Genomic DNA, 57,671 nt, shown 5'->3' with positions numbered 1-57,671 from the left:
GAGCATTTGCTTCATGAATATCAGCCGGGCGCCTTTTTCTTAGCGTCTCCTCATCGTGTACTGTTAGCGAAAGGCATATGTGAAATCGTACCGGAGGCAGACGGGCAAAACCAAATGGAAACCCTTTCTGGCCGAATTGCAGAGACGCTGCGTCAGGCAAAACAATCAGGGCAAAGCCGGCCGCTTGTTGTCGGGGCCGTTCCTTTTGATCAAGTAAAAGCAGCGCGGCTCGTTGTACCTGAAGAAGTGCGCTGGTCAGGGCCGCTTCAATTTGATCATGAGAAAAAGGAACAGCAGGCTGGGCATACATACCACATAAAGCCTGTTCCTGAACCTGAGGATTATAAAAATGGTGTTGAACAAGGGCTGACACGCATTGCCGATGGAACACTCAGCAAAATCGTCCTGTCCAGATCGCTGCATTTGACATCGCCTGAACCGATTCAGACGGATGAGCTGCTTCGCCATCTGGCTCAGCATAACACGCATGGCTACACGTTTGCCGCGGATGTGTCCAGCCAGGAGGAAACGTCTCCCCGCCGAACATTGCTCGGAGCAAGTCCGGAGCTTCTCGTTTCAAGGATGGGAACACAGGTTGTTTCCAACCCATTAGCCGGCTCAAGGCCGCGCAGTAATGATCCTGTTGAAGACCAGCGCCGGGCAGCTGAATTGCTTTCTTCCGCAAAGGATCTTCATGAGCACGCGGTTGTCGCTGACGCAGTTGCGGCAGCGCTGAGACCTTTCTGCCGGACGCTGGAGGTTCCGGAGAAGCCTTCACTGATCAAAACGGAAACGATGTGGCACCTGTCCAGCGTGATTAAGGGAGAACTTTCCGATCCGTCTGTAACCGCACTTGAATTGGCGGCGGCGCTCCACCCGACGCCAGCAGTCTGCGGAACACCGACTGATCTTGCAAGAGAAGCGATTCTCAGCATTGAACCATTTGACCGCGGTTTCTTTACCGGCATGGTCGGATGGTGTGACGATGCCGGTGACGGAGAATGGATCGTGACCATCCGTTGTGCAGAGGCAGAAGAACGCTCACTCCGCCTGTATGCTGGAGCTGGTGTTGTGGCCGGTTCAAAGCCTGAGGACGAGCTTCAGGAGACGTCTGCAAAGTTTCGGACAATGCTGCGGGCAATGGGCGTGGATCACATATGAACAGAATGAATTGCTGGAGGGATACAACATGCTGAAAGGATTTACGCCTTGGCCTGATGAGTTAGCTGAGACCTATCGAAAGAACGGCTGCTGGGCCGGTGAGACGTTTGGAGATTTGTTAAGGGACCGGGCAGCCAAATATGGTGATCGCATTGCCATTACATGCGGAAACACCCATTGGAGCTATCGAGAGCTTGACATAAGGGCTGATCGTCTGGCTGCCGGATTTCAAAAGCTCGGCATTCAACAGATGGATCGTGTTGTGGTGCAGTTGCCAAATATCAAAGAGTTTTTTGAAGTCATTTTCGCACTTTTCCGTCTGGGGGCGCTTCCAGTCTTCGCACTGCCTTCTCATCGAAGCAGTGAAATTACATATTTTTGCGAGTTTGCTGAAGCGGCTGCATATATCATTCCCGACGCATATTCCGGTTTTGACTACCGTACGCTTGCCAGACAGGTTCAAAGCAAGCTGCCGACTTTGAAAAACATCATTGTCGCAGGTGAGGCAGAGGAATTTTTGCCGCTGGAGGATTTGCATGCAGAACCTGTAAAACTGCCTGAAGTCAAATCTTCGGATGTGGCGTTCCTCCAGCTTTCTGGCGGGAGCACTGGGCTATCGAAACTGATTCCGAGGACCCACGATGACTACATATACAGCCTGAAGCGGAGTGTGGAGGTCTGCTGGCTCGACCACAGCACGGTGTACTTGGCCGCGCTGCCGATGGCACACAATTATCCGCTGAGCTCACCTGGCGTTCTCGGCGTATTATACGCTGGAGGAAGAGTGGTATTATCTCCTTCTCCAAGTCCAGATGACGCATTTCCTTTAATTGAACGGGAAAAGGTCACGATAACCGCTCTTGTTCCGCCTCTTGCGATAGTATGGATGGATGCGGCATCCTCACGCCGTGATGATTTATCCAGCCTTCAAGTGCTGCAGGTCGGCGGTGCCAAGTTTAGTGCTGAAGCCGCGCGCAGGGTAAAAGCTGTTTTCGGCTGCACGCTGCAGCAGGTGTTCGGAATGGCAGAGGGTCTCGTCAATTATACGAGATTGGATGATCCTGAGGAGATCATTGTCAACACCCAAGGAAAACCGATGTCCCCATATGATGAAGTGCGTGTTTGGGATGATCATGATCGCGACGTAAAACCTGGTGAAACAGGCCACCTGCTGACGCGGGGACCGTATACAATTCGCGGTTACTATAAGGCGGAAGAGCATAATGCTGCTTCATTTACTGAGGACGGTTTTTACCGCACGGGTGATATCGTCAGGCTGACACGAGACGGCTATATTGTCGTTGAAGGCCGTGCGAAGGATCAAATTAACCGTGGGGGAGAAAAGGTTGCGGCTGAAGAGGTAGAAAATCATCTGCTGGCGCATCCGGCTGTCCATGATGCGGCAATGGTCTCCATGCCTGATCAATTTCTTGGCGAGAGATCTTGTGTGTTCATTATTCCCAGAGATGAAGCCCCAAAAGCCGCAGAGCTCAAAGCATTTTTGAGAGAGCGCGGACTGGCGGCATATAAAATCCCTGACCGAGTTGAATTTGTCGAATCCTTTCCGCAGACAGGGGTAGGAAAGGTAAGCAAAAAGGCTCTTCGTGAAGCCATTTCCGAGAAACTTCTTGCAGGGTCAAAAAAATAAATCAACAATTTGAGAGGAAGTGTTCATATGGCTATACCTGCCATTCAGCCGTATCAAATGCCGACAGCATCTGATATGCCGCAAAACAAAGTCTCATGGGTGCCTGATCCAAATCGGGCTGTCTTGTTAATACACGATATGCAAAACTATTTTGTCGATGCTTTCACAGCGGGAGCGTCTCCGGTAATAGAGCTTTCAGCGAATATACGAAAGCTGAAGAATCAATGTGTTCAGCTTGGGATTCCTGTTGTCTATACCGCACAGCCGGGAAGCCAAAATCCGGATGACCGTGCGCTGCTGACAGACTTTTGGGGCCCGGGATTAAACAGCGGTCCTTATGAGGAGAAAATTATAACCGAGCTGGCACCAGAGGATGATAATCTTGTGCTGACAAAATGGAGATACAGCGCGTTTAAGAGAACGAATCTGCTTGAAATGATGCGCAAAGAGGGACGCGATCAGCTGATCATTACAGGAATTTACGCCCATATCGGCTGTCTTGTTACAGCATGTGAAGCATTTATGGAGGATATTAAAGCCTTTTTTGTGGGAGATGCAGTTGCTGATTTTTCATTAGAAAAACATCAAATGGCGCTGGACTATGCGGCTGGACGCTGTGCGTTTACCGTGATGACTGACAGTCTTCTTGATCAGCTGCAGAATGCGCCGGCAGACGGTCAAAAAACGTCAGCAAACACTGGCAAAAAGAACGTGTTTACATGTGAGAATATCCGTAAACAAATTGCTGAGCTTCTACAAGAAACACCGGAAGACATCACAGATCAAGAGGATTTGCTCGATCGTGGTCTTGATTCGGTAAGGATCATGACATTGGTGGAACAATGGCGCCGTGAAGGGGCAGAGGTGACTTTCGTAGAATTGGCTGAACGCCCAACGATCGAAGAATGGCAGAAATTGCTCACAACCCGCAGCCAGCAAGTGCTGCCAAACGCGGATTATTTATAAAAGGAGGGTAAACAAACGGATGCCTGATACAAAAGATCTTCAATATTCTTTGACCGGGGCGCAAACTGGCATATGGTTTGCTCAGCAGCTTGATCCGGACAATCCAATTTACAATACTGCGGAATATATAGAAATCAATGGCTCAATCAATATTGCTCTTTTTGAAGAAGCTTTGCGGCACGTGATCAAGGAAGCGGAATCGCTGCATGTCCGCTTCGGTGAAAATATGGACGGGCCTTGGCAGATGATAAACCCGTCTCCGGATGTACAGCTGCACGTCATTGACGTCAGCTTCGAGCCTGATCCGGAACAAACAGCATTAAACTGGATGAAAGCTGATTTAGCAAAGCCGGTTGATTTAGGGTATGACCCTTTGTTCAATGAAGCTCTGTTTATTGCCGGGCCTGATCGTTTCTTTTGGTATCAGCGCATTCACCATATCGCGATCGACGGCTTCGGTTTTTCCCTGATAGCCCAGCGTGTGGCAAGTACATATACTGCGCTTATAAAAGGACAAACAGCTAAAGGCCGTTCCTTTGGGTCTCTCCAGGCCATTTTGGAGGAGGATACAGATTATCGCGGATCAGTGCAGTATGAGAAGGATCGTCAATTCTGGCTGGACCGTTTTGCAGATGCACCTGAAGTTGTAAGCTTAGCTGATCGGGCGCCAAGAACATCTAACAGTTTTCTTCGTCATACGGCATATCTGCCTCCGTCTGATGTAAATGCGTTAAAAGAAGCGGCGCGCTATTTCTCAGGAAGCTGGCATGAAGTCATGATTGCGGTGTCAGCTGTTTATGTGCATCGTATGACCGGCTCTGAGGATGTTGTGCTCGGCCTGCCCATGATGGGTCGCATAGGGTCCGCGTCACTGAATGTACCGGCTATGGTGATGAACCTTCTCCCGCTCCGGCTGACGGTAAGCTCTTCGATGAGCTTTTCTGAACTGATTCAGCAAATTTCCCGGGAAATCCGCAGTATTCGGCGACATCATAAATATCGCCATGAAGAGCTTCGGCGCGATCTGAAATTGATAGGAGAAAATCATAGATTATTTGGCCCTCAAATCAATCTTATGCCGTTTGATTACGGTCTCGACTTTGCCGGCGCCCGGGGCACAACGCATAATCTTTCAGCCGGTCCTGTTGATGATCTATCAATCAATGTATATGACAGAACAGACGGCAGCGGGCTGCGAATTGATGTTGATGCGAATCCCGAGGTATACAGTGAGTCTGATATTAAGCTTCATCAGCAGCGTATCCTGCAGCTGCTGCAAACGGCTTCTGCCGGAGAGGACATGCTGATTGGGCAAATGGAGCTTCTGTTGCCAGAGGAGAAAGAAAAAGTCATTTCTAAATGGAATGAGACGGCAAAATCCGAGAAGCTGGTCAGCCTTCAGGACATGTTCGAAAAGCAGGCAGTTCTTACGCCAGAACGTATCGCTCTCATGTGTGATGACATTCAAGTCAACTATCGAAAGCTCAATGAAGAGGCAAACCGCCTCGCGCGTCTGTTGATCGAAAAAGGGATTGGTCCGGAGCAATTTGTCGCTTTGGCGCTGCCGCGTTCCCCTGAGATGGTGGCCTCAATGCTTGGTGTGCTCAAGACTGGTGCGGCGTATCTCCCCCTTGATCCAGAGTTTCCAGCCGACCGCATTTCTTACATGCTGGGGGATGCGAAACCTTCATGCATCATAACGACTGAGGAAATAGCAGCCAGTCTGCCTGATAACCTGGCTGTACCGAAGCTTGTGCTTGATCAGGCTGTTACACAGGAGATTATAAAACGCTATTCGCCGGAAAATCCGGCTGTATCGGTTTCTCTTGACCATCCCGCGTATATCATCTATACCTCAGGATCAACAGGAAGACCGAAGGGAGTCGTTGTGACACAGAAAAGCTTAAGCAATTTTCTGCTGTCCATGCAGGAGGCATTTTCTCTAGGAAAAGAAGACAGGCTGTTGGCTGTGACGACTGTCGCTTTTGATATTTCAGCATTGGAGTTATATCTTCCGCTGATTAGCGGAGCGCAAATTGTGATCGCAAAGAAAGAAACGATCCGTGAGCCGCAGGCATTAGCTCAAATGATTGAAAATTTCGATATTAACATCATGCAGGCGACACCGACACTGTGGCACGCTTTGGTAACGAGTGAACCTGAGAAACTTCGGGGGCTTAGAGTGCTTGTAGGAGGCGAGGCGCTGCCGAGCGGTCTTTTGCAGGCGCTTCAAGACCTTCATTGTTCAGTCACGAACTTATACGGTCCCACTGAAACAACGATTTGGTCTGCCGCAGCTTTTCTTGAAGAAGGGCTGCAGGGCGTTCCGCCGATTGGGAAACCGATTTGGAACACGCAAGTGTATGTGCTTGATAATGGATTGCAGCCGGTGCCGCCGGGCGTTGTCGGAGAGCTTTATATTGCAGGCACCGGATTGGCCAGAGGTTATTTCCATCGCCCTGATTTAACGGCGGAGCGCTTCGTTGCAGATCCATACGGACCGCCGGGAACTAGGATGTATCGGACCGGAGACCAGGCCCGCTGGCGTGCCGATGGGTCTTTGGATTATATCGGGCGGGCGGATCATCAAATCAAAATTCGCGGATTCCGAATTGAACTTGGAGAAATTGATGCCGTGCTTGCCAATCATCCGCATATTGAACAGGCCGCGGTTGTCGTACGGGAAGATCAGCCGGGAGACAAACGATTGGCGGCTTATGTAGTCGCTGATGGTGCTATTGATACTGCCGAGCTTCGTCGTTATATGGGGGCTAGTCTTCCTGATTATATGGTACCGGCGGCGTTTGTGGAGATGGACGAGCTGCCATTAACACCTAATGGCAAGCTTGACCGGAAAGCACTGCCGGCACCAGACTTCAGCACATCTGTCAGTGATCGGGCCCCGCGGACTCCTCAGGAAGAGATATTGTGTGACTTGTTTGCAGAGGTTCTCGGTTTGGCACGCGTCGGTATCGATGACAGTTTCTTCGAGCTTGGGGGCCATTCTCTTCTTGCAGCCCGTCTGATGAGCCGCATTCGCGAGGTAATGGGAGCCGAACTTGGTATCGCCAAGCTCTTTGACGAACCGACAGTAGCCGGACTCGCTGCCCATCTTGATTTGGCGCAGAGTGCACGTCCCGCTTTGCAGAGAGCTGAGCGGCCTGAAAGGATCCCGCTATCATTTGCCCAGCGCCGGCTATGGTTCCTGCATTGTCTGGAAGGACCGAGTCCTACTTATAATATTCCGGTTGCTGTCCGTTTGTCGGGTGAGCTGGATCAAGGATTGCTGAAAGCGGCACTTTATGACCTCGTCTGCCGTCATGAAAGCCTTCGGACGATCTTCCCTGAATCACAGGGGACATCCTATCAGCATATTTTAGATGCCGATCAAGCCTGTCCCGAGTTACATGTTACTGAAATTGCTGAGAAGGAGCTTTCTGATCGGCTTGCCGAAGCTGTACGCTACAGCTTTGATCTTGCAGCTGAACCTGCTTTTCGTGCCGAGCTTTTTGTGATCGGTCCTGACGAGTACGTGCTGCTTCTTCTCGTCCATCATATTGTCGGGGACGGCTGGTCCTTAACACCGCTGACCCGAGACCTTGGGACGGCTTATGCGGCTCGCTGCCACGGACGAGCTCCCGAATGGGCGCCTCTTGATGTGCAGTATGCAGACTATGCGCTTTGGCAGCAAGAACTGCTTGGAAACGAGGATGATCCAAATAGCTTGATTGCCGGTCAGCTTGCTTTCTGGAAAGAAACCTTGAAAAACCTGCCTGATCAGCTTGAACTGCCAACCGATTATTCACGTCCGGCTGAGCCGAGTCATGATGGAGATACGATTCATTTTCGTATTGAGCCCGAGTTTCACAAGCGATTGCAGGAGCTGGCTCGCGCAAATAGGGTGAGCCTGTTTATGGTGCTTCAATCCGGTCTCGCTGCTTTATTGACAAGGCTCGGGGCGGGCACCGACATTCCGATCGGCAGTCCGATCGCGGGACGGAATGATGATGCGCTGGGCGATCTTGTAGGGCTGTTCATTAATACATTGGTGCTCAGAACTGATACGTCCGGTGACCCAAGCTTTCGTGAGCTTCTAGACAGAGTACGGGAAGTGAATCTGGCCGCCTATGACAATCAGGATCTGCCGTTTGAGAGACTTGTAGAGGTGCTCAATCCGGCTCGTTCGCGTGCGACGCATCCTTTATTCCAAATCATGCTTGCGTTCCAAAACACACCGGACGCTGAACTGCATCTTCCTGATATGGAGAGCAGCCTGCGAATCAACAGTGTTGGTTCTGCCAAGTTTGATTTGACGCTGGAAATCAGTGAAGATCGCCTTGCTGACGGGACACCAAACGGAATGGAAGGAATGCTTGAATACAGCACCGATCTTTTCAAGCGGGAAACTGCTCAGGCTCTTGCTGACCGATTGATGCGCCTGTTGGAGGCTGCCGAGTCTGATCCTGACGAGCAAATCGGAAATCTGGATATTCTTGCGCCAGAGGAACGCAGCAGCATGGTGACAGATTGGCAAAGTGTATCTGGAAAGATTCCGCACGCAAGTTTGCCAGAGCAGTTTGAGAAGCAGGCTGTTTTACGTCCTAAAGCTATTGCCGTTGTATATGAAGATCAGGCACTGAGCTATGCAGAGCTGAATGAAAGAGCAAACCGGCTTGCCCGAATGCTGATTAGTGAAGGTGTCGGGCCGGAGCAATTTGTGGCATTGGCACTGCCCCGATCGTTGGAAATGGCTGTCGGCCTATTGGCGGTGCTAAAAGCCGGGGCAGCTTATCTCCCTCTTGATCCGGATTATCCGGCTGATCGAATTGCTTTTATGCTAAAAGATGCACAGCCTGCGTTTATCATGACGAACACTAAAGCTGCAAATCACATTCCGCCAGTTGAAAACGTGCCGAAAATCGTGCTGGATGATCCCGAGCTGGCAGAGAAACTAAACACGTACCCTGCAGAGAATCCAAAAAATAAGGATAGGACTCAGCCGCTTTCGCCTTTGAATACGGCGTATGTCATTTATACATCCGGCTCAACAGGTGTTCCAAAAGGTGTGATGATTCCTCACCAAAATGTAACACGTTTATTTGCAGCGACCGAGCACTGGTTCCGTTTCAGCTCAGACGATATCTGGACCATGTTCCATTCCTATGCGTTTGATTTTTCGGTGTGGGAGATCTGGGGTCCTCTGCTGCATGGCGGGCGTCTTGTAATCGTGCCTCACCACGTCAGCAGATCGCCAGAAGCGTTTCTGCGCCTGCTTGTCAAAGAGGGTGTGACCGTTCTGAACCAGACACCGTCTGCTTTCTATCAGTTTATGCAGGCGGAACGGGAACAGCCGGATCTTGGACAGGCACTCAGTCTGCGCTATGTCATTTTTGGCGGAGAAGCGCTTGAACTCAGCCGTTTAGAGGATTGGTACAACCGCCACCCTGAAAATAGACCGCAGCTTATCAATATGTACGGTATTACAGAAACGACGGTGCATGTGAGCTATATCGAATTAGACCGAAGCATGGCAGCTTTACGGGCAAACAGCTTGATCGGCTGCGGCATTCCCGATCTTGGTGTATACGTGCTGGATGAACGCCTGCAGCCGGTTCCTCCGGGTGTTGCCGGAGAGCTGTATGTATCAGGAGCGGGGTTAGCACGAGGTTATCTAGGCCGGCCTGGTTTAACATCTGAACGCTTCATAGCTGATCCATTCGGTCCTCCAGGCACTCGGATGTACCGCACTGGGGATGTGGCCCGCCTCCGCGCTGACGGTTCTCTCGACTATGTAGGCCGTGCAGACCATCAAGTGAAAATTCGGGGATTCCGGATTGAATTGGGAGAAATTGAAGCCGCGCTTGTTCAGCATCCGCAGCTTGAAGATGCGGCAGTGATCGTTCGTGAGGATCAGCCGGGAGATAAACGGTTGGCAGCTTATGTCATCCCTTCGGAAGAAACATTTGATACGGCGGAACTGCGCAGATATGCTGCGGAGAGACTGCCGGATTACATGGTGCCTGCTGCCTTTGTGACGATGAAAGAATTGCCGCTGACACCGAATGGAAAGCTTGATCGTAAAGCACTGCCCGCTCCGGATTTCGCAGCGGCAGTGACAGGACGAGGACCGAGAACGCCGCAGGAAGAAATTCTCTGTGACCTCTTTATGGAGGTGCTTCACTTGCCACGTGTCGGCATTGATGACCGTTTCTTTGATTTAGGCGGACATTCCTTGCTTGCTGTACAGCTCATGAGCCGCATTCGTGAAGCGCTCGGCGTTGAACTCAGCATCGGCAACTTGTTCGAAGCACCTACTGTAGCCGGGCTCGCTGAAAGACTTGAAATGGGATCAAGCCAAAGCGCTCTTGACGTTCTGCTGCCGCTACGAACAAGCGGAGACAGGCCTCCTCTATTCTGTGTTCATCCGGCAGGGGGGCTCAGCTGGTGCTATGCCGGTTTGATGACCAATATAGGAACGGATTATCCGATCTACGGCTTGCAGGCACGGGGAATCGGGCAGCGCGAGGAGCTTCCGAAAACACTTGATGACATGGCTGCCGATTACATTAAACAAATCCGAACGGTCCAGCCAAAAGGCCCGTACCATCTGCTGGGCTGGTCCCTGGGCGGGAATGTCGTTCAAGCGATGGCTACCCAGCTGCAAAATCAAGGAGAAGAAGTATCCCTGTTGGTGATGCTGGACGCCTATCCGAACCACTTCCTTCCTATAAAAGAGGCACCGGATGATGAGGAAGCGCTTATTGCCCTTCTGGCGTTAGGCGGGTACGATCCAGATAGCTTAGGGGACAAACCGCTAGATTTTGAAGCGGCGATTGAGATTCTTCGCCGTGACGGCAGTGCGCTTGCGAGCCTGGATGAAACAGTCATTTTAAATTTGAAGAATACGTATGTCAATTCTGTCGGCATTTTAGGTTCCTATAAGCCGAAAACCTTCCGTGGAAATGTTTTGTTTTTCAGATCAACAATCATTCCGGAATGGTTTGACCCGATTGAACCTGACTCGTGGAAGTCTTATATTAACGGACAGATTGAACAAATCGACATCGACTGCCGTCATAAAGATTTATGTCAGCCGGAACCTCTGGCTCAAATCGGCAAGGTTCTCGCTGTCAAATTGGAAGAGTTGAATAAATAAGGGAGGAGAAATAGAATGGCAAATCCTTTTGAAAATGCGGATGGCACATATTTGGTGCTGGTCAATGAAGAAGGCCAATATTCCCTATGGCCGGGTTTTATAGATGTGCCGAGCGGCTGGACAGTCGTTCATGAGCAAAAAGGGCGTGAAGCTTGTTTGGACTATATCCAATCGCATTGGAGCGATATGAGGCCAAACAGCCTAAAGACTGTTGAAAATGTGTAATCGTATCAAAAAGAGACTGCTCGCCGCAGTCTCTTCAGCGTGTCGATAAACCCTCGCATTCGTTGTCAAGTCTGTGCGTTGGTGCTCACGAATTAGAACATTCGCTCCGCTCCAATGCTCATCTTTCCTAGAGTTCAAGGGTTTTCAATCACGCTGAAAACATGACAAAATCCTAAAGCTTTTAAAACGCTTTAGGATTTTGTCAACAAACTTCCGAAGAGACTGCTCGCCGCAGTCTCTTTTTCTAATCTTACGCAGACGTTTGGGTATGATCACAATCTCTGACCGGGTTTCCGTTTTCATCCGTACACCAAGATTGGGATAAAAACGCTAAAAACACAGCGGCCCACTGATCTGCAAACTGAATCAGAATACCCCCGTCATGCCAAGAGCCGTTGTCTTTTTTCCAGCGGGTATCCATTGCATTCCCTTGATTCATATGGATATTGTGCATTCCGTTGGTCGGGGTAAAGCCGAATATTTTATCTGCAGCCTGTTCAGGTCCGAATTTTGAACCGAATATATAAACCGGCGCTTTCTCATCTTGTGCTTTCTTCATATAGGTTTCAATAAAATCATTTAAATCATTATCAGGTCCCGTGATTTCATGAGGCAAAGGCTTCATTTCCCGCGGGTCAAACAAATTGCCCCGCACATAATCCAGTGCCACTTCACGGTTTGCTTCATTGATCCTTGTATATCCATACGGCATGTTCGGAAGGATGGTAATTGAGCCCGAATCAAACTGATCGTCAGCCAAATACAATACTTCAGATTCCTCAGAACTGGACATCACATTGATGGCGCACCTGTAATACGTATTCTCTTCACCGAGCATTTTGACTTGGAAATGAGGACTGTCATCATCTGTTTCCCGCTTCATGTCTAAGACTATGCCTTTTAACACGCCATATTGCTGAACAGCCATATGAATCCTCCTTTATGATCAACTTCATAGTCATAATTCGTGAAATGGTCTCTTTTTTCCTTTTAAAAAATAAAAAAGCCTGCAGAAATCTTTCTGCAAGCTCATTGTGAATTAAGCACCCGCCACAGATGATTCATCCTGTAAAGCTTTCTCGGCAGGAACATACTCATAGTCTAGATCTCTTGCTACAGCTTCATAGGTCACGTGTCCGTTTGCGGTGTTTAAACCCGCTCTCAGTGCCGCATTGTCTGCGAGCGCTTTTACTGCCCCTTTGTTCGCGATTTGCAGCGCGTATGGAACAGTAACGTTAGTCAGGGCGATTGTTGACGTACGAGGGACTGCGCCCGGCATGTTCGCTACAGCATAATGCACAACCCCGTGCTTTTCATATGTTGGCTGATCATGTGTTGTGATATGGTCGACAGTTTCGACGATGCCGCCTTGGTCGATCGCTACATCAACAATGACTGAACCAGGTTTCATTTGTTTTACCATTTCCTCAGTGACAAGAGTGGGAGCTTTAGCACCCGGAATTAATACCGCGCAAATGAGGAGATCCGCTTCCGCCACAGCATCAGCAATATTGACCGGATTAGAAATTAACGTTTTAATCTGATGGCCGAAGATGTCATCAAGCTGGCGCAAGCGGTCTGCGTTTAAGTCAATGATCGTCACATCTGCACCGAGGCCGACAGCCATTTTCGCCGCGTTTGTCCCGACAACGCCTCCTCCGATAATCGTTACTTTTCCGCGAGAAACGCCCGGCACCCCGGCAAGCAGAATGCCTTTTCCGCCTTTAGGCTTTTCTAAGAATTGAGCGCCGATTTGCGCTGCCATTCTGCCCGCAACCTCTGACATTGGCGTCAGAAGAGGCAATGTCCGGCCTTCACTGACCGTTTCATATGCGATGGCAGTTACTCCTTTATCCTTCAAGGCCTGTGCAAGCTCAGGCTCAGCTGCTAAATGAAGGTACGTAAACAGCACAAGTCCTTTGCGGAAATAAACATATTCTTCCGGCAGCGGTTCTTTTACCTTCATGACCATTTCGGCGTCCCAGACCTGCTTCGGATCAGCAATGATTTCCGCACCTGCTGACTCATAGGCTTCATTTTCAAATCCGCTTCCAAGGCCCGCGCCTGTTTCAACCAGCACCCGGTGGCCGTTTGAAATGAGCTGAGAAACGCCCCCGGGTGTTAATGCGACACGGTTTTCATTGTTTTTTATCTCTTTAGGAACCCCTATGATCATATCTGTCTCCTCCTGTATCTGTGATATTTTTAGTGTAGCTTGATATTTTGGAAAATTCTTTGTTTGATTAAGAAAATAAAAAAACATGGATTTGTGAAATTTCACAAATCCATGTGCCGAAGTTTGATATCTAAATAGATGGTGAATTTTTGATTCACATTTTTCAAATCAATTTCAGCAATCTGGCTGATCCGCTTAAGGCGGTAATTCAACGTATTAACGTGTATATTTAACAGCTTGGAAGCGGTGTTCACGTTGCTGTCCGCTTCAATAAAGCGCTCTAGCGTCTCTACCAGATTTGACTGGTGATCCCGGTCATATTGTTCCAGTTTGGAAAGCGAGTAATTATAATGGCCCGCCTGTTTCCGTTTTTCATTTAAGACATCTAAGTATTGATAAATGCCTAACTCAGAAAAGCTGAAAAGATGTTTGGTCTCTTCAGCGAACCGTTCCTTCGTTTTTAAGACGGACAATGCTTCCTGATAGGAGCGGGAGACAAAAGAAATAGAGTTGTATATTCCGCCAAAAGCGATAGAAACGTCTTCTATTTTATACCGCTCCTTCAGCTGTTTTTGCGTACTTAAAGCAAACTGTTTTAAATCTTGAAAAGGATGATCTGTTTTGGGTGAGGTTAATATAATAAGTTCATTGGAATCTACGGTCGCCAGCAGCACGTAAACCTGCTGGGTCGTTTCCTGTAAATATTGCAGCTGCTGTTCGATTTTTTCAGTCAGCTCGCCATTTATGCGGATGATCATAACGGAAAACTCTGAAGGAGCGGCCATTCCAAGCTTATGGAACCCATCCGCCATATCATCCTCCTGATGGATGTGTCCGGTCAGCATTTTCCAGAAAAATTCTTGGCTGCGTTCTTCATTTTTCGTTTTTCTGATTTGAAGTTTGAGAAGCTTGTTTTTCACTGCTTTTGCTGCCATTTGCAATGTCAGCAGATCTTCATCGGACAATGTTTTTTGGATCTCAAGCGCCCATATGAAGCCAAGCACTTGCTTGTTCTTCCAAATCGAAATAGCGACGCGGTTGCTCAGCCCGACTTCATCAATTTGCTTGACTCTGATCGGCTGGTCCGTTTTTAAGAGAGCTGGAATTGTCCCGTCTTTCCACAACTTGTTAATCACCTTCTCCGGTACCCTTCTGCCAATAATGGTAGACGTCCGGGCAGGGTCTGTGCAGTCGCTGTGTGTACTGTAGGCAAGCAGCTTGTGGTTAACATCCTCTATGGTGATCGGGCACCGCAGAACGTCGCTGATATGATCAGCCACATCTTCAAGTCTGTCAAAACTATATTTAAACGGATCATTCGGCATGGTCATAAATCTCCCTACTTTTCATGCTTGATTTCTCTTTGACATCTCATCCCCTTCCTTTTATTATGATTGTTGTTGTTTGTGAAAATCAACAACAAAGAACAGAAGCAAAAAAACAATTTCATGAGAGAAACGTTCTATATACATTTGGCGGTGTAATCGCCTTTTTGCAGGACAGTTGTATGCCTCATATAATACGACAGCTTATCCTATTAATCTTCTAAGAAAGTCATCGGAGGCAAGACTAATTAAGGAAAGAAAAAACTAAACCTTTCAGAAATGGTGCTGTAGCATCAAATTTTCTGAAAGGTTTTTTTTGGGAGTTGGGGAGTTATTTGGGTCTTTTGGATTATTCGGAGAATGAAGAGGAGATTAAGAAAATAAACCTATTTACTTTACAGTATATGTCATTTTTAAGTGATTCGGGGTAAACCATTGGACTCATTTTGTAAAATTAAAACATATTTGTTTGACTATGCCGAAAAACTGTTTTTATAATAATGACGTTCTAAAAATAAGTGAATTAGCCCATATTTAGGCTGATGGCACAGGAGGTAATGAGGAATATGGCAGGATTAATTCGTGTCACACCCGAAGAGCTAAGAGCGATGGCGAAGCAATACGGCGTTGAAAGCCAAGAAGTATTAAATCAGGTTGATCGTTTAAACCGAATGATCTCTGATTTGAAAAGCATGTGGGAAGGTGCTTCAAGCGAAGCGTTCGCAGATCAATACGAGCAGCTCAAACCTTCATTTATCAAAATGTCAGATTTGCTTCAAGATGTGAATCAGCAGCTTGATCAAACAGCAAATACACTTGAGTCTACTGACCAAGACATCGCAAATCAAATCCGCGGATAACAGTATGAAAGGGAAGGAGCGCCTGATTCAAAAGAAGACGGCGCTCTTTCTATGTAAGGGTGATCCTAAATGTATATTGATATTACAATAGATTTGAAACATTATAACGGCAGTGTCTTTGATCTCAGATTGTCAGATTACCACCCGGTGAAAAAAGTAATTGATATTGCTTGGCAGGCCCAAAACGTATCTATGCCTCCGCGCGAAGGGCACTGGATCAGAGTGGTGAACAAGGATAAGGTGTTTTCCGGAGAATGCAAGCTGTCTGATTGCGGCATTACAAACGGAGACCGGCTTGAAATATTATGAAAGGATCTGGTTGAATGTCAGGTAAACAAAAAACATATTTAGAAAACCAATTAGAAGCTGTTGCCGAGAAAACAGATGCCGGCTATACATTTACCTTTCAACGGGAAAAAATAAAGCTTCTCGACGGTCTTGAAGCTAACGTGATCAAAGATATAAATCCATTTTTTCATAAAGAAATCGATGTGACGGATGATGAAGTAATCATCACAATCCAACCTCCCTCCTCCTATAAAGCATTCCGCTTCATGAAAGCTAAGGATAAAAAAAGTAAATGGCAGTTTGCCTATCAGCTTGTTCAAGCCGTACAGCAGCACAATCTGTCGAGGCTGAATTTGATTGTCGCTCCTGAAAACATTGTATTCGATAAAGGGCTTACGCCTTATTTTCTCCATTATGGAGTAAAAGAAAGCATTCCTCCTTACGAACGTGATGAGGAAAGAGTATGGCAGGAGCTGAAAGCGGCAGCGGCTTTGGCAGTTGACGGCGCTTTTGCGTTTGAAGACTACCTGAAATTCAATGAAACGCTGACGTTCTCCGCAGAGGCAAAGGCGATATTAGATGCTGAATCCTATGATGATTTGCTCGAGCTGATTCAAACCCATATTGATGAGCTCGAAGCCAAAGCAAAAACATACATACATATCCCGAGAAAGAAGTGGAACATCCAGCGATATATCGGCCTGGGGCTCATTGTTTTGCTTGTACCGGCACTTATTTATTCGATGTACGCCTTATTTTTCGCGCAGCCAAAGCACCAGGCGATAGTGGACAGCAACCGTGCGTTCTTAAACAAGCAGTACAGTGAAGTCATCAGCACACTGTCCAAGTACGATGCGGAAAGCCTGCCTGAATCGGTGCAGTATCAGCTGGCGACGTCCTATGTTGAGGTCGAAAACCTGGGGAGTGCAAAAACCAAAAATATAGAAAATAACTTAGTCACCCTTCAATCTGACCCTCAGCATTTCTTGTATTGGATTGATTATGGTCGAGGAGAATACAAAGAAGCGATCAGTATCGGCCGTAAGCTTGAATACAATGATTATATTTACTTTGCCCTAGCTAAATATAAACAGCAGCTTTTATCTGAGGATACAAATGATGAGGACATACAAAAAGAACTTGACTCAGTAAATAGTGAGCTTGAAAAAGCGCAAAAAGAACGTCAAGAAAATAAACAGTCTAATTCTGAAACTTCGTTAGTCGATACAAGCGAAGAACAGACACAAACAGACGAAGAAAAACAAGCAGAAGAGAAAGCGGCAGAAGAAAAAGCCGCAGCCGAGGAAAAAGCGAAAAAAGAAGAACAGAAGAAAAAAGAAGACGAGAAAAAAGAAACAGAAAAGAAAGATGAGAAAAAAGATGACAAATAACGTGAGACATGAAGCACAGGTCATCGCATGCTGCCATTCGGCCGTAAGGGGGTTCGCCATTTGAGTCTATTATGGGTTTTTTACCAAAATAACGTTCAAAAATTAAATCTGTCTAACCTCCCGTCGTCTCATCCGGTGACCATAGGGCCTGATGTGAAGGATTCTGTTACGATCAGCTCCATTCCATTTAATAGCGGAGTGATTTCTCTTAAAAGAAAGGAATCCGGCGGCCAATACGAAGTTTTCCTGGGAAATGATTGTCTCGGCACGATTGAGACGGATATATCATTTACTCTCCAAACGGATCAGCAGGATATACGCTTGATATTGACGGGCAGTGAACCTGAGAAATCCGTTTATTTTACGGGAAATCGGGATGGAATTGTATGTTCCTCAGAAAAAACGAATGCAGATATTTATCTGAATCCGCAAGATTTTGCATTTGCAGAACAAAGCACGTTTTCTTTGCTTCGTGCAGGCGGCAGCTGGTCGGTCCGCCCTGAAAGCGGAACGATCTTCTTGAACGGAGAGAAAATCAACGCCAATACGCCGCTTAAGGCGGGGGATGAAATATTCTGGAACTTCACGCAAATGAGGGTGACGGAACAAGACCTTTTAGAAATTGTTCATTATGCCCAGTTTGAAACAGCGTTAACAGAAACGGTCAAACCGAGTACAGAGATGCAGAAAAAATATCCGCAGTACAGAAGAACGCCGCGGATGGTATACGATCTCCCGGATGACCGCGTTTCTTTCAGTTTTCCCTCTCAGGAGAGCGATCAAACCAACAGAGGGCTGTGGCTCGTCATCCTGCCTCCGCTTGTGATGCTGATCGTGATGGGCGTAGTTGCCATCATCCAGCCGCGCGGCATATTTATACTCGTTTCTTTGGCGATGTTTATGATGACTCTCATTACCTCGACAGTGCAATATTTCCGGGATAAAAACCAGCGGAAAAAACGCGAGGAAAAACGAGAGCGTGTATATAAGCTTTACTTAGACAATAAGCGGAAAGAGCTTCAGGCACTTGCTGAAAAGCAAAAGCAGGTTCTTGAATTTCACTTTCCTTCATTTGAACAAATGAAATACTTAACAAGTGAAATCAGTGACCGGATCTGGGAAAAATCACTTGAAAGCAAGGATTATCTCCAGCTGCGGCTTGGGACGGGAACAGTTCCGTCAAGCTATGAAATCAATATGAGCGGCGGAGACTTGGCGAATCGTGATATCGATGACCTCATGGAGAAATCGCAGCACATGCAGCGCGTCTATAAGGACATCCGCAATGCGCCGGTGACGGTCGATTTGGCAGAAGGTCCGATGGGGCTTGTCGGTAAATCACAAATTGTGAAAAACGAGATTCACCAGCTGATCGGACAGCTGTCGTTCTTTAACAGCTATCACGATTTGCGTTTTGTATTTATTTTTCATGAAGAAGAGTATAAAGACTGGGAGTGGATGAAGTGGCTTCCGCAATTTCAAATGCCCCATATATATGCAAAAGGATTTATTTATAATGAGCAAACGCGAGATCAGCTCCTGTCTTCACTTTACGAATTGATCAGAGAGCGTGATCTCGAAGATGACAAAGAAAAACTGCAGTTCAAACCGCATTTTGTATTTGTCATCACGAATCAGCAGCTGATCTCCGAGCATGTCATTCTCGAATATTTAGAAGGACAGCATGAGCATCTGGGCATCTCGACAATTGTCGCGGCGGAAACAAAGGAAAGCTTGTCGGAAAACATTACGACTCTTGTCCGCTACATTAATGAGCATGAAGGCGACATTTTAATACAAAAGAAAAAAGCGGTAAGAATTCCGTTCCGTCTCGATCATCATCAGCGTGAGGACAACGAACGGTTCTCACGCACGCTGCGGACGCTGAACCACCAGGTCGGCATTACGAATTCCATTCCGGAAACGGTATCGTTCCTGGAGCTTTTTCATGCGAAGGAAGTAAAAGAAATCGGCATTCAGCAAAGATGGCTGACAAGTGAATCGTCGAAGTCGCTGTCAGTGCCGATCGGCTATAAAGGGAAAGATGACATTGTGTACCTGAACCTTCACGAAAAAGCACACGGTCCGCACGGCTTGCTTGCGGGGACAACGGGATCAGGGAAAAGTGAATTTCTCCAGACCTACATCTTGTCACTTGCAGTGCATTTTCATCCGCATGAAGCGGCTTTCTTACTAATTGACTATAAAGGCGGAGGAATGGCGCAGCCGTTCCGCAACATTCCCCACCTCCTCGGCACGATCACAAATATTGAAGGAAGCAAAAACTTCAGTATGCGTGCGCTTGCTTCCATTAAAAGCGAGCTGAAAAAAAGGCAGCGTCTGTTTGACCAGTATCAAGTCAATCACATCAATGACTATACAAAGCTGTACAAGCAAGGGAAAGCAGAAGTGGCGATGCCTCACTTGTTCTTAATTTCTGATGAGTTTGCCGAGCTGAAAAGCGAGGAGCCTGATTTTATCAGGGAGCTTGTCAGTGCCGCGCGTATCGGACGAAGCCTCGGCGTTCATTTGATTTTGGCGACACAGAAGCCGGGCGGCATCATTGACGACCAGATCTGGAGTAACTCGCGCTTTAAAGTAGCGCTCAAGGTCCAGGATGCCACCGACAGTAAAGAAATTTTGAAAAACAGCGATGCCGCAAACATTACCGTAACAGGCCGCGGCTATTTGCAGGTCGGAAACAATGAAGTGTATGAGCTGTTCCAATCTGCATGGAGCGGGGCGCCTTACTTAGAGGAAGTCTACGGTACCGAGGATGAAATCGCGATCGTCACAGATACGGGTCTGATCCCGCTTTCTGAGGTTGATACCGAAGATAATGCGAAAAAAGACGTTCAAACCGAAATCGAAGCTGTAGTTGACGAAATTGAACGCATCCAAGATGAAATGGGAATCGAGAAGCTGCCAAGCCCTTGGCTGCCGCCGCTTGCGGAACGTATTCCGCGCACTCTTTTCCCTTCAGACGAAAAAGACCATTTCCACTTTGCGTATGTCGATGAACCTGATCTGCAAAGACAGGCGCCAATTGCTTATAAGATGATGGAAGATGGAAACATCGGCATCTTCGGCTCTTCGGGCTACGGAAAATCGATTGCAGCCGCAACGTTCCTGATGAGCTTTGCGGACGTATATACACCTGAAGAGCTTCATGTCTATATCTTTGATTTCGGAAACGGAACGCTGCTGCCATTAGCGAAGCTCCCGCATACCGCGGATTACTTCCTGATGGACCAGTCAAGAAAAATTGAAAAGTTCATGATTCGCATCAAAGAAGAAATTGACCGCCGTAAACGTTTGTTCCGGGAAAAAGAAATCAGCCACATCAAAATGTACAATGCGCTGAGCGAAGAAGAGCTTCCATTCATTTTTATCACCATTGACAACTTTGACATTGTCAAGGATGAGATGCATGAGCTTGAGTCGGAATTTGTCCAGCTTTCCAGAGACGGACAAAGCTTGGGTATCTACTTTATGCTGACAGCAACGCGGGTGAATGCTGTCCGCCAGTCATTGTTAAATAACTTGAAAACAAAGGTTGTCCATTATCTCATGGATCAATCAGAAGGATATTCCATTTACGGCCGTCCGAAATTCAATCTTGAGCCGATTCCGGGACGCGTCATCATTCAAAAGGAAGAGCTTTATTTCGCGCAAATGTTCCTGCCTGTTGACGCCGATGATGATATCGGCATGTTCAACGAGCTGAAATCAGACGTACAGAAACTTCAAGGGCGATTTGCTTCAATGGAGCAGCCAGCACCGATTCCGATGCTGCCTGAGAGCTTGTCTACGAGAGAATTTTCTCTCCGCTTCAAGCTGGAACGCAAGCCTTTATCTGTACCGATCGGGCTTCATGAAGAAACAGTCAGCCCAGTCTATTTTGATTTAGGCAAGCATAAGCACTGCCTGATTTTAGGCCAGACTCAGCGCGGGAAAACAAACGTCTTAAAAGTAATGCTCGAACATCTGATTGATGATGAAACTGAAATGATCGGCCTGTTTGACTCGATTGACCGCGGCTTATCTCATTATGCGAAGGAATCAGATGTTTCATATTTGGAAACGAAAGAAGATATTGAGCAGTGGATTGAAACAGCAGAAGACATTTTCAAAACTAGAGAGGCCATGTATGTGGAAGCCGTCCGCCAAGGAGACGCGCAAAATCTGCGATTCTCACAAGTGGTGCTGATGATTGACGGGATAACGAGATTCCAGCAGACGATTGATACGAGAATACAAGACCGTCTTGCTAACTTCATGAAATCATACGCTCATCTTGGGTTCAGCTTTATCCCGGGCGGAAATCACAGCGAATTCTCAAAAGGCTATGACTCCTTGACGACTGAGATGAAGCAAATCCGCCACGCGATTCTGCTGATGAAAAAGTCTGAGCAAAATGTCATTCCTCTCCCGTACCAAAGACAGGAGCCTGAGATTCAGCCGGGCTTCGGATATGTTGTGGAAAACGGGAAGGAGCAAAAAGTTCAAATTCCTTTATGTTCTGCTGAAAGGGAGAGTGCTAGATGACAGAACAACGAAAAAGCTTGATCAAGTTAATATCCGCCGTCATCATCATTTTGCTGCTGCCGGTGTTGTTTTTCCGATTTATCGGAGACGACCCAACGAAAAAAGCAGTCAATTCCACCCGGCAAATCGCGGTGGTGAATGAAGACACAGGCGTATTGAGTGATGAGGTAAAGTCTGATGAAGAGGACAAATCCGCCCAGTTCGGCAAGGAAGTAGCGGCCGTTCTGGGTGAACGTCCTGATTATTCGTGGACGGTCGTAAACCGAAGCGCGGCCGAGACCGGTCTCGCTTCAAAGAAATACGATGCGATCGTCTACATTCCCTCAGATTTCTCAAAAAACATTTTGAGCTATGACAAAGACCATCCTCAAAAAGCAACGCTCGAATTCAGCATTCAAGATAACCTGAATGCGGTTAACAAAGAAAAAGTTCAGCGTGAGCTTGAGGATGCCCAAAAGACAATGAACAAAAAAATGTCGGCCTTATACTGGAATTTTGTTTCGCAAAAAGTGGACAACATCAGAGGAGAATTTGACAAGATCGTCAATAAAGAATCTGAATTCCAGAATGTCATGTACAACTTTTACAAACCAAGCTCTAATGATTTAGCAGGTGAAATCAAACAGCAAAAAGACTTAATCGATGAGCTGAAGAAATCAATGAATGAAGCGCAAGGCACGACAAAAGAAAAAGCTTCTACAGCGGAGGAAGCTAAAAACACGCTGAAAGAATTCATTGATACAGTTGAAAGATACAAAGAATATCAAGAAAATCAGAAAAAGCTGCTTTTGGCAGCCCAGGATTCAACACAGCAGCAAATCCGGACAGGTCTGGATGCCATCCAGGCACAGCAAAAGGCGAATCAGTTCAGCGAACGCATGAGCGGATTGGCAACCGGGATCGGCCAAGCGAAGTCACAGTTTAATCTGACAAGTCTGGCCTTGGAGAACACCGAGAAAACAAGGGAAGGTCAAGTTCCACTTCAGGAAATGGGCATGAAAAAAATTGAAAATGACATGTTCAAAACTTTTCTGGCACGTTATAAAAATCAATATGAAGCAGTTAAAAACGAAAATTTAAATCAATTGCAATACAATATTGCGCAGCTGCGTCCTACTTTACAACCCGATAACACACAGGATGAGTCTAATGTAGACAATTCAGATGAAACAGATGATCGGGATAAGGAGAAAGAAGTCACAACTGAAGATATAGAGCTGGATTTAGAACAGCAACGTGACGAACTTAAAGATGTTGCAGTTGAAATCAAAGACATCTCTGAAGGATTAAAAGAGCCTGAACACGTAGACCCAACAACGCCGGGAGGCGAAGAACCAACAAATGGTGAAAATCCTAGTGCTGAGAATCCAACAACTGACGACCAGCCCGAAAACGGAGAAAATGGATCATCAGATGAAAGTCAAGATAGTGGTTCTTCAGACAATGGGTCCCAAGATGATGATCAAACCAATGAAAAAACAGACCAAAATCAGCAAGTTCCTTCAGTGGAAACTAATGATCGAGGTGCAAATGCGGAAACCACATCAGCATCTAAAACTGCTCTCCGTCTGATTCAACTCGCTGATGAAAACGACAGTTCAAATGAAAATGATGGATCACACGATGCTGATGATGAAAATGAAACAGATATTTCAAAAGCCAAGAAACGTCTGAATGAAGCTGCCGAAAAAATCCAGAATATTGAGAAGCAACTTCAAGAGAAAGAACAGGATCATAACACTAAGCTTGACAAACGTATTAAAGAGCTAAATGAGGAAATTAAAGAACTAGAGGGTACAGTTAAAGATTTAAATAACCAAATTAAAAACTTGTCAAGGAAGTTGAATGATCTCAATAGGGAACTTGATGCCTCTTATAGTCTGATATATAAAATGGAAGAAAGGATAATACAAACCTTACTGAATAAAGGGGATGCAGGCCGAGGAGAAAAATTAAAGCCTTTCTTTGCAAGCAAAATCAGTACAGAGAATATTTCTAATTTAATGAGATACTACAATTATTTATATTTGTACGAGGCAGCGCTTAATGACTCCCTCGATATCGGTTCTATGTCTATCTTAAGCGGAGAAGTTATCCAAGAACAAGATAGCAACGTCAAATCAGTCCTAGCCATCAAGCCGGAAGAATCAGCCAGCTGGGAAGCTCTCAAAAACAACACGATGCAAACAGATGAAGACATTAACAGCTTCATCGACGGAATGACCAAATTTGCGGATGACTACAGCGGCTTTATTCGTGACTCTCAAGCAGGTGTTCTCGACGAACTGACGAAAATCTCTGAAAGTGCCGCAAAAGCGTCAGAACAGCTTGTAACGGGCGCAACACAGGAATCTGCGACGTTCAGCAACGATGGGCTGTCTGGCACCATGGCACTGAGTGTCCAAGATACGGTCGGCCAGGAAGTGCTGCAAATGTCAGACATGATGGGTTCATTGTCTGATCGCCAGTCAGGCATCATTGATTACACAACCAACATGCAGCAAAGCGTCAATGATGTTCAAGCGAAAGCCGACATCTTAAACAACAACTGGGGGAAAAATGTCGCCTCCACGAAACTCGTGCGCAATGACGTATACGGCATACTCGGAAACACATTAGTAGACGGTCAAAACAATGGCTATGTATATGATTACTTGGCGAATCCGCTTAAAATCAGCGGAGAGGTTCCGGAAGAAAAAATTCAGACGGTACCTCCGGTTGTCATCCTTGTCATTGTGTTGATCAGCAGTCTGTTAATCGGCTATTTCAGCTCTTATTACCAAAACGCACCGCTTCTCGTCAAAGGAGCGTTATTCGGAATTCTGAATATCCTTGTCGGACTTATGATCAGCTTGTTCGGTTTGAATATTTATTCACTGCCGGACGATCAGACGATTAAGTGGTCGGTGTTTACGATTCTATTGCTGGTCGCAAGCTCTGCCTTCATCCGGACGGCATTCAGATTCGGATCAATCCCTGGCTGGGTTGCTTCAGCGGCAATGATTCTATTCTATGTCGCACCGCTTATTGATTTGATCATGCCGAACTTTACATTTGAAGATCCGGTTTCGAAAGTATATATCGACATCCAGTACGGTACTGGGCACTTGTTTACAATGGGAATAACAGTTCTGCTGATCATTACGGTGATTGCCGCGGCTCTGCCGCTGATTATCCGGCTGATGGCTGAACACACAGCAGAAAGCGATGAAACGTATGAAGCGTAATCGCAGCATGGAAAAGGGGATCATGATTTGTATGCTCTCCTTTTCCCTTTTCATACCCTCTGCAGCTGCTGCCCAAACTGAAGAAAATACAGATGTCGCGCCAAACCAGTATGAGAAAAAAGACATCGAAATCGATACGAATTATTTGCATGAAGATACCTACTATGAAGAAAAAACAGAACTGCCTGAGGAACAGAAGGATATCACTTTTGATAAACCGAAGGACAAGGACGCCGAGCTGATAAAAGATTTGTTTACATCAACAAATGCCGAGGATTCCAACACGATTGCGGCCCAGTCGAAACAGCTTGGAATTACATTTGCTGAAAAACCAATAACAAAGACATCATCAACGGAAACAGAAGATGAACAAGAAACATCATCATTGCTGCTGCCGATGATCTATGTCGTACTGATCCTGCTCGGAATTGCAGGCATCGTGTTCCTCATCCCAAAAGTCACAGCGCAGGAAAACAAGAAGGCGTAGGCCGCGTGCTTGTGTTGTGTAAAAGCGGTGCCGTACAATAATAACGGAAAAGGAGGTTTCCAATGGAACTTTATATCATCACCGGAGCGTCAAAAGGGCTGGGTCAAGCCATTGCATTACAGGCTTTAGAAAAGGGGCATGAAGTCCATGCCTTATCCAGAACGAAAACGGATGTCTCTCATGAAAAACTAACGCAGCATCAAATAGACCTCATCAATCTCGAAGAAGCTGAACAGCAATTTGAAACATTGCTCTCATCCATCGATCCAGATCGTTATTCTGGTATTACCCTGGTCAATAACGCCGGAATGGTAACGCCGATCAAACGTGCCGGCGAAGCGTCTCTTGACGAGCTTCAGCGCCATTATCAGCTGAACCTGACTGCGCCCGTGCTTTTGAGTCAGCTGTTTACAAAACGGTTTGCTTCATACAGCGGCAAAAAGACGGTTGTCAACATTACTTCAGGAGCCGCCAAAAATCCATATAAGGGATGGAGCGCGTATTGCAGTTCAAAAGCCGGGCTCGACATGTTTACGAGGACATTCGGATTTGAACAGGAGGATGAAGAGCTGCCGGTGAACATGATTTCGTTCTCACCTGGAGTGATGGACACTGAGATGCAGGCCGTCATCCGTTCTTCATCGAAAAAGGATTTCCACCACATTGAACGATTCCGGAAATTAAATGAAACAGGAAGCCTTCGCAGTCCGGACTTTATTGCCGGCACGCTGCTTTCTTTACTAGAAAAAGGGACGGAAAACGGCCGCATTTATGATATTAAAGAGTTTTTGTAGAGCAGATATTTTCTGCTCTTTTTTTTATACAAAAGGCTGCAGCCAGCGCATTTTATTGAACAGCCGCATATACTGACTGAAACGCTGCTTTTAGGGTATAACAATGATGATAAGAAGATCAAAATGATGTGACATAAGAATTGAGTTTCTCTGCAAATTATGTTAGGATTCTAAAAATATCTAAAGGAGGGGTTTCCATGAGAAAGGTTACATTAATGGATGTTTTCACCCATCCAATTGCACAAAAATATCTTCAGCGTTCCGGCGTGGCACATGCGATTGCCTGCGCTTATCATGCATACAGGCTGTCTGTGAAGGCTGACATTAATCCTGATTTAGCAGCAAAAGCGGCACTGCTTCATGACATTGGCCATTATGAATGGTATACAGACGGAAAGTGGGATTATGAGAAATACAAAAGAAATGACATTCATGCCATTAAAGGGGCGGAACGGGCGCATAAGCTTCTGATTCGGCTTGGCGAGGAACCGAAAGCGGCAAAAGAGATTGCACTAGCTATTTTGCTTCATACAGATTCCTATTTGCCTGAAGGCGAATTAGATAAAAACACGCTGCAGCAGATTGTCAAAAAAGCGGACGAACTGGATGAAGAGCCGGGCGGCCACCATCATTACCGCCAAATTGATCCTTCAACCGCACGAAAAAAAATAGAAAAGCTGGATCAATTAATCGACCAAGCCCAGGCATCTGTGATAAAGCCTGTATAAGTACGGAACAGCGCCCAGCTTTCTTCGCTGTCTCCGCTTCATCGATACTTCCTTTACACCCGCTTCCAAACGTATTCTCCTAAAATCTCCGCACCCCTTTGTTTTATCAGGTAAGCCTGTGTCATTATCCATAAGCGCGGCATAAGCTGAGATAAAACACACAAAGGGGATAAAAGTATGGTCAACCAAGGTAGTCCGCAACTGGTCTCTTTAGTCGATCCTTATGTCTATCAGACCATTAAAAAGCTCATCGGCTCAAGGTTCGTTATACAGACAGTACGAGATACGGTCAGAGGCAGACTGATCGATGTTAAACCTGACCATATCACAATTGAAGGAGCCCGAAATTCTGTTTGTTTGATCAGAATCCAGCACATGATTTCCGTCACCCCGGATTACAGTGAGCGGGTCTAACAGTGCTTGCGCATGAAAAATAGGCGTACAACAGGACGTCCTATTTTTCAGTTAAGCGCTGTAAAAATGCACTATGATACATTGTTCCGTCAAGGTCAAAACCGGCAAATTCCTGTTAGTCACCATCTGAAAAACAGAAAGTGACGCCGTACACTGTATAGCAGGAACGGACTGAAGCATGCTGACGGTCATGAAAATGATAACAGTCTGAATCTTTTACATACAGCCGGGATTTCCCGGTAAATGGGGCACAGAGGCGTGCTGCCTCATCAAAACATTCGAATCCGGCAATTTTGCCGTCTTGGTCGATATCCAGCAGGATACAATCATTGACTTTAAGCTCCTCAGACCGTATATTCCTGTTCCTTTTCGGAGGAAGAACATAAATATAAGCCAGTTCTGAATCTGTATCGTATGTCACGGCCTTCATCACCAACACTCCTTTCATTATATTAAGAGTTCTGATATGAGTTCATTTTTGTTACAATGATGGGGTATAAGTTCTTTTATCTGACAGACAAAGAAAAACTAGGAGGAACAAAGCTTGTTGAAATCAAAAGTCCATTTTTGGACATTGCAGATTTTATTTGTTTTGCTGATTATTTATGTAGCAACAAAAGTTTCATTTGTATTTCAGCCGTTTATTGTTTTTATCTCGACATTGTTTTTCCCGATGCTGATTGCGGGAATTTTGTATTTCATATTTAATCCGGTCGTCCGCCTGCTTGAGAAAAAAATTCCGCGGACATTATCCATCCTATTGATCTATTTACTGTTTATCGGTTTGCTTGCCTTTATTTCAGCGTCAGTCGGACCTATCATCACCTCACAGGTGACAGGGCTGTTTAACAACCTTCCGGATTATATAAAACAGATTCAGGCGCTGACAAAGGATTTGTCCCATTCTCAATGGTTTACCTGGATGATGAACCAGGATTATGTATCGATATCAAAAATTGAACAGTCATTGACAAGTTTTCTCCAAAACCTGCCGCAAAATATCACGTCCAGTTTATCTGCGGTGTTTGGCGTCGTGACAAACATCACGCTTGTTATTATTACTGTTCCATTTATCCTTTTTTACATGTTGAAAGACGGACACCGCTTTCCGCATCTGGCAGTAAAAATTCTTCCGGCTTCTTATCGGACAGAAGGCTTAAAGATTTTTAAAGATTTATCCGATACGCTTGCGGCATACTTCCAGGGGCAGCTGTTAATTTGTCTTTTTGTCGGGACAGCGTGTTTTATCGGCTATTTAATTGCCGGACTGCCGTATGCCCTGATTCTTGGGATTGTCATGGCGATTACCAATATCATTCCCTATGTCGGGCCTTTTCTCGGTGCCGCGCCGGCTGTCATTGTCGGTTTTATGGACTCGCCGGCCAAAGCGCTGTTTGCGATTATTGTGGTTGTCATCGTTCAGCAGCTTGACGGAAACCTGCTGTCTCCTCTTGTGATCGGAAAGCGGCTGAATACCCATCCGCTTACGATTATTTTGCTATTAATCGGAGCGGGAAGCTTCGGCGGAATTCTCGGCATGATTTTAGCGGTACCGGTTTATGCGGTAGTGAAGGCGTTCTTCCTGAATATTGTCCGCTTGATCAAGCTGCGCCAGCGGTCACGACTCGAGGAAAACGCAAAGCCAGCTGAATAGGCGGGCACCATTAGCGGCTCTTTGCATATGATGCTGTATATCAATGCGGAGGTGGGGTAATGCCTGCAATTGTGGGGCCGATTTATATCATGTCAGTTACGGGTAATGCCGCGGCAAGCTTTGGAGACGTATTTGCGATTTCGCCCAAAAGCGTCGCTCATTCAGGGGCGGGATCAGGCGCATTTCAGCTTGGTGATTTTGTGAAGATTAACAACCAAACGAGTAAAACTCTCTTCAAAGATGCCGATATCACTGATGAAACAGTTTCGTTTAACGGGTAACAGCCTTTTCACAAGAGGCTGTTGCTTTTTTATTGTATAATATGGGTAGTCTTTGAATAGAGAGGTCATGTTATGAAAATCAGAAAAGCAAATATCAATACGCAAACCGGAATGATCACGGACGTGTATCTGCATGAAAACAGAAAAGAACTGCGCACGCTTGTAGCGGTACCGCAGCTGGAGTGGAGCACGATCATTTCCTATGAAGAAGATAAAGCAACTCTGCCTGAACGGCTGGAAGCGTCGTTGCGCCGGCATACAGAGGAAACCCCTGCTGGTGAGCTGGCCAAAAAAATCATTCATTGGGTAACAGAAATGTAAACGGCGCTTGAAAGTTTAGCTCCTGCCTGATCAGGTGATAATGAAGACAAACAAGACGGGAGGACAGGCTTTTGAGTGAAGATAAAATGGATCTCTATTTGCAGCAAGGAATGTATGGGCCTTTGGAGACAAAGCCTGACGAGCGCCATTTGTTTTTAGGCTCTTTAAGAGAAAGAGTCGTTTTGGCACTGACGAAAGGACAGGTGCTTAGAAGCAAACCGTATAAAGAGGCGGAGCACGAGCTGAAAAACAGCCATAACGTCACCCTTTTGATTAATGGAGAGCTTCAGTATCAGTCTTACTCTCCTTATATCCAAATGGCGAACCGGTACGGAGTGCCCTTCAAGATTGTATCTGATCTTCAGTTTCATACGCCTTTAGGCATGGTCATTGCGGCTGACATCGCTGTGAATCGTGAATTGATATATATTCAGGACGACATTTATAATCGGTCAGTGCTGAAATCTTAAGAGACAAACGGACCGTTTGTCTTTTTGTTCATGGCAATTCACTTACAACTGGAGATAAGATATAATGTTCTCATACTGATGGCGGGGAGGCCGGCTATGAAAAAAGCACTTATTTGTATTGATTATACGAATGATTTTGTGGCGAGTGACGGAAAATTGACCTGCGGGGAGCCCGGCAGAATGATTGAAGAGGCGATCGTCAATTTAACTGAAGAATTCATCACAAACGGTGATTACGTCGTATTAGCAGTAGATTCTCATGATGAAGGGGATCAATATCACCCTGAAACCCGTCTTTTTCCTCCGCATAATATAAAAGGCACGGAAGGAAAAGATCTGTACGGAAAGCTTTTGCCTCTATATCAGAAACATGAACATGAACCTAATGTTTACTACATGGAAAAAACGAGATATTCTGCTTTTGCGGGAACTGATTTAGAGCTCAAACTCAGAGAGCGGCAGATTGGCGAACTGCACCTTGCCGGTGTCTGCACAGATATTTGTGTGTTGCATACAGCTGTTGACGCATACAACAAAGGTTTTCGGATTGTTGTGCATAAACAAGCTGTTGCCAGCTTTAATCAGGAGGGGCACGCATGGGCTCTTTCCCATTTTGCAAACAGCATCGGAGCGCAAGTGGCAGAGTAAGGAAGGGGAAAAACAGTGTTAGAGTACGGATTTAAAGATGACAGCCTGTCATTACATACAGACCTTTATCAGATCAATATGGCGGAAACGTACTGGAGAGACGGCATTCATGAAAAGAAAGCGATTTTTGAGCTGTTTTTCAGAAGGCTTCCGTTTGAAAATGGCTATGCCGTATTTGCAGGCTTGGAAAAAGCCATTGAATACTTGGAAAATTTCAAGTTTACGGATAGCGATTTGAGTTATTTACAGGATGAACTCGGGTATCATGAAGATTTTATTGAATATTTGCGCGGCTTATCTTTTACAGGTTCACTTTACTCCATGAAAGAAGGAGAGCTCGTTTTTAACAATGAGCCGATTATGAGGGTGGAGGCACCCCTGGTAGAAGCGCAGCTGATTGAGACAGCTTTGCTCAACATTGTGAACTATCAAACATTAATCGCAACAAAGGCTGCCCGGATTAAAGGCGTCATTGGTGATGAAGTTGCGCTTGAATTCGGAACAAGACGGGCGCACGAAATGGATGCGGCCATGTGGGGAGCGAGAGCAGCCTTAATCGGCGGCTTTAGCGCGACAAGCAATGTAAGAGCCGGAAAGCGCTTTAATATCCCGGTTTCCGGCACACATGCGCATGCGCTTGTGCAGGCTTACCGCGATGAATATACCGCTTTCAAAAAATACGCGGAAACACATAAGGATTGCGTTTTCTTAGTTGACACGTATGACACGCTTCGTTCAGGCATGCCGAACGCGATTAGGGTTGCCAAGGAATTCGGCGACCGCATTAATTTCATTGGTATCCGTCTGGACAGCGGCGATTTGGCGTACCTGTCAAAAAAAGCCCGGAAAATGCTTGATGAAGCAGGATTTACAGATGCGAAGGTGATTGCTTCAAGCGATTTGGATGAGCACACCATTATGAATTTAAAGGCTCAGGGAGCGCGCATTGATGTCTGGGGTGTCGGTACGAAGCTGATCACTGCCTATGACCAACCGGCTCTCGGCGCAGTTTATAAACTCGTTGCCATTGAAGAGGACGGGAAAATGGTCGACACGATCAAAATTTCGTCCAATCCTGAAAAAGTGACGACACCGGGCAGAAAGAAAGTCTACCGCATTATTAATCAGTCCAACCATCATTCTGAAGGCGACTATATTGCGCTTTATGATGAGCAGGTGAATGATCAGAAGCGGCTCAGAATGTTCCACCCGGTTCATACATTCATCAGCAAATTTGTCACGAATTTTTATGCGAAGGATCTTCATGAGCTGATTTTTGAGAAAGGTATTCTTTGCTACCAAAACCCTGAGATTTCAGACATACAGCAGTATGTGCAGGATAACCTCAGCCTGCTTTGGGAGGAATATAAGAGAATCAGCAAGCCGGAGGAATACCCGGTTGATTTAAGCGAGGACTGCTGGAGCAATAAAATGCAGCGGATCCACGAAGTGAAAAGCAGAATTGAAGAAGAGCTTGAGGAAGAATAAAGAAAAACTGGCCTTTCGTTCGCGAAGGGCCAGTTTTCTTTATGTATATATTATTTTTCATGTTTAGACAATTTTCGTCAAATTATTTGATATACTTAGGGGTGAAAGCCGCGCGTATTGTAAGGGGGATAAATCAATGAGGGTGTTTGTTGCAAGACAGCCTATTTTTAATAGAAAAGAACAGGTTGTTGCTTATGAACTGCTGTATAGAGAAAGCGAAGAGAACGTGTATAGCGCTAAAGACGGCGATCAGGCAACAACAGATTTGGTGATCAACAGCTTTTTAAACATCGGAATTGAGAAGCTGACGGAAGGGAAACGCTGTTTTGTTAATTTTACGGAAAGCCTGATGTTTTCGAATCTTCCCACCTCCTTCAATCCGAAACAGCTTGTCATTGAAATCCTTGAAGATATACCGATCACGCCGGCCCTCATTTCTAGATGCAAAGAATTGAAAAAAATGGGGTATATGCTGGCGCTTGATGATTTTTATGCAATAAACCCGCAAGATGAGGACTTACTGGAAAAACTCATGAGCTATATTGATATATTGAAAATTGATTTTCTCAAAACAACACGAATGGAACGCAGAACAATTTTGCAAACCTACGGCTGCCGCGGCCTTATTTTTTTAGCGGAAAAAGTAGAGACCCGAAAAGAATATAAACAGGCGGCCCAAGACGGCTTTCAATTATTCCAAGGCTACTTTTTCAGCGAGCCGCGCATCATCAGCGGGCATGACCTATCGACTCATTTCTATTCTTACTATGAACTGCTTAACGAACTGAGCAAAGAGCAGCCTAACATAAAGCGTGTGACAGAGTACATAGAGCGGGATTTATCACTGTCCTATCAGATTTTAAAATTTTTAAACTCATCCCACAGCCGTTTGAGCCAGAAAATTGAAAGCATTCAACAGGCCATAATGCTGCTGGGATTTAATGAAATCAAACGGTGGATATATATTCTTTCCTTTAAGGATTTAAGCAGGAAAGGGCATTCCAGCAAGCACGAAATCATTAAGATTTCTTTGATAAGAGCAAAGCTTTGCGAACTGCTGGCGAGAAAGACATCCCGGCCGCAGCCTGCTTCTTATATGCTGATCGGAATGTTTTCTCTCATAGACACCCTCCTGCATAGAGAAATAGAGGAAATTGTTCAAGAATTGCCTTTAAAAGATGAAGTCGGGCAAGCATTATTAGGCCATCAAAACGACTACTACCAAATGCTTGAGCTTGTGAAATTAATTGAAAGCAACAACTGGGACACTTGCTCAGAATTAGGCAATCAACTCGACAAAGAAGAAGCGTATGAATGTTATCTTGAGGCTCTGGAATGGTGTCATAATCTTATGGACGCAAAATGATTGCGGTCCTCTGACCACCGCAAAGCAAGAATCATTCGGCTTTGCGTTCCGATAAGGCTGATATAGATGCCGTCGGGATTAAAGACCGTATCCACTTCATGCCGGACGCCCATTTGTTTGATCAGGCGCTTTATGGTTTGTTTATCGGACTGCTCGGCTGCGGTCAGAATGCGGCGCGAGAGCTCCCGCGAGCCCGCAATGCGGCCGAGAACGAGCTGGGCATCCGCAAATATCCCTGCGGCCTGCTTCGCTGAACGGATAAAGGTATCAATATTGTTGGCAGGAGCGGGCGGACGGCGTACCTCATACGGATACACGTAAAACCAGGGATAACGATATCTCATGGGAGCACCTCACAAAAAAAGGATGTTTCTATATGTATAGATCCCTAATTGCCGAATATGACAAAGCGAAAAGGCCACAACTTTAGCGTTGCGGTCTTTTTCGGTGTTTGTCGGTCAGGAAACGCCAAGAATCGCATATTCAATTTTGAAAATACGGTATGAAGGACTATAGTCTTGCTTAGTAAAAATGTGAAACCCGTTAAAATCAAGGAGATTAAGAATCTTTCTCAATTTCAGCACATATAAACGCTCTTTCGCATAGAAAGATAGTCCCGTTCTTATTGTGATTCCTTTGAGCATAAGGACCTATTTAGATTTGCGGTGTCACGCAGGACTTTTTTGTATACTTTTCGGTGAAAAATGAGCCGAAAGCAGATACACTATTAGTAACAGATCAAATACCTAGGACTCGTTCACCATACACAATTCATTGATCTTTCAAAAAAAGGAGTGTGGAAACGATGGAAAAGAAACTTGAAGAAGTAAAACAATTGTTATTCCGACTCGAACTTGATATTAAAGAAACGACAGATTCATTACGAAACATTAACAAAAGCATTGATCAACTCGATAAATACAATTATGCAATGAAAATTTCGTGAAAAAGACTTGGAAACAAGTCTTTTTTTTCGTTCTACCGATACAATAAATGGATAAAGTATTATATGATTGTTAAAAAACGAAAAACCTGCTGTCCTTTAAATGTCCCATTTAGTAAAATGGAATGGGAGGGGGGAAGTCGTTATTGAGCAGATATGTTTAGATTCTGTCCGGATCAAGGAGAAAATGAAGGAGATTGTAGATGAAAATATTTCAAATGAAGACTTAAAAACAAAACTTATTTCTTTTATTGAAGAAAAAAAACAATTTTCATTTGCAGAATTAGCTTATCACCATTACATAGCATTTGACGGAAAAGATGTTACAGCAATTGAGTTGTTGGCTTCTGGTATAGAACTTTTAATTTTATCTGCTGACATTTTTGACGATATTGAGGATAAGGACAATCTTCAGGCTTCTTGGATGAAAATAGATCCTTCGATAGTGATTAACGCAGCTACTACACTTTATACATTAAGTTTGCAAGTGATAAGTTTAGTTTCAAACAAAATGCAACTTCTAAGTCTGACTTTACAATATTCACTTCAATCTTTACAAGGGCAACATGCAGATTTAAATGTAAAAATCTCTTCAGAATCAGAGTATATTGAAATGATTAAACTTAAGTCAGGTTCTCTTGTAACATTGCCTAGTGTTCTTGGTGTATATTTGGCAACTGGAGAAATTAATGAAACAGTCGAGGAGTATTCACTTTATTTGGGTATAGTCGAGCAAATTGCGAATGATCACCATGGGCTATATTATCCTGACAATAATGACATAAAAACTAGACACAATCTTGCCTTCTACTATCTAAAAAATAAATATAACCAATCATCGATTGACTTATTAAATTTTTATGCGCAAGAAAATAATCAGATAAATAACATGGATGAATTGAAAAAGAGGTTACAAGGATCAGGTGTAATCCAATACCTGAATGTTATTAAAAATATAGCACTGGAAAATTTTAAAGAATCGTTCAAAAAACTGAGATTAGATGAACAAAGAAAGAATAAACTACTTGATCAATTATTAAGGGGGAATATAAATTGAAACATATCGATAAAATCATCAGCCATTTAGTAAACAATCCGGAAGCTTTTGATCAATTTAAGAATGGGAACTTAACCTTGCTAAATATAAATGAAAAAGAAAAGAAAGCAATATTATATGCGTTTGAAGAAGGAGAGGCACCGAGAACAAGCAATTGGCCCCCAATAGAAACTATCAGTAGTTTTTTTGAGGATGATAAAAGAAAAAGTTTTATTTAATTATGGGATGATGAGATGCACAGAAATAATAACTTCTATAAATATTTGTCTCTAGCTTTTATCATTTTAAGTTTTGTTTATGTGATCTACCTCTCTTATATTTCTGTTTTTAATATCTTTGTAGGTGCGGATGTGAAGATTAATGAACAGGGTAAGTTAGAGGTTACCAAAGTTGTGGATTATACAGATGAATATTATTCGGGTGTAAAAAAGGGTGACATCATTCTCGAAGTTAATGGGCAAAAAGGAAGTGAAATCCAGTTAGAAAGCGGAAGATTGGTCAATGTAGAAAGCTTAACTGTTGAAAGAGATAATAAATCATTTCATTTACAAAATGTAAGCCTAATAAGTGAAGAAAATTTATTTATGTATCTCATTCCGCTCATATCTTATTCAATCTGTTTATTTTGTATATTTTTTGTTTACAGAATAAATAAAGTAAGAAAATCACCTTCTGCTTTTGTTTTAATCTTATTTTTGTTATTTGTATCAGTAGCATATGTAAGTGCCTGCGGGGCAAGAAGAGGTGAAGAGGTTAGCACTTATCTACTTGTCCTCACTTTAGTAAGTTGTCCGATTTTATATATACATTTCATATATAAATACTTTGCGGAATTGGGTACAAAGTTATTCAAAAAGAAGATTTTAATCATTATGTATATACTTCCACTCGTAAACCTGTTACTAGAAGCTGTTTTGAGTAATAGATTAAATTCTTCGGCTTTTTTGTCAAACTTGAACTTGATTTCCTTTTTTGTCCTAGTCCTTACTGTATCTATTCTTATCCATCAAGGGATTAGAAAAATCAAACAAAATGAGCAAAAGTCAATTTTAAAAATCCTTGCTTATATAAATATCCTGTCTTTTAGTCCCTTTATTATCTTTTTTGTTATTCCCTATGTGTTGTTTGATAAGTATCTTTCACCCTTTAGTTTGGCAGCTTTTACACTTGTTATACCTTTTTCTTTAGTGTATCAATTTATGACAAATAGACTTTATAATATTGACTTTGTTGTAGGACGGCTTAAATACTATGGATTTTTAGCCATTACACCTACTGTTATTGTGGTCACCATATTTAATTACATTCAAAAACCAGAAGATAACTTTTACTCCGTTAAACTAACAGTTGTAATATATTTGCTTATGTTTGCTGTCTTTTACTTTAAAGAAATCATTGATTTTCGTTTCAAGTTGAAAAGATTTACAGAGAAATTTAATTATCAAGATGGGATTTTTAAATTTACTCAGTTGATTAAGCAAGCATCATCAGTAGATCAAGTACTTAATCACTTTAAAAATACAATCCTAGAAGTATTAAACATAGATAATGCTTGCGTGTATGATAATTCTAAAGGGGAAATCACCCTTCTTAGTAAGAACAACTTTAAAGATTTGACTTATAAAAATCATGAGCAATATGTGAAAAATTTTTCTGGTGATATCGGTAAAATTAAAGAGTTTAAACAAGGTTTTATTATTAAAATAGGTGAACGAGGAGACAGATCATTTTTAGTACTCTGTTTCTCAAGTTATAATACTTTTAAATTAACAAGGGATGAAATTGCATGGCTTCAAACATTAGCATTTTATACAAATGTCTCATTGGAAAACGTTATGAAAATCGAAGAATTGATGGTGCATCTTGAGGATTTAAAACAACAAGAATCCAACCCCGTATGGCTCAAAAAACTCATGTACACGATCGAGGAAAAACAACGCTCGGATCTCGCCCGCGATCTCCACGATTCGGTTCTTGAGGATTTGATTTCCTTAAAACGCCAGTGTGAGCTGTTTTTGGGTGATTTTAAGAAGGATGACAATCCGTGCCGTGAAGAGGTGCAGGACAAGCTTGTACAGATGAATGAGCAGATGTCTGATGTGATTTCGATGACGAGGGAGACGTGTCATGAGCTGCGGCCGCAGCTTCTGTATGATCTTGGATTGGTGAAGGCGCTGTCGAAGCTGGTGGCGCAGCAGCAGGAGCGGGTTCCGTTTCATATCCGTTTAAATACCGGGAGATTTACGGCTTCCCTTGATCTGGATTCGCAGCTGAATTTGTACCGGATCATTCAAGAGTTTCTGTCTAATGCGGTCAAGCACTCTCAGGCGACGGATGTGCTGATTATGCTCATCAGTATTCAAAACAAAATCGTTCTTCATTATGAGGATGATGGCGTAGGATTTGATCAGGAAAAGAATACTGAGCATTCCATGAGCATGGGGCTTTCTGGCATTAAGGAGAGAGTCAGGGCTTTAGATGGGCGCCTTCGGATTGAAACAAGTGAAGGAAAGGGCTTTAAGGCTGATATTGAAATCGAATTGTAATGGATTTATAACGGAAACGACTTGGCACAGGCCAAGTCTTTTTTATAAAATGGAAAAGAGTGAGTAAAAGGGAGGAAAACATGAAAAAGATACTAGTGATTGATGACCATCCGGCTGTCATGGAAGGCACCAAGACAATTTTGGAAACGGATTCGAATTTGTCTGTTGATTGTCTCAGTCCTGAACCGAGCGAACAGTTTATCAAGCAGCATGATTTCTCGTCATATGATCTCATTTTAATGGATCTGAATTTAGGCGGCGAGGTCAATGGGATGGAGCTTTCTAAACAGATTTTACAAGAGAATCCTCATTGTAAAATTATCGTGTATACCGGTTATGAGGTCGAGGATTATTTCGAGGAAGCGATTCGTGCGGGTCTGCACGGTGCCATCAGCAAAACGGAATCTAAAGAAAAGATCACCCAATACATATACCACGTACTCAACGGAGAAATTTTAGTCGATTTTGCTTACTTTAAACAGCTGATGACTCAGCAAAAAACAAAGCCGGCTCCTTCCTCTCAAAAAGAACAAGATGTGCTCACACCTAGAGAATGCCTGATTCTTCAAGAAGTTGAAAAGGGATTTACAAACCAAGAAATCGCAGATGCCCTTCATTTAAGCAAGCGGTCCATTGAATACAGCTTGACATCGATTTTCAATAAGCTGAATGTCGGTTCACGGACGGAAGCGGTTTTGATTGCGAAATCAGACGGTGTACTTTAAATGTTGGGGGTGTAGATGATGGATACGAAACACACATTGCTTGAAGCGCTTGGTATAGAGATTGTTGAAAACACAGCGGAACGATGCGTTGCGGTCATGCCGGTGGATCATCGGACGGTTCAGCCGTTCGGATATTTGCATGGGGGCGCTTCAGTGGCCCTGGCGGAAACAGCGGCGAGCGCAGGTGCACAGAACTTGATTGATCATTCAACACAGGCTTGTGTCGGTTTGGAGATTAACGCCAACCATTTAAAATCTGTAAAGGAAGGAACGGTAAAGGCGATAGCCGAGCCCGTTCATATCGGCAGAACGACGATTGTCTATCATATTCACATATATGACGAGCAAGAGAGGCTGATCTGTATATCCAGATGCACGCTGGCTGTCATCAAGAAATAAAAAAACAGCCGGAACTCTGCCTGTCCGGCTGCTTATTTTTATAAATAAGAATCCTCTTTTCGTTTAATCACAAAGTTTCTGATTCCGTTATAGTCATCCTGTACACTTCTCTCATCAAGCTTGACGCCGGAGTTATACGCAGCACGGCAGATCAAGTGCCCGCCGATAGGCGACGTAATAAAGATAAAGAGAATCCCAAGCAGGATTTTAGCGGAGAGCTCCCCCGTCACAAACCACAAATAGAAGAAGACACCGAGCAGAATCATATTGACACCTAATGTTGAGCCTTTAGAAGCAGCATGAGCGCGTGTAAACACATCGGGAAGGCGAAGTACGCCAAATGACGCAATGAGGCATATTAGAGCACCCAGCAAAATGAATACAGCCACAACGACCTTAGCGGTTTCGATCATTTTCGATAATCTCTCCTTTCTCCAGGAACTTGGAAAATGCGATCGTTCCAATAAACGATAAAATCCCCAGCAGCAAAATAATATCCAAAAACGCACTTGTTTTCAGCAAAATGGAGACAAGCGCCGTGATTGCGATCAGATTGATGCCGATTGCATCCAGAGCCACCACCCGGTCAGGCACAGTCGGCCCTTTAATGACACGAATGACATACAAAAAGGTAGACACTGCCATAATGCCGAGCGCGATTTGCAGGATCAGCGTAAACATCACCGGCTCACCTCCTGTATGGCTTTTTCAAATGACTCCCGAATGTCAAAAATCGCTTTTTCCGCATCCTCGATATCCATTGCATGAATATAAAGTATTGTTCTGTCATCCGAAATATCCATCACCAAGGTTCCCGGCGTTAATGTAATGAGCAGAGAAAGCAGGGTGATTTCCCAGTCCTTCGTCAGTTCAGTTTTAAAAGCAAAAATACCCGGTCTGATATTCAGTTTTGGAGATAAGACTGATTTCATCACACTGACATTGGCAAGGTACAGTTCCTTTATAAAAATGAAACAGAGCTTGATGATAGAAATCAATTTCCATAGATAAAACTGGCGAGTGAAAAAGCGCCGGAAGAAAAAGAGAGAGAGCATTCCCAGAATATAGCCTGTAATGAATCCTGCGGCGCTTGGACTGTTGCTTAAGAACATCCAGCAAAAAGCGAGAAACACATTTAATAAAATTTGAAATGCCATGCGATCTACTCCTTCAGAACAGCTTCGATATATTTTTCCGGATTCAGCAGCGTCTCGGCCGCTTGATCAACGTAAGGCGACACCCATTCTGTACCCAACCCGAAGAGAAGAGACAGCAAGAGAAAAATAGCTGCCGGATAAAGAAGTCCTTTAGCTGTTCGATGATTTGGTTTTGGCGTTTCTTTTTCTTCGCCCCAAAACGCATGTATAAAGATCCTCAGCACAGAGTACAGTACGAGCAGACTTGAAAGCAGAATCAGCATGGATATCGTAAATTCACCTTCTGCGAAGCCGCCCTCCGCAATTTTAAATTTGCCGACAAATCCGCTCAGTGGCGGAATGCCTGCAAGAGAAATAGCAGAAATGAAAAACATCCATCCAAGAACAGGATAGCGTTTGATCAGCCCGCCCATTTTATGCAGGTTCGCAGTTCCAGTCAATGCGATCAGCGTACCCGCCAGCATAAACAAAGCGCCCTTAATCAGCATATCGTGAATCAGATAGTAGATCACGCCCTGAATAGATGCGGGGGTGTGTACTGCCACACCGAACAAAATCACGCCGACAGCGGTAATAATGTTATAGATCACAATTTTCATGACATTTGAATAAGCGAGTGAACCGATCACACCAAAAATCACAGTCAGCGCCGCCAGCCAAATCATCAGCTGATGGGTAAAGGCTGTATCGTGAATAAAAATCAATGTGAAAACCCTTGCAATCGCATATAACCCGACTTTTGTCAGCAAAGCGCCGAACAACGCGGAGATTGCTGCCGGTGGCGCGTAATAAGAGCCTGGAAGCCAAAAGTAGAGGGGGAAGATTCCGCCTTTCATGCCAAATACCAAAAGCAGCAGGACACCAATCACAGTGATCAGCCCGGTTTGTCCTGTTTCGCTGATTTTCACGCTAAGATCCGCCATGTTTAACGTGCCGGTTACAGCGTATAAAAAGCCGACCCCTATGACAAACAGGGCAGACGATACGATATTAAACACAATATATTTAAGGGATTCCCGCAGCTGAATTTTTGTGCCGCCTAATACAATCAGCATATAGGAAGCAATAAGCAGAAGCTCAAAAAATACGTACATATTAAATAAATCGCCTGTTAAAAACGCTCCGCTGACGCCGGCAAGCAAGAACTGAACGCCGGAGTAGTAAAAGGAGCGCTCCCGTTTTTCACCGACAGAACGGAAGGAATAAAGCCCAACCAATAAACCGATGACCGCTGTTGTGAGAACGAGAAGGCTGGCGAATTGGTCTGCGGCAAGCACAATGCCGTACGGCGCTTTCCATCCGCCTAGGCTGAGTGTCTGGATACCTTTTGTGAAGACAGTCTGTACAAGTATGCCGCTAATCACAATCCCGATGGCCGATGCCGCCGTGCTGAAGATTCTCATGAGCATAAGATTCTTCGTCATGAAAATCAGAAGAATAGCCGACAAAAGCGGGATCAGAATTGGCAAAATAACAAAATTATTCATGTTGATCATTTCCCCTCATTTGATCCATATCGTCCGATTTCAATTCCTGATAAGCGCGAAAGGCCATGACGAGGATGAATGACGTAACGCCAAAAGAAATGACAATTGCGGTCAAAATCAGGGCTTGCGGAAGCGGATCGACAAATGATTTGGCATGCTCGCTCAAAATCGGAGCGGCGCCTTTCTTTAATCCTCCCATAGTCAAAAGCATTAAATGAACGCCATGGCTTAACAGTGCTGTTCCGATAATGACGCGAAGCAGGCTTTTAGACAGCAGCAAATACGTAGCAGCCATAAAAATAATACCGGCTAATACAGCCATTAAGATTTCCATTATTCTTCCTCTCCAATCGTTTGAATAATGGTCATCGTTATGCCTACGACAACAAGATAAACGCCTAAATCAAATATCGTCGCTGTGGCGAGCTCCGTTTTCCCAAGGATCGGCAGCTGAAAGTATCCGAATGTGTGGGTTAAAAAAGGAGCCCCGAAGACAAAGGAGCCAACGCCTGTTAATACAGCGAGCAGAAGGCCGGCTCCCGCGACATAAATGAAATTGACCGGCAAAAGGGAACGCACGGTTTTTAAATCATATGCCAAGAGCAAGAGAACGATGGAAGAGGACGTGATCAGTCCGCCGACAAAGCCTCCTCCGGGCGCGTTATGCCCTGATAAAAATAAATAGAAAGAGAAAAGCAAAATGATAAAGGATACAAGCTTTGTCGCGGTTTGAAGAATCAAGTCATTTGTTTTTTGTTCATTCACCGCTTTTCCCCTCCTCTTTTACTTTTGTTTTAATCATGCTGTAAATGCCGAGAGCGGCTATCGTTAATACCGTAATCTCAAACATTGTATCAAATCCCCTGAAATCAACGAGAATGACATTGACGACATTATCCCCTCCGCCGAGATCGTGGCTGTGTTTGACAAAGAAGGACGCAATGCTGTCTTTTGTCCGCTGGCTTGAGGATGCGATACCGAGCAGAGTAACGATAATACCAACGCCTAAAGAAATGATAAAATTCGTCATCCGGAACGTTCGCGTTTTTGTTTTCAGCCTCAGTTTCGGCAAATGGTAGAAACAAAGCAGAAACAGTGCCACAGAAATCGTTTCAATGACGAGCTGAGTCAATGCCAAGTCCGGCGCTCTGAAAATGACAAAAAACAATGCAAGCGTATAACCGACAACGCCGAGTGCAATGATCGCCGTCAGTCTTGACCTAGCAAAAACAGTCGCCACTGTGGCGCTGATCATGACAAGCGTCAAAATGATTTCGTATACACCGATTTTAGCCATGCCTTCCGTTTTAAATGAAAATACGCCTTTAATGGCAAAAGCTCCGCCTATCAGAATGATGAAACCAGCGAAGATATACAGCAAATAATCTCTTAAAAACCCGGTCATATATTGTTTTGTGACCCGGTAAGAGCCTTTCTCCATCAGAGTCAAAAGCTTATCGTATAACCGGTTGAGTGTGAGTTTCGAGGGAAACAGTTTATAGATTCCCTTCCACTTATTCAGCGACAAATAACCAATTGTTCCGATCACAACAATACCCGCAGTCATGAGCAATTCCGTTGTAACCCCATGCCACTGTGAAATGTGAACGTGGAATTTCTCATGGCCGTCAAGCAGTGTCGGATAGATTGAGTTCATCGCAGGCTCTATCAAGCTGTACGACAATATATTCGGGAAAAAGAAGAGACTGACAGCCAAAGCGACAAGAATGACCGGTGGTACGAGCATGCCGACAGGCGCCTCGTGAGCCGGTTTTTCAAGCTGCTCAGGCTGGTAATTTCCTCTGAATGTTTTAAACAGCAATTTCATGCTGTAGATAAACGTAAATACACTTCCGATCCAGGCGAAAAGAGGGAACAGAACGCCCCATGTCTGCACGTTGAACAGGTCAAAATGTGTCACGCGAAGCATGCTTGTGAAAAACATTTCTTTACTCAAAAATCCGTTAAACGGCGGTAGGCCGGCCATTGAAAATGTCCCGATTAAGGAAATGGTAAATGTAATCGGCATAATTGCCATCAGGCCGCCTAGCTTCCGGATATCCCGTGTGCCTGTTTCGTGATCGATAATCCCGACTGCCATAAACAAGCTTCCTTTAAAGGTTGCGTGGTTGATTAAATGGAAAATGGCAGCCATAGCGGCAACTGTATAATATTCTGTATGGCCGTAATGAAGGGCCGCAGCACTGACTCCGAGCATGGAGATGATCATGCCGAGCTGGCTGACGGTTGAAAACGCCAAAATCGATTTTAAATCAGTTTGTTTCACGGCATGGAATGAACCCCAAACCATTGTAAAGAGGCCAACGAGGGACACGATCCAGAACCACTGAGCTGAAAAGGCGAAAATAGGACTGAATCTCGCAATCACATAAATGCCGGCTTTTACCATAGTAGCTGAATGGAGATAAGCGCTGACAGGCGTCGGAGCTTCCATTGCGTCAGGGAGCCAGATGTAAAAAGGAAATTGCGCTGATTTCGTAAAAGCCCCTAATAAAATGAGAATCATAGCCGGGATAAACAATTCGTGGCCGGCAATTAATTGAACCTGATGAACCATCTCTCTAATACTGAAGGAATCCGTTATCAAATAAAGGAGAATAAATCCGCCGAGCATGCACAGCCCGCCGCTGACCGTAATCAAAAGTGATTTGGCTGCGCCATAGCGCGACTTTTCCCGCTTATACCAATAGCCGATCAGCAAAAAGGATGAAAGGCTTGTAAGCTCCCAGAACATGTAGAGAACCATGACATTGTCTACTAGAACGACGCCGAGCATGGCGCCCATGAACATCAATAAGTAGACATAAAAGGGCCCAAGCTGTTCTTTTTCTTTCGATAAATAAAAAATGCTGTAAAGAGTGACCAAAGAGCCAATGCCTGTGATCAGTAAAGCGAATAATAACCCGAGGCCGTCTATATAAACGGTAAAGTTAATGCCGAGTGACGGAATCCACTCTAATACCGATCGAAGTGTTTCTCCAGATTGTGTCATCCTGATCATTGGGAGAAAGTATATAAACAGCAAGACGGGCAAGATCAACACAAACCAGCCCGTATGCACTCTTTTTGCGTATTTTGCCAAGAAGGGAATGATAAAAGCAAATAAAAAAGGCGATAAAATAGCAAGTTGTAAGAGCTGCAAAGATAAGACCTCCTTTTCTCGTTCTCAATTGAAAAATGCGCTATGTATGAAATATACGGTCAAACGACCTAGTCCAAATTATATCGCACTTTTCTGCAAGCTGCCACGCTTCGAACTGCTGTAATGGGTTTTTATGAGTTCTTTTGACCTCAAAATAAGTCTAACAAAAAAGAGGTTATTTGTATATTTAAAATCAATCCTGATCAAGCTGAAGGAAAGGAGCTGGTCATGTGAAAAGAAAAGTCGTGATGTGCTCAGGTTTATTCTGCTCAGTATTTGCAGGGGCATTCATGTTGAATCAATATGACGGGCGTAGCGGTGTGGCGGCTAGTGATGAGTGGGAGCTGTATTTACTGGAGCACCACCTGTCAGCCAGAATGAGTGAGATGGAATCAAAGGATCTGCCGTTTGGTCCCCGAGAGTATATTCGGATTGTGAATAAATAAAAAAAGAGTTCCGCATAAAACGGAACTCTTTCTGTTTATGAAGTGAAAAAACGAAGCAACACTGTCGCGCAAATAACTGTGCCTGCACCGCCGAGACGGGTTGAAATTTGGGCGAACGGCATAAGGCCCATTCTTCCTGATGCTGATAAAATGGCAACATCACCCGTTCCGCCGAGGCCGCTGTGGCAGCAGGTAACGATTGCGGATTCAACCGGATACATGTTCATCAGCTTGCCTACAAAATATCCAGAACCAATCATCGCGATAACAACTGAAATACAAATGATGACAAACGGAATAGAAATCACAGACGCTACGTCATCCAACGGAATAAAGAGAATGCCGAGACCGACCATCAGCGGCCATGTAAAGCTTGAAGAAATAAACTTATAAAGCTGGTAAGCGCCTTCCTCCATTTTTTTCGGAAGAATATTCGCATACTTGACAGCCGCAGCTGAAATAATCATTAAGATCGCGCCCGGGATGAAGATGAATTTCTCCAATAACCCGCCAAAAATAAAGAATGTACACGCGAGCAGAACTCCTGCTCCCATTAGCTTAAAATCAATTTTTGCTTCGGCTTCTTTTTGATTGAAAATCTCATTTGCTTTTTTAGATTTTACGAGACGTCCGTTCCCATTTAGATCTGGACGCTTATCGCCAAGCTTTTTCATTAAGGCTGCACATATGATAGCAAAAACGTTTCCTATAATTGCGGCTGGGACCAGCTGAGACACAAATACATCAGCGGATGAGCCCAGTATTTGTGAATAGGCGATTGAAAGCGGCAAAATTCCTTCACCTATTCCCCCGGCAATAATCGGGACAACAACAAAGAAAAAGGAATCATAGGCACTATAGCCAAAAATAAATCCGACAAGGATGCCGGCTGCAACGGCCGCGATCGTTCCTGCAACCAGTGGAACGAACATTCTGATAAACCCCTGTATTAAAACAATTCTGTTCATACCGAGGATACTTCCCACAACAAGGCAAGCGATATAGAAATAAAGGAAGTTAGACGTTTTCATCAAGTTGGTTACAGCGTCTAAAGATGTTGAATTCAGTACATTGTAAAAGACTAAAAATGAAGGAACAAACAAAGATAAAATAGCAGGGCCGCCAATATCCTTCAATATCGGTATGCGTTGGCCTATGTCTCCGAGAAACACACCAAGAATCATAATGATGGCAAACCCGCCAAGCATATTTGCCGGCAGCTCATTGTAATAGGCTGCAAGAATAATAATAACAGCTAATACCGTGTATAATGGCAGAGGAATCACACCGATTTCCCAAGACCAGATTTTTTGAAACAGGTTTTTCTCCTGTGAGTCTTTTTGCTCAGGTGAAATTGTCCCCGTTTTTGGAATTGCTCCCATGTCATACACCCCCATGTATTGTTTGTTACAGTCTACAAGAAAGCGTTAACACTTCATATTTTTTTAAGTTAAAAAACTAATAAACAATTAAATTAAGGGGGTCTTTTGGATTAGAAAAAAATCCCTGAGAATCGTCTTCCCAGGGGGGAATGTTTTATCTTTTTCCTTTAATATAAGGCACGCCATTGGCTTTTGGCGCATCTGCCCGCCCGATAAAGCCGGTTAAAGCGAGAATCGTTAAGACATAAGGAGCCATCAGCATATACACATTTGGTATGTCTTTAAAAAGAGGGAGCAGCGATCCAATGATGCTTAAGCTTTGGGCGAATCCGAAAAACAGGGCGGCCCCCAGTGCTCCGATTGGATGCCATTTTCCGAATACAAGCGCTGCCAGGGCGATAAAGCCTTGCCCGGAGATGGTAGAGTGCGTGAAATCAAGCGCAATTGTGGAGGCATATACGCCGCCGCCGAGACCGCCGAACAATCCGCTGATCATCACGCCGATGTAGCGCATTTTATATACGTTGATTCCCATCGTATCGGCCGCCATCGGATGCTCTCCGACAGAACGGATACGAAGGCCGAACGGCGTTTTGAACAAGATAAACCAGGAAATAAAGGCAAGTGCTATTGCAAGAATAGACGTATAATAGACATCCGAAAAGAAGATCTTTCCCAAGACGGGAATATCGCCCAAACCGGGGATTTTCGTCTTATAAAAAGGCTCTGGAATTTTGTCTGTCTGCGCTTTGCCGTAGATCAGTTTGACGATGAATAAAGTTGCCCCGAGCGCCAGCATGTTAATGGCGACACCGCTGACTGTCTGGTCGGCGCGAAACGAAATCGCCGCTGCCGCGTGAATCAGTGAAAACAGGGCGCCTGCTGCCATGGCGGCAAGGAGCGAAAGCCAAGGTGCGGCGGCACCTAATTCCGGACCAAAAAATAAATTAAATAACACGCTGGTGAACGCCCCGATAATCATGAGGCCTTCTAAGCCGATATTCACCACACCTGATCTCTCGGAAAACACGCCGCCGAGAGCAGTTAAAATAAGCGGGGCCGCATAGACGAGTGTGGCAGGGACAATGATAGATAAAATCTGCACAATGTCCACTTAGTTCGCCCCCTTTTTCTTCAATTTGCCCATGACGAAACGAATCGCATAGCTTGAAGCCACAAACAGAATAATAATGGCAATCACAATATCAACGACCTCTGATGGAACGCCTGATTCAATCGGCATATTTAATGCGCCGATTTTCAGCCCGCCAAGCAGGCATGCTGCCAGTACAACGCCGACGGCTGTGTTTCCCCCGAGAAGAGCGACAGCGATACCGTCAAAGCCTACGCCGGTAAATGCGCCTTTCACTGCTGCGTATTCGAATGTTCCTAGGCCCTCCATGGCTCCGGCAAGGCCTGCAAAAGCGCCGGAGATAAGCATGGAGGTCATGATATTCTTCCGCACGCTCATGCCGGCATACTGGGAAGCGTGCTGGTTAAACCCGACCGCCCGGAGCTCAAATCCCTTTGTAGTTTTGTTGATGATAAACCACATGATAACTGCTGCGAGAAGGGCAACGATGATTCCCAAATGCAGCCGTGAGTAATCGGTGATCTGTTCAAGAAAAGGAGAGCGGAGGGAGGCGGATTCGTGAATTTTCCCCGTCTTGTCCTGATGATCTGTCAAGACGTTTGAAATGATGTAATTGGTCATGTGCAGCGCGATATAATTCATCATAATGGTGACAATGACTTCATGAACGTAAAATCGCGCTTTCAAAATGCCGGGAATAAACCCCCATAATCCTCCTGCAGCTGCCGCTGTAATCAATGCGAGCGGCAAGTGAATATATGCCGGTCCGTCAAACGCCGTACCGACCCAAACCGCTGCTGTCCAGCCGACGAGCAGCTGGCCCTCGACGCCGATATTAAAGAGTCCGGTTCGGAATGCAAAGGCGACAGCCAATCCGGATAAAATATAAGGCGTAATTTGCCGGATTGTTTCTCCGACATAATAGATTTCTCCGAATATCCCATTCCACAAAGCCGAATATCCGCTGGCCACACTGTAGCCGCTCACAAGCATAATCAACGCGCCGGCCGCAAGACCAAGGATGATTGCGATGAGCGGCACGAGTAAATGAGAGAGTTGTTTAACCATTTGCTTTCCCCGCTTCCTTTTGCGTGCTTCCTGCCATCAAGAGACCAAGCTCCTGTTCAGTGGTGTCCTGCGGATTAACGCTGGCGATAATGCGTCCTTCAAAAATAACGGCGATTCTGTCACTGAGATTCATAATTTCTTCAAGCTCAAACGAGAGGAGAAGAACGGCTTTCCCGGCATCACGCTGCTCAATGAGCTTTTTATGGACAAATTCAATCGCTCCGACATCAAGGCCGCGAGTCGGCTGGGCGGCAATTAATAAATCAGGATTTCGGTCTACTTCCCGCCCGATAATCGCTTTTTGCTGGTTTCCGCCTGACAATGCCCGAGCGTGTGTATATTCATCCGGCGTTCTGACGTCGTACTCAGTGATCAGGCTGCGTGCTTTTTTGTACATTTCGCCTTTATGTAAAACGCCCAATGCTGAATACGGCTTTTTGTAATAGCTTTGCAGCAGGATATTCTCTCCGATTGGAAAATCAAGGACGAGACCGTGTTTATGGCGATCCTGAGGAATATGCCCGATCCCGGATTCAGTGATTTTTCTTGGCGTCAGGTTTTGGATCTGTTTTCCGTTTAAGGTGATTGTTCCTGAATCTGTTTTGCGGAGTCCTGTCACCGCTTCGATCAGCTCTGATTGCCCGTTTCCGTCGACGCCTGCTATGCCGACTATTTCTCCCGCTTTGACAGAAAGAGACAAATCTCTGACTGTCTCTATTCCGCGGGTATCCTTTACAGTTATGCCGTCAATCGCAAGCACTTCTGCTCCCGGCTGAGCAGCTCTCTTTTCAGTTTTGAACGATACCTCGCGGCCGACCATTAGACTGGCGAGTTCGTCTTGGTTTGTATCACGGACATCAAGGGTTTTGATGCCTTTTCCTTTACGGATAACCGTAACGCGGTCACAAATCTCCATAATCTCTTTCAGCTTATGAGTGATTAAGATGATGGACTTCCCTTCTTTGACCAGGTTCTTCATAATTTGCATCAGTTCCTTAATTTCATGAGGCGTCAAAACAGCCGTCGGTTCATCAAAAATCAGAATGTCGGCACCGCGGTAGAGGGTTTTTAATATTTCTGCGCGCTGCTGCATACCGACTGATATGTCAGCTGCTTTTGCTTCAGGATGGATCTGCAGGCCGTATCGATCGGAAATGTCCTGCACCTCTTGGCCAGCACGCTTCCGGTCAATTCTGCCAAACTTCTTTGGCTCCTTCCCGAGAATAATATTTTCAGCAACTGTAAAGGTGTCAACAAGCATAAAGTGCTGGTGCACCATTCCAATTCCAAGGCCATTCGCTTTGTTCGGGCTGTTGATGTGCACCTTCTCGCCGCGCACCCGAATTTCACCCCGCTCCGGCTGATACAGCCCGAAAAGGACATTCATCAATGTTGATTTCCCCGCTCCGTTTTCACCGAGCAACGCGTGTATTTCGCCTTTTTTGACTTGAAGATTGATATTGTCATTGGCGACGATACCTGGAAACGCCTTGCGGATATTGAGCATTTCAATGACATATTCCATTGATTGACCGCTCCTTTATTTCAAAATAAAAGAAAAACAAGGGATAAGGGCTCGATCTCCTTATCCCTGCGATTCTTATTCAGCTTTGAAGGTTTTCAGCTCTTTCTCAGTTGCCGGGACTTCCAATCCGTCGATGATTTTTTTCTTCCATTTATCGACCGCTTTGATCACATCATCCGATAGATTTTGTTTAGATGGAGAAATGCCGACTCCGTCTTGATCAAGCCCGTAGGTAAGTGTTTCGCCGCCCGGGAACTTTCCGTCACTCGCTTTTTTCGTTACATCTTCAACGACTGTATCTACTTTTTTCACCATGGAAGTGAGGGTGACGTTATCATCTGTTCCTTCTACCTGGCCTTCTGCGTATTGGTCTTTATCGACACCGATGACCCAGACATCGCGTTTTGGATCTTCTTTCTTCAGGTTTTTCGCTTCAGTAAAGACGCCTGTGCCAGTGGCGCCCGCAGAGTGATAAATAACATCTACGCCTGATTTATACATGCTTTCGGCGGTTGCTTTGCCGACATCGGCTTTATCGAAACCTCCTGCGTATTTCACTTCTACAACGGCTTTAGGGTTAACTGCTTGCACGCCGGCACGGAAGCCGACCTCGAATTTTTTGATTAACTCTGATTCCATGCCGCCTACAAAGCCGATTTTTCCTGATTTGCTTGATAGGGCTGCGGCCACTCCGACGAGAAATGAGCCTTCCTGCTCTTTAAACGTAATACTTGCGACGTTGTCTTTATCGACAACAGCATCTATAATCGCAAAGTTTGTATTTTTGCGCTGGTCAGCAATTTCGCTGATTGAATCCTCCATTAAGTAGCCGACGCCGTAAATTAAGTCAAAATTCTCACGCGCCAATTTATTTAAGTTCGTTGTATAGTCTGCATCTGATTTGGATTGAAGATAGTCGTAACCGTTTTTGCCTTTTTTCAGCCCATTCTCTTTCCCGAAGGCTTGGATGCCTTCCCAGGCTGATTGGTTGAAGGATTTGTCATCCACTCCGCCTACGTCAGTAACCATCGCCACACTGAATTTGTTTTTGCCTTCGCCTGAGCCGCTGCTTTTTTCGCTGTTTCCGCATGCTCCTAATATGGTGCCTGCTGCGATCACAAGTGACATCGCCAATCCGATTTTTCGTTTATTCAAGATATAACCCCCCAGAAAAATTTGGTTCAAAGCTGATCCGGCCAGTCATGTGATGGGCTGTCCTGAACAATTTCTTAGAATCGATAAAATTTTCTGATAATAACAAATGGAATGCGCTGAGACAGTTCTATTCTTCCCTGAATAAGCGTGGTGTGAGTATTTCCTTCGAAAGGCGGGGAAGAGAAGGATGCGGAAGGCGTTCCGGGCGGAAAACCGTGACATCGTTTTCTGAAGTAAGACTTATGACTTAGTTTTTCGGGATCAACTAACCAATCATAATTTATCATTTAACTAATAAGAAATAAATAGAATTTCGCATAATTTTTTAAAAAAGTATCTATTTTTAGAATTGTTTACTTAAAAATGTGAAAGGCCCTTTGTTATTCTTGTATAACTTATCAACAATAGAATCAAGCATCTTAGCAAGAGATATGACAGAAAAACGCACTGCTCAGAGCAAGCAGTGCGTTTTCTTATAGATATTGCTTTATTCCGTTAAGGTTACTGTTGTTGACGTTGTATTGAAACACTGGTCTTCCGATCGTTCCGTACGCCATTTCTACATTCAGAACCTGTATATCTTCAAGAAACTTTAAGTATTTTCGTATGGATACTTGAGAGATTTCTGTGTGCTTTGCCAAGTCTTCTGTTGTAAAAGATTCATTTTCAAATGACTGGATACTGGACCAGATCAGCTTCAGCGTGCTTTTTGTCAGGCCTTTAGGAAGCTGCACTTTTTCTGTTGCTTCTTTCTTTTGAAAAAGCTCGGCGTCCAGTTCTTTTTGGCTCATGTTGCGATGGGTAGAATACACCTTTTGTTTTCGTCTGTAATCAGACAGAGCCGTTTGGAATCGTTCAAATTCAAACGGTTTGATTAAATAATCAACAGCTCCGTACCGAAGTGTTTTCTTGATCACGTCAAGCTCGCTGGCCGCTGAGATGACAATCACGTCAACCGCTTCATTTTGGGCTCTCAATTCCGTCAGCAGTTCCAGCCCGTTTTTTCCCGGCATATAAATATCAAGCAAAATGAGGTCGATATGATGCTCGCCTAAAATATGCAGAGCGCTTTGAAAGGAAGAAGCGATGCCTTTCAGCTGAAAGCCATCTATTTGGCTTAAGTATCGTTTATTTAATTCACCCACCATGGGGTCATCTTCAACTATTAGTACATTAATCATGATTTTCCTCCTTCGGTTCGTACGGGATGCGAATACTGAATGTCGTTCCTTCATTCTTTTCGCTTGTGAGGATCATTTGGCCTTTTAAATTTTCGATGCTTTGCTGTGTGAAATAAAGGCCGAATCCCCGGTTTTTGCCCTTTGTTGAATAGCCTTGTTCAAATACTTTGGCTTGGTCTTCTTCGGACATGCCTGCTCCAGTATCGGTAATTTCAATATCAAGTATGCTGTTATGGAAGCGCATGGACATGGTGATTTGTTTTTTCGGCATATCGGCAACGGCGTCTAAGCCATTGTTGATGAGATTTCCGATGATTGTAATAAGTTCATGGATGACAGAAGGGTCTGCCGCGTTCGGGATGACACCGTTGCATTCAATATCAAGATTTGCGCCCTGCTCACGTATAAAGCTTTGCTTTCCGAGCAGAAAACCGGCCAGTACGGAGCTTTTGACATCATTTATAATTTCACTTGTTTCTGATTTTTGCTGTATGGCTATATCTTTAATATAATCTCCAAGATCATCATACTCTTTCAGCTGGACGAGACCTAATATCACATGCAGTTTGTTCATAAATTCATGAGACTGCGCTCTCAGTGCGTTTGCATACATTTTAACACCGGAAAGCTGTTCAGCTAAATGTTTTACCTCGGTCTTGTCGCGGAATGTTGCAATCGCTCCGACAGTTTGTCCTTTCAGCTGGATAGGAACTTCATTAAACACAAGCTCCAGCCCGTTAATGCGGACGTCTCTGTCTTGAAGAGGTTTTTTTGTCTCAATGACCTTTTTCAAGCGGCTTTTCGGCAAGATGTCATCTACATCCTGATCAATGGGATTTGTGTTGATGCCTATTTTGACGAATAGGCGTTTTGCTTCCGCGTTGGCAAGTTTAATTTTGCCATGTTCATCAACAGCGAGTATTCCTTCCTTCGTCGATTCCAGCATCGCGCTCCGTTCTTCAAGCAGAGTCGCAATCTCATAAGGTTCAAGTCCGTACATGATATTTTTCACCGTACGGGCGACGATAACGGCTCCGATCACACCGACGAAGATGCTGACGCAAATAATAAAGTAAAGCGGCCGTAAGCTATGGCTGATCACTTCATCAATTTCATTTACGGTGATGCCGACCGCGACTGCACCGACTTGTTTTCCATTCTCCGCGTAGACAGGGACGAACGCTCTCTGCGATTTCCCGAGCGTGCCAGAGGCTGTGCTGATATGGACATGCCCTTTTAATACCTCGGACTCATCACCGCCTCTGAATTTTTTTCCGATTTTGCTCGGGTCGGGATGAGTTTTGCGGATACCGTTCATATCCATGACGACAACAAATTCCGTGCCGGTAATTTTCTGAACCCGCTTTGTGTAGCTCTGCAGTTCCTTTTGTTTTTTTCCGTTTTCTAAAGCAGCGGCTGTCATCGGCGCCTCAGCTACCATTTCAGCAGTCTGCAGCGCAGTGGCCTTTTCCTGATCTCTAATTCGTTTGGTGGTTTGGGCACCGACTGTAAAAAACGTAATGAGCAATGCGATTAATACAACGATACAAACAAATATGGTGAGTCTGGTTTGCAGTTTTAATGTTTTTTTCATATAAAACTTCCTTACGTTTTATGATTCCTGCGTACTACTTTACTCTCAAAATGCTGCTTTGTGAAGATTTGGGACCGTAATTCGTAAAAAGGAGAAAAAATGGAATAATTTATCTTGTCAATGTGTTTTAAGTCCTCCATAATAAATGAGGTAGATTATAGAAAGGGACTTTTTTATATGAAAAATACTTATTTGACAGGATATTTTCCGCTGATTGCGATCCTGCTTTTTAGTTCGTCCTTATCCATCTCAACTTCACTTTATGCGTTGAAGATGCTGTCTTCATTTGGAATGTATGATGGAATGCTCGATTATTTTTCAGAGAAAGGAATCAGGCTTGCGTTATTTGCTGCCTTTGCACTTTTATATTTTATGGTTCTGTCCGCTCTGAAATTAATTGCAAATACCGTGACCGAGCTGTCATTGCTGTTTTTTGCTAATGATCCGGAAGGGAACAACCTGAAAAAACTCAGAATGGGTTCCATGATTTATTTGGGCGGCGGGATTTTATCCTTTGTGCTCTTGCAAAATGTCATTTGGATTGTGATCTGGTTTGCGGTCGTCACGCTCGCTTACTTTGTGTTTACCGTATACCGGATTTATTCGACGCTTTCTCTCATGTCATTAGTTGGATTCATTCTATTGGAACTGCTGTTTTGGTTTACCTTTGTTATCGGTATTCTGTTCATATTTATCAAGCTTTATAATAGCATAATGGCTAGCTTACCTGTGTAAGCTAGCCATTTCAGCGTTTGGTGGTCAGATTTGCGCTTCGTGCTCTATACGCAATAAAACGGCGGCTAGATTCTCTGGTTTCCGCCGTTTTACATCCAATGCTCGCTCTTCATCGACTTCAAAAGTTTTCAATCATGCTGAAAAGATGACAAAATCCTAAAACGAAGCCGTTTTAGGATTTTGTCAACAATCTGTGATGGCTAGCTTTCTAGCCATTTTTTATTTACGGTAAAAATCTTTTTTTAATAGAAGGGGAGGGGAGCATACATTCATTTTTTTTGCCAAACCACTTATAGCGGTTGTTGGCAATGAAAGAATAGACCATATCTCTGACAGGCTTCGGCACTGCGAAAAACAGGACGAAGAGCCGCCATGGGCCTCGCAGATGCCTGAAAACCTTAATGGCTGCAGTTGACTTTGTGTACACTTGGCCGTCTTCAATAAAGACAAAGCTGTCAAACCGATCAGTCGGAAGCCCGCTTTTTTTCAGCAGGCTCTGTCCTGTTTCCGACTGCAGCGATGTGAAAGAAATCAATCCGTCCGGATCACGTTTAATGATAAATTGCACGGCGCCATTGCATAAATTGCATACACCGTCAAACAGCAAAACGCGATTTGGAATTTGTTCTGAAGTCATCCCATATCCCCTCCGATCCTTTAATAAGCCGCTTGCAGCGTTCCTTTCCAGATGGAAAGCTGAGGGCTGATGCTGTGAAGATATTCAACGCTGGTCGGTGTGTCCTTTCCGACCCAGACACCCATTGTATACGTATCAGTCAGGCCGACAAACCACATATCGTGATAATCATTTGATGTTCCGGTTTTACCGCCGATGTAAGGCGCATTGAAATATGCTTTTTTCCCTGTTCCGCTTTTCACAACGGAAGACATCAGTTTTTTCAGCTGCATGTTCGTGCGGACGCTGAATATTTGAGTCGCTTTATCATTCCATTTATAAAGCGTTTTTCCTTTTAGGTCTGTCACCTTTGTAATCGCATGGCTCGGCGTATAGCTTCCGCTGTTGCCGAATGTCGTATAAGCCTTTGTCATCTCAAGAGGCGTCATGCCGTTTGTAAATCCGCCAAGCGCCGCCGGAAGAAGATAGTCACTGTCGACAAGTTTGGCAAAATGATACGGCTCAATATAACTGAATGCCTTTTGGATGCCGACGCGGTCGAGCATTCTAATAGCCGGGGTATTATATGAATTTTTAAACGCCGTATCAAGCGTCACTGTGCCGTAAGTGCGGTTATTGTAGTTTTGCGGACAGTAGTCTTTGCTGCAAAACTTGCTGGCATCAATGGTGCTGCTTGCTGTCGCGCCGGTCTGTTCAATATAAGGGCCGTAATCAAGAAGCGGCTTAATGGATGACCCCGGCTGCCTGTACGCCTGGTAGGCGCGGTTAAAGTCATATTTTTGATAGTTTTTCCCGCCGGATAGAGCGATGATTTGATGCGTCTGGTGATTAATCACAGCCGCTCCGCCCTGTACGTCCGCATACGGGAGCTTGGAATTCATTTGTGCCACAACTTGATTTTGCATGTACGGATCAAGTGCAGTATAAATTTTCACTCCGTCTTTCATCAGCGTGCTGACTCTTGCGGACAGCTCGTTCTCGATCTTTTCTTTTTGTTTTCCTGACGCTTTTTGAAGGCGTTTATCAAAGCCTTCTGATTCAGACACCAGCTGAGTGAATTCATCATTGACGTAGGAAACGTAGTCAGGATATTTGTCTTCTCTTTTTTCAACATCCAGTTTGATTTTTTGTTTTACGGCTTTTTTCAGCTCTTTGTCCGTAATGACCCCGGCATCTTTTAGCCCTTTAAGCAAACGTTCTTGACGGCTTTTCGTGTAGTCAAAATGCTTGAGAGGATCATATAATGTAGGGTTATTAGGTATAGCACAGATAAAAGCCATTTCTCCCACTGTGAGAGATTTCAGCGGTTTGCTGAAATAGAATTGAGCCGCTGAACCGACGCCGTAAACACCATTGTTGAAATAAATGGTATTTAAGTAAGCTTCAAGAATTTCATTTTTTGTATATTTTTTCTCCAGCTGATAGGAATACGCGAGCTCTGTCAGCTTGCGGCTGAAGGAGCGTTCGTGGCTCAAATACAAGTTTCTTGAAAGCTGCTGTGTGATGGTGCTGGCACCCTGGTCAATTTTCTTGTCTTTTACGTTAGAAGCAGTAGCCCGCACCATTCCCATAAAGTCAAAGCCTTTATGCTCGTAAAAATGGCGGTCCTCAGATGTTAAGAAAATCTGTTTGACTTCCTCGGGAATCTTGTTAAATGGAACGAGCACACGGTTTTCGTGGTCGCTAACGATTTCCGAGACAAGGGAGCCGTCCCTGTCATACATGTAGCTGTTCTGAACAAGGCTGATATCTTTCA

At 44.7% G+C, this 57,671-nt stretch carries 50 protein-coding genes and 1 pseudogene (2 of these 51 cut by a window edge); 29 read left to right on the top strand and 22 right to left on the bottom strand.

The window, feature by feature from the left end; translation table 11 throughout:
* The 5 genes in view from dhbC to ACFVP7_RS17620 are tightly spaced (at most 28 nt apart) and all read left to right on the top strand, a layout consistent with a single transcriptional unit that may run on beyond the window.
* Positions 1-1,161: the 3' portion of an isochorismate synthase DhbC gene (dhbC, locus tag ACFVP7_RS17640; protein WP_396582585.1), read on the top strand. The gene continues 36 nt to the left of window position 1, outside the view; the window shows 1,161 of its 1,197 coding nt (coding positions 37-1,197); its start codon lies beyond the left edge, outside the window; the stop codon is at positions 1,159-1,161.
* 28 nt (positions 1,162-1,189) lie between these two features.
* Positions 1,190-2,809, top strand: coding sequence for a (2,3-dihydroxybenzoyl)adenylate synthase (locus tag ACFVP7_RS17635; protein ID WP_396582583.1), 1,620 nt, complete (start codon positions 1,190-1,192; stop codon positions 2,807-2,809).
* A 27-nt stretch (positions 2,810-2,836) separates the two neighbouring features.
* Entirely contained in the window at positions 2,837-3,775 is a 939-nt protein-coding gene (locus ACFVP7_RS17630; protein WP_338730764.1) for an isochorismatase, read from the top strand.
* Between the two features lie 19 nt (positions 3,776-3,794).
* A complete protein-coding gene (dhbF, locus tag ACFVP7_RS17625; RefSeq protein ID WP_396582581.1) occupies positions 3,795-10,931 on the top strand; it encodes a non-ribosomal peptide synthetase DhbF in 7,137 nt (2,378 codons plus the stop codon).
* A gap of 15 nt (positions 10,932-10,946) precedes the next feature.
* Positions 10,947-11,156, top strand: coding sequence for an MbtH family protein (locus ACFVP7_RS17620; protein ID WP_003243183.1), 210 nt, complete (start codon positions 10,947-10,949; stop codon positions 11,154-11,156).
* A gap of 250 nt (positions 11,157-11,406) precedes the next feature.
* Here the strand turns inward: ACFVP7_RS17620 and ACFVP7_RS17615 are convergent, their stop codons facing one another.
* The 3 genes from ACFVP7_RS17615 to adeR form a co-directional block, all read right to left on the bottom strand.
* Positions 11,407-12,084: a YukJ family protein gene (locus tag ACFVP7_RS17615; protein WP_003228755.1), complete on the bottom strand. Its 678-nt coding sequence runs from the start codon at positions 12,082-12,084 to the stop codon at positions 11,407-11,409.
* A 111-nt stretch (positions 12,085-12,195) separates the two neighbouring features.
* Positions 12,196-13,332: an alanine dehydrogenase gene (gene ald / locus ACFVP7_RS17610; protein ID WP_338730762.1), complete on the bottom strand. Its 1,137-nt coding sequence runs from the start codon at positions 13,330-13,332 to the stop codon at positions 12,196-12,198.
* Positions 13,333-13,433: 101 nt separating this feature from the next.
* Positions 13,434-14,663: a sporulation transcriptional activator AdeR gene (adeR, locus tag ACFVP7_RS17605; protein ID WP_015714632.1), complete on the bottom strand. Its 1,230-nt coding sequence runs from the start codon at positions 14,661-14,663 to the stop codon at positions 13,434-13,436.
* Between the two features lie 560 nt (positions 14,664-15,223).
* Here adeR and ACFVP7_RS17600 point away from each other — a divergent pair.
* From ACFVP7_RS17600 to ACFVP7_RS17560, 9 genes are all read left to right on the top strand, one after another.
* Positions 15,224-15,517 (top strand): WXG100 family type VII secretion target, encoded by a 294-nt coding sequence (locus tag ACFVP7_RS17600; RefSeq protein WP_003220661.1) that lies wholly within the window; start codon positions 15,224-15,226, stop codon positions 15,515-15,517.
* A 69-nt stretch (positions 15,518-15,586) separates the two neighbouring features.
* Positions 15,587-15,826 carry an ESX secretion system protein YukD gene (gene yukD / locus ACFVP7_RS17595; protein WP_122894663.1) on the top strand — a complete coding sequence of 80 codons (240 nt, stop codon included), beginning with the start codon at positions 15,587-15,589 and terminating at the stop codon, positions 15,824-15,826.
* Between the two features lie 14 nt (positions 15,827-15,840).
* Entirely contained in the window at positions 15,841-17,196 is a 1,356-nt protein-coding gene (essB, locus tag ACFVP7_RS17590; protein ID WP_338730761.1) for a type VII secretion protein EssB, read from the top strand.
* A gap of 60 nt (positions 17,197-17,256) precedes the next feature.
* On the top strand, positions 17,257-21,744 hold the full coding sequence (gene essC, locus ACFVP7_RS17585) for a type VII secretion protein EssC (protein ID WP_338730760.1): 4,488 nt from the start codon (positions 17,257-17,259) through the stop codon (positions 21,742-21,744).
* On the top strand, positions 21,741-24,971 hold the full coding sequence (gene esaA, locus ACFVP7_RS17580) for a type VII secretion protein EsaA (RefSeq protein WP_338730759.1): 3,231 nt from the start codon (positions 21,741-21,743) through the stop codon (positions 24,969-24,971). Before essC ends, esaA begins: the two co-directional genes overlap by 4 nt.
* Before the next feature lie 31 nt (positions 24,972-25,002).
* Positions 25,003-25,458, top strand: coding sequence for a type VII secretion protein EssA (gene essA, locus ACFVP7_RS17575; protein ID WP_015251327.1), 456 nt, complete (start codon positions 25,003-25,005; stop codon positions 25,456-25,458).
* A 62-nt stretch (positions 25,459-25,520) separates the two neighbouring features.
* Complete coding sequence (locus tag ACFVP7_RS17570) at positions 25,521-26,252, top strand: (S)-benzoin forming benzil reductase (RefSeq protein ID WP_033884758.1); 732 nt, start codon at positions 25,521-25,523, stop codon at positions 26,250-26,252.
* 197 nt (positions 26,253-26,449) lie between these two features.
* Positions 26,450-26,980: an HD domain-containing protein gene (locus tag ACFVP7_RS17565; protein WP_003244444.1), complete on the top strand. Its 531-nt coding sequence runs from the start codon at positions 26,450-26,452 to the stop codon at positions 26,978-26,980.
* 177 nt (positions 26,981-27,157) lie between these two features.
* Complete coding sequence (locus ACFVP7_RS17560) at positions 27,158-27,394, top strand: YuzF family protein (RefSeq protein WP_003220677.1); 237 nt, start codon at positions 27,158-27,160, stop codon at positions 27,392-27,394.
* 40 nt (positions 27,395-27,434) lie between these two features.
* Here ACFVP7_RS17560 and ACFVP7_RS17555 read toward each other — a convergent pair.
* Positions 27,435-27,824: pseudogene (locus ACFVP7_RS17555) on the bottom strand (DUF2283 domain-containing protein).
* Positions 27,825-27,938: 114 nt separating this feature from the next.
* Here ACFVP7_RS17555 and ACFVP7_RS17550 point away from each other — a divergent pair.
* From ACFVP7_RS17550 to pdeH, 7 genes are all read left to right on the top strand, one after another.
* Positions 27,939-29,048, top strand: coding sequence for an AI-2E family transporter (locus ACFVP7_RS17550; RefSeq protein WP_015483636.1), 1,110 nt, complete (start codon positions 27,939-27,941; stop codon positions 29,046-29,048).
* Positions 29,049-29,107: 59 nt separating this feature from the next.
* Positions 29,108-29,329, top strand: coding sequence for a spore germination protein (locus tag ACFVP7_RS17545; RefSeq protein ID WP_015384524.1), 222 nt, complete (start codon positions 29,108-29,110; stop codon positions 29,327-29,329).
* A 72-nt stretch (positions 29,330-29,401) separates the two neighbouring features.
* A complete protein-coding gene (locus ACFVP7_RS17540) occupies positions 29,402-29,650 on the top strand; it encodes a YueH family protein (protein ID WP_003228783.1) in 249 nt (82 codons plus the stop codon).
* A 71-nt stretch (positions 29,651-29,721) separates the two neighbouring features.
* On the top strand, positions 29,722-30,120 hold the full coding sequence (locus ACFVP7_RS17535) for a YueI family protein (protein ID WP_338730758.1): 399 nt from the start codon (positions 29,722-29,724) through the stop codon (positions 30,118-30,120).
* Positions 30,121-30,216: 96 nt separating this feature from the next.
* Positions 30,217-30,768, top strand: coding sequence for a cysteine hydrolase family protein (locus ACFVP7_RS17530; protein ID WP_014477836.1), 552 nt, complete (start codon positions 30,217-30,219; stop codon positions 30,766-30,768).
* Positions 30,769-30,783: 15 nt separating this feature from the next.
* Positions 30,784-32,256, top strand: coding sequence for a nicotinate phosphoribosyltransferase (locus ACFVP7_RS17525; RefSeq protein WP_003228788.1), 1,473 nt, complete (start codon positions 30,784-30,786; stop codon positions 32,254-32,256).
* Positions 32,257-32,392: 136 nt separating this feature from the next.
* Positions 32,393-33,622 (top strand): cyclic di-GMP phosphodiesterase, encoded by a 1,230-nt coding sequence (gene pdeH, locus ACFVP7_RS17520; protein WP_338730756.1) that lies wholly within the window; start codon positions 32,393-32,395, stop codon positions 33,620-33,622.
* On the opposite strand, the gene ACFVP7_RS17515 is transcribed toward pdeH, so the two are convergent.
* Both ACFVP7_RS17515 and ACFVP7_RS17510 read right to left on the bottom strand, forming a co-directional pair.
* Complete coding sequence (locus ACFVP7_RS17515) at positions 33,598-33,966, bottom strand: hypothetical protein (RefSeq protein WP_017695529.1); 369 nt, start codon at positions 33,964-33,966, stop codon at positions 33,598-33,600. The genes pdeH and ACFVP7_RS17515 overlap by 25 nt on opposite strands.
* 114 nt (positions 33,967-34,080) lie before the next feature.
* Entirely contained in the window at positions 34,081-34,206 is a 126-nt protein-coding gene (locus tag ACFVP7_RS17510; RefSeq protein WP_338730755.1) for a hypothetical protein, read from the bottom strand.
* A gap of 221 nt (positions 34,207-34,427) precedes the next feature.
* Between ACFVP7_RS17510 and degQ the strand changes: the two genes are divergently transcribed.
* The 6 genes from degQ (at position 34,428) to ACFVP7_RS17480 (ending at position 39,292) form a co-directional block, all read left to right on the top strand.
* The gene (gene degQ / locus ACFVP7_RS17505) at positions 34,428-34,568 is read left to right on the top strand and encodes a degradation enzyme regulation protein DegQ (RefSeq protein ID WP_003220708.1); all 141 of its coding nucleotides are present in this window, start codon (positions 34,428-34,430) and stop codon (positions 34,566-34,568) included.
* 184 nt (positions 34,569-34,752) lie between these two features.
* A complete protein-coding gene (locus tag ACFVP7_RS17500; RefSeq protein ID WP_169037713.1) occupies positions 34,753-35,622 on the top strand; it encodes a polyprenyl synthetase family protein in 870 nt (289 codons plus the stop codon).
* Positions 35,619-35,840: a competence pheromone ComX gene (gene comX / locus ACFVP7_RS17495; protein WP_014114983.1), complete on the top strand. Its 222-nt coding sequence runs from the start codon at positions 35,619-35,621 to the stop codon at positions 35,838-35,840. The genes ACFVP7_RS17500 and comX overlap by 4 nt, the downstream gene beginning before the upstream one ends.
* 15 nt (positions 35,841-35,855) lie before the next feature.
* Positions 35,856-38,168 (top strand): histidine kinase, encoded by a 2,313-nt coding sequence (locus ACFVP7_RS17490; RefSeq protein ID WP_396582572.1) that lies wholly within the window; start codon positions 35,856-35,858, stop codon positions 38,166-38,168.
* An 80-nt stretch (positions 38,169-38,248) separates the two neighbouring features.
* A complete protein-coding gene (gene comA / locus ACFVP7_RS17485) occupies positions 38,249-38,893 on the top strand; it encodes a two-component system response regulator ComA (protein WP_003220716.1) in 645 nt (214 codons plus the stop codon).
* 18 nt (positions 38,894-38,911) lie between these two features.
* Positions 38,912-39,292 (top strand): hotdog fold thioesterase, encoded by a 381-nt coding sequence (locus ACFVP7_RS17480; protein WP_017695528.1) that lies wholly within the window; start codon positions 38,912-38,914, stop codon positions 39,290-39,292.
* Positions 39,293-39,330: 38 nt separating this feature from the next.
* Here the strand turns inward: ACFVP7_RS17480 and mnhG are convergent, their stop codons facing one another.
* From mnhG to ACFVP7_RS17445, 7 genes are read right to left on the bottom strand one after another with little or no spacing between them, the layout of a single operon-like run.
* Complete coding sequence (gene mnhG, locus ACFVP7_RS17475; RefSeq protein WP_003244302.1) at positions 39,331-39,705, bottom strand: monovalent cation/H(+) antiporter subunit G; 375 nt, start codon at positions 39,703-39,705, stop codon at positions 39,331-39,333.
* On the bottom strand, positions 39,689-39,973 hold the full coding sequence (locus ACFVP7_RS17470) for a Na(+)/H(+) antiporter subunit F1 (RefSeq protein ID WP_003228814.1): 285 nt from the start codon (positions 39,971-39,973) through the stop codon (positions 39,689-39,691). Before ACFVP7_RS17470 ends, mnhG begins: the two co-directional genes overlap by 17 nt.
* Entirely contained in the window at positions 39,973-40,449 is a 477-nt protein-coding gene (locus tag ACFVP7_RS17465; protein ID WP_003228815.1) for a Na+/H+ antiporter subunit E, read from the bottom strand. The genes ACFVP7_RS17470 and ACFVP7_RS17465 overlap by 1 nt, the downstream gene beginning before the upstream one ends.
* A 5-nt stretch (positions 40,450-40,454) precedes the next feature.
* Complete coding sequence (locus ACFVP7_RS17460; protein ID WP_338730754.1) at positions 40,455-41,936, bottom strand: Na+/H+ antiporter subunit D; 1,482 nt, start codon at positions 41,934-41,936, stop codon at positions 40,455-40,457.
* Complete coding sequence (locus tag ACFVP7_RS17455; protein WP_003220730.1) at positions 41,929-42,270, bottom strand: Na(+)/H(+) antiporter subunit C; 342 nt, start codon at positions 42,268-42,270, stop codon at positions 41,929-41,931. The genes ACFVP7_RS17460 and ACFVP7_RS17455 overlap by 8 nt, the downstream gene beginning before the upstream one ends.
* Entirely contained in the window at positions 42,270-42,701 is a 432-nt protein-coding gene (locus ACFVP7_RS17450; protein WP_003228819.1) for a Na(+)/H(+) antiporter subunit B, read from the bottom strand. Before ACFVP7_RS17450 ends, ACFVP7_RS17455 begins: the two co-directional genes overlap by 1 nt.
* Complete coding sequence (locus tag ACFVP7_RS17445) at positions 42,694-45,099, bottom strand: Na+/H+ antiporter subunit A (protein WP_396582569.1); 2,406 nt, start codon at positions 45,097-45,099, stop codon at positions 42,694-42,696. The genes ACFVP7_RS17450 and ACFVP7_RS17445 overlap by 8 nt, the downstream gene beginning before the upstream one ends.
* Positions 45,100-45,329: 230 nt before the next feature.
* Here ACFVP7_RS17445 and ACFVP7_RS17440 point away from each other — a divergent pair, with 230 nt between their 5' ends.
* Positions 45,330-45,545 (top strand): hypothetical protein, encoded by a 216-nt coding sequence (locus ACFVP7_RS17440; protein WP_015251336.1) that lies wholly within the window; start codon positions 45,330-45,332, stop codon positions 45,543-45,545.
* 35 nt (positions 45,546-45,580) lie between these two features.
* Here the strand turns inward: ACFVP7_RS17440 and maeN are convergent, their stop codons facing one another.
* The 7 genes from maeN to maeL all read right to left on the bottom strand — a co-directional run bounded on the left by maeN (position 45,581) and on the right by maeL (position 54,543).
* A complete protein-coding gene (maeN, locus tag ACFVP7_RS17435) occupies positions 45,581-46,927 on the bottom strand; it encodes a sodium/malate symporter MaeN (RefSeq protein ID WP_003244241.1) in 1,347 nt (448 codons plus the stop codon).
* A 154-nt stretch (positions 46,928-47,081) separates the two neighbouring features.
* A complete protein-coding gene (nupQ, locus tag ACFVP7_RS17430; RefSeq protein WP_014480697.1) occupies positions 47,082-48,041 on the bottom strand; it encodes a guanosine ABC transporter permease NupQ in 960 nt (319 codons plus the stop codon).
* Complete coding sequence (gene nupP, locus ACFVP7_RS17425) at positions 48,042-49,088, bottom strand: guanosine ABC transporter permease NupP (RefSeq protein WP_338730752.1); 1,047 nt, start codon at positions 49,086-49,088, stop codon at positions 48,042-48,044.
* Entirely contained in the window at positions 49,081-50,613 is a 1,533-nt protein-coding gene (nupO, locus tag ACFVP7_RS17420) for a guanosine ABC transporter ATP-binding protein NupO (protein WP_338730751.1), read from the bottom strand. The genes nupP and nupO overlap by 8 nt, the downstream gene beginning before the upstream one ends.
* A 75-nt stretch (positions 50,614-50,688) precedes the next feature.
* Entirely contained in the window at positions 50,689-51,768 is a 1,080-nt protein-coding gene (gene nupN, locus ACFVP7_RS17415; protein ID WP_015384509.1) for a guanosine ABC transporter substrate-binding protein NupN, read from the bottom strand.
* 473 nt (positions 51,769-52,241) lie between these two features.
* Positions 52,242-52,949 (bottom strand): two-component system response regulator MaeM, encoded by a 708-nt coding sequence (gene maeM / locus ACFVP7_RS17410; protein ID WP_014477821.1) that lies wholly within the window; start codon positions 52,947-52,949, stop codon positions 52,242-52,244.
* Positions 52,942-54,543 (bottom strand): two-component system sensor histidine kinase MaeL, encoded by a 1,602-nt coding sequence (gene maeL / locus ACFVP7_RS17405; protein WP_338730750.1) that lies wholly within the window; start codon positions 54,541-54,543, stop codon positions 52,942-52,944. The genes maeM and maeL overlap by 8 nt, the downstream gene beginning before the upstream one ends.
* A 177-nt stretch (positions 54,544-54,720) precedes the next feature.
* Between maeL and ACFVP7_RS17400 the strand changes: the two genes are divergently transcribed.
* The gene (locus ACFVP7_RS17400; protein ID WP_003228837.1) at positions 54,721-55,278 is read left to right on the top strand and encodes a YufK family protein; all 558 of its coding nucleotides are present in this window, start codon (positions 54,721-54,723) and stop codon (positions 55,276-55,278) included.
* A gap of 223 nt (positions 55,279-55,501) precedes the next feature.
* On the opposite strand, the gene ACFVP7_RS17395 is transcribed toward ACFVP7_RS17400, so the two are convergent.
* Both ACFVP7_RS17395 and ACFVP7_RS17390 read right to left on the bottom strand, forming a co-directional pair.
* Positions 55,502-55,915, bottom strand: coding sequence for a thiol-disulfide oxidoreductase DCC family protein (locus ACFVP7_RS17395; RefSeq protein WP_015384506.1), 414 nt, complete (start codon positions 55,913-55,915; stop codon positions 55,502-55,504).
* 20 nt (positions 55,916-55,935) lie between these two features.
* On the bottom strand, positions 55,936-57,671 hold the 3' portion of the coding sequence (locus ACFVP7_RS17390) for a transglycosylase domain-containing protein (RefSeq protein WP_216995468.1). 139 nt of this gene lie beyond the right edge of the window; 1,736 of the gene's 1,875 nt are visible here — the last part of the coding sequence; its start codon lies beyond the right edge, outside the window — the gene reads right to left on this strand; the stop codon is at positions 55,936-55,938.

Source organism: Bacillus sp. SG20033 (genome assembly GCF_044570195.1).
GTDB lineage: Bacteria > Bacillota > Bacilli > Bacillales > Bacillaceae > Bacillus > Bacillus subtilis.
The sequence above is the reverse complement of the archived record's forward strand: the minus strand, read 5'-3'. Positions and strand labels throughout refer to the sequence as shown.

What these genes read in the sequence shown, in the direction of transcription:
- essB (WP_338730761.1), top strand. Translation starts at nt 15,841, where the DNA reads ATGTCAGGTAAACAAAAAACATATTTAGAAAACCAATTAGAAGCTGTT.
- essA (WP_015251327.1), top strand. Translation starts at nt 25,003, where the DNA reads ATGCTCTCCTTTTCCCTTTTCATACCCTCTGCAGCTGCTGCCCAAACT.
- mnhG (WP_003244302.1), bottom strand. Translation starts at nt 39,705, where the DNA reads ATGATCGAAACCGCTAAGGTCGTTGTGGCTGTATTCATTTTGCTGGGT.
- yukD (WP_122894663.1), top strand. Translation starts at nt 15,587, where the DNA reads ATGTATATTGATATTACAATAGATTTGAAACATTATAACGGCAGTGTC.
- ACFVP7_RS17480 (WP_017695528.1), top strand. Translation starts at nt 38,912, where the DNA reads ATGGATACGAAACACACATTGCTTGAAGCGCTTGGTATAGAGATTGTT.
- ACFVP7_RS17400 (WP_003228837.1), top strand. Translation starts at nt 54,721, where the DNA reads ATGAAAAATACTTATTTGACAGGATATTTTCCGCTGATTGCGATCCTG.
- comA (WP_003220716.1), top strand. Translation starts at nt 38,249, where the DNA reads ATGAAAAAGATACTAGTGATTGATGACCATCCGGCTGTCATGGAAGGC.
- maeM (WP_014477821.1), bottom strand. Translation starts at nt 52,949, where the DNA reads ATGATTAATGTACTAATAGTTGAAGATGACCCCATGGTGGGTGAATTA.
- dhbF (WP_396582581.1), top strand. Translation starts at nt 3,795, where the DNA reads ATGCCTGATACAAAAGATCTTCAATATTCTTTGACCGGGGCGCAAACT.
- ACFVP7_RS17530 (WP_014477836.1), top strand. Translation starts at nt 30,217, where the DNA reads ATGAAAAAAGCACTTATTTGTATTGATTATACGAATGATTTTGTGGCG.
- ACFVP7_RS17615 (WP_003228755.1), bottom strand. Translation starts at nt 12,084, where the DNA reads ATGGCTGTTCAGCAATATGGCGTGTTAAAAGGCATAGTCTTAGACATG.
- ACFVP7_RS17455 (WP_003220730.1), bottom strand. Translation starts at nt 42,270, where the DNA reads ATGGAAATCTTAATGGCTGTATTAGCCGGTATTATTTTTATGGCTGCT.
- maeL (WP_338730750.1), bottom strand. Translation starts at nt 54,543, where the DNA reads ATGAAAAAAACATTAAAACTGCAAACCAGACTCACCATATTTGTTTGT.
- adeR (WP_015714632.1), bottom strand. Translation starts at nt 14,663, where the DNA reads ATGACCATGCCGAATGATCCGTTTAAATATAGTTTTGACAGACTTGAA.
- nupP (WP_338730752.1), bottom strand. Translation starts at nt 49,088, where the DNA reads ATGGTTAAACAACTCTCTCATTTACTCGTGCCGCTCATCGCAATCATC.
- ACFVP7_RS17500 (WP_169037713.1), top strand. Translation starts at nt 34,753, where the DNA reads ATGAAGGAGATTGTAGATGAAAATATTTCAAATGAAGACTTAAAAACA.
- ACFVP7_RS17545 (WP_015384524.1), top strand. Translation starts at nt 29,108, where the DNA reads ATGCCTGCAATTGTGGGGCCGATTTATATCATGTCAGTTACGGGTAAT.
- pdeH (WP_338730756.1), top strand. Translation starts at nt 32,393, where the DNA reads ATGAGGGTGTTTGTTGCAAGACAGCCTATTTTTAATAGAAAAGAACAG.
- ACFVP7_RS17560 (WP_003220677.1), top strand. Translation starts at nt 27,158, where the DNA reads ATGGTCAACCAAGGTAGTCCGCAACTGGTCTCTTTAGTCGATCCTTAT.
- ACFVP7_RS17460 (WP_338730754.1), bottom strand. Translation starts at nt 41,936, where the DNA reads ATGAATAATTTTGTTATTTTGCCAATTCTGATCCCGCTTTTGTCGGCT.
- ACFVP7_RS17395 (WP_015384506.1), bottom strand. Translation starts at nt 55,915, where the DNA reads ATGACTTCAGAACAAATTCCAAATCGCGTTTTGCTGTTTGACGGTGTA.
- ACFVP7_RS17635 (WP_396582583.1), top strand. Translation starts at nt 1,190, where the DNA reads ATGCTGAAAGGATTTACGCCTTGGCCTGATGAGTTAGCTGAGACCTAT.
- ACFVP7_RS17565 (WP_003244444.1), top strand. Translation starts at nt 26,450, where the DNA reads ATGAGAAAGGTTACATTAATGGATGTTTTCACCCATCCAATTGCACAA.
- ald (WP_338730762.1), bottom strand. Translation starts at nt 13,332, where the DNA reads ATGATCATAGGGGTTCCTAAAGAGATAAAAAACAATGAAAACCGTGTC.
- degQ (WP_003220708.1), top strand. Translation starts at nt 34,428, where the DNA reads ATGGAAAAGAAACTTGAAGAAGTAAAACAATTGTTATTCCGACTCGAA.
- ACFVP7_RS17465 (WP_003228815.1), bottom strand. Translation starts at nt 40,449, where the DNA reads ATGGCATTTCAAATTTTATTAAATGTGTTTCTCGCTTTTTGCTGGATG.
- esaA (WP_338730759.1), top strand. Translation starts at nt 21,741, where the DNA reads ATGACAGAACAACGAAAAAGCTTGATCAAGTTAATATCCGCCGTCATC.
- maeN (WP_003244241.1), bottom strand. Translation starts at nt 46,927, where the DNA reads ATGGGAGCAATTCCAAAAACGGGGACAATTTCACCTGAGCAAAAAGAC.
- ACFVP7_RS17630 (WP_338730764.1), top strand. Translation starts at nt 2,837, where the DNA reads ATGGCTATACCTGCCATTCAGCCGTATCAAATGCCGACAGCATCTGAT.
- ACFVP7_RS17490 (WP_396582572.1), top strand. Translation starts at nt 35,856, where the DNA reads ATGCACAGAAATAATAACTTCTATAAATATTTGTCTCTAGCTTTTATC.
- ACFVP7_RS17470 (WP_003228814.1), bottom strand. Translation starts at nt 39,973, where the DNA reads ATGTTTACGCTGATCCTGCAAATCGCGCTCGGCATTATGGCAGTGTCT.
- ACFVP7_RS17600 (WP_003220661.1), top strand. Translation starts at nt 15,224, where the DNA reads ATGGCAGGATTAATTCGTGTCACACCCGAAGAGCTAAGAGCGATGGCG.
- nupO (WP_338730751.1), bottom strand. Translation starts at nt 50,613, where the DNA reads ATGGAATATGTCATTGAAATGCTCAATATCCGCAAGGCGTTTCCAGGT.
- ACFVP7_RS17620 (WP_003243183.1), top strand. Translation starts at nt 10,947, where the DNA reads ATGGCAAATCCTTTTGAAAATGCGGATGGCACATATTTGGTGCTGGTC.
- ACFVP7_RS17515 (WP_017695529.1), bottom strand. Translation starts at nt 33,966, where the DNA reads ATGAGATATCGTTATCCCTGGTTTTACGTGTATCCGTATGAGGTACGC.
- ACFVP7_RS17570 (WP_033884758.1), top strand. Translation starts at nt 25,521, where the DNA reads ATGGAACTTTATATCATCACCGGAGCGTCAAAAGGGCTGGGTCAAGCC.
- ACFVP7_RS17540 (WP_003228783.1), top strand. Translation starts at nt 29,402, where the DNA reads ATGAAAATCAGAAAAGCAAATATCAATACGCAAACCGGAATGATCACG.